This window comes from Streptomyces sp. NPDC002206, from assembly GCF_053593595.1.
Window position 1 is genome coordinate 1 of the sequence record NZ_JBSFCW010000036.1, and the last position, 57328, is coordinate 57328.

Annotated in this window: 46 protein-coding genes and 6 pseudogenes; 24 read left to right on the forward strand and 28 right to left on the reverse strand. The window is 69.6% G+C overall.

Annotation, left to right across the window (positions count from 1 at the left end; genetic code table 11):
* Together ACWCP8_RS35090 and ACWCP8_RS35095 are read left to right on the forward strand one after the other, a co-directional pair.
* Positions 1-198: pseudogene (locus ACWCP8_RS35090) on the forward strand (pyridine nucleotide-disulfide oxidoreductase); the annotation flags it as partial.
* Positions 199-576: 378 nt separating this feature from the next.
* Positions 577-849 (forward strand): hypothetical protein, encoded by a 273-nt coding sequence (locus ACWCP8_RS35095; RefSeq protein WP_352271213.1) that lies wholly within the window; start codon positions 577-579, stop codon positions 847-849.
* A gap of 103 nt (positions 850-952) precedes the next feature.
* On the opposite strand, the gene ACWCP8_RS35100 is transcribed toward ACWCP8_RS35095, so the two are convergent.
* The gene (locus ACWCP8_RS35100) at positions 953-1453 is read right to left on the reverse strand and encodes an Lrp/AsnC family transcriptional regulator (RefSeq protein ID WP_352271212.1); all 501 of its coding nucleotides are present in this window, start codon (positions 1451-1453) and stop codon (positions 953-955) included.
* A 94-nt stretch (positions 1454-1547) separates the two neighbouring features.
* Here ACWCP8_RS35100 and ACWCP8_RS35105 point away from each other — a divergent pair.
* Positions 1548-2412 (forward strand): annotated as a pseudogene (locus ACWCP8_RS35105) (LLM class flavin-dependent oxidoreductase).
* On the forward strand, positions 2409-2837 hold the full coding sequence (locus ACWCP8_RS35110; protein WP_352271208.1) for a nucleoside deaminase: 429 nt from the start codon (positions 2409-2411) through the stop codon (positions 2835-2837). The pseudogene ACWCP8_RS35105 and the gene ACWCP8_RS35110 overlap by 4 nt, the downstream one beginning before the upstream one ends.
* Before the next feature lie 180 nt (positions 2838-3017).
* Here ACWCP8_RS35110 and ACWCP8_RS35115 read toward each other — a convergent pair.
* Positions 3018-3185: pseudogene (locus ACWCP8_RS35115) on the reverse strand (TetR family transcriptional regulator); the annotation flags it as partial.
* Positions 3177-3376: pseudogene (locus tag ACWCP8_RS35120) on the reverse strand (IS5/IS1182 family transposase); the annotation flags it as partial. The pseudogenes ACWCP8_RS35120 and ACWCP8_RS35115, both read right to left, overlap by 9 nt.
* A 475-nt stretch (positions 3377-3851) precedes the next feature.
* Between ACWCP8_RS35120 and ACWCP8_RS35125 the strand changes: the two are divergent.
* The 4 genes from ACWCP8_RS35125 to ACWCP8_RS35140 all read left to right on the forward strand — a co-directional run bounded on the left by ACWCP8_RS35125 (position 3852) and on the right by ACWCP8_RS35140 (position 7170).
* A complete protein-coding gene (locus ACWCP8_RS35125) occupies positions 3852-4370 on the forward strand; it encodes a toxin-antitoxin system HicB family antitoxin (protein ID WP_451120350.1) in 519 nt (172 codons plus the stop codon).
* Between the two features lie 82 nt (positions 4371-4452).
* Entirely contained in the window at positions 4453-5295 is an 843-nt protein-coding gene (locus ACWCP8_RS35130; RefSeq protein ID WP_356007014.1) for a DUF4097 family beta strand repeat-containing protein, read from the forward strand.
* Between the two features lie 103 nt (positions 5296-5398).
* Positions 5399-6382, forward strand: a complete 984-nt coding sequence (locus ACWCP8_RS35135; protein WP_451120352.1) for an ATP-binding cassette domain-containing protein — start codon at positions 5399-5401, stop codon at positions 6380-6382.
* Complete coding sequence (locus ACWCP8_RS35140) at positions 6379-7170, forward strand: ABC transporter permease (protein ID WP_382845017.1); 792 nt, start codon at positions 6379-6381, stop codon at positions 7168-7170. Before ACWCP8_RS35135 ends, ACWCP8_RS35140 begins: the two co-directional genes overlap by 4 nt.
* A gap of 222 nt (positions 7171-7392) precedes the next feature.
* On the opposite strand, the gene thpR is transcribed toward ACWCP8_RS35140, so the two are convergent.
* A complete protein-coding gene (gene thpR / locus ACWCP8_RS35145; protein WP_451120354.1) occupies positions 7393-7989 on the reverse strand; it encodes an RNA 2',3'-cyclic phosphodiesterase in 597 nt (198 codons plus the stop codon).
* A gap of 450 nt (positions 7990-8439) precedes the next feature.
* Complete coding sequence (locus tag ACWCP8_RS35150; RefSeq protein WP_451120356.1) at positions 8440-9195, reverse strand: helix-turn-helix domain-containing protein; 756 nt, start codon at positions 9193-9195, stop codon at positions 8440-8442.
* Between the two features lie 238 nt (positions 9196-9433).
* Between ACWCP8_RS35150 and ACWCP8_RS35155 the strand changes: the two genes are divergently transcribed.
* Both ACWCP8_RS35155 and ACWCP8_RS35160 read left to right on the forward strand, forming a co-directional pair.
* Positions 9434-10099: a DUF4097 family beta strand repeat-containing protein gene (locus ACWCP8_RS35155; RefSeq protein ID WP_451120358.1), complete on the forward strand. Its 666-nt coding sequence runs from the start codon at positions 9434-9436 to the stop codon at positions 10097-10099.
* A gap of 154 nt (positions 10100-10253) precedes the next feature.
* Positions 10254-11069 carry an alpha/beta fold hydrolase gene (locus ACWCP8_RS35160; protein ID WP_382845028.1) on the forward strand — a complete coding sequence of 272 codons (816 nt, stop codon included), beginning with the start codon at positions 10254-10256 and terminating at the stop codon, positions 11067-11069.
* A gap of 23 nt (positions 11070-11092) precedes the next feature.
* Here ACWCP8_RS35160 and ACWCP8_RS35165 read toward each other — a convergent pair whose 3' ends face one another.
* From ACWCP8_RS35165 to ACWCP8_RS35180, 4 genes are all read right to left on the reverse strand, one after another.
* On the reverse strand, positions 11093-11377 hold the full coding sequence (locus ACWCP8_RS35165; RefSeq protein WP_352271194.1) for a hypothetical protein: 285 nt from the start codon (positions 11375-11377) through the stop codon (positions 11093-11095).
* 340 nt (positions 11378-11717) lie between these two features.
* Complete coding sequence (locus tag ACWCP8_RS35170; protein ID WP_451120360.1) at positions 11718-14291, reverse strand: FtsX-like permease family protein; 2574 nt, start codon at positions 14289-14291, stop codon at positions 11718-11720.
* Positions 14291-15073, reverse strand: a complete 783-nt coding sequence (locus tag ACWCP8_RS35175) for an ABC transporter ATP-binding protein (RefSeq protein WP_451120362.1) — start codon at positions 15071-15073, stop codon at positions 14291-14293. Before ACWCP8_RS35175 ends, ACWCP8_RS35170 begins: the two co-directional genes overlap by 1 nt.
* A gap of 218 nt (positions 15074-15291) precedes the next feature.
* Complete coding sequence (locus ACWCP8_RS35180; RefSeq protein ID WP_451120364.1) at positions 15292-16521, reverse strand: serine hydrolase domain-containing protein; 1230 nt, start codon at positions 16519-16521, stop codon at positions 15292-15294.
* A gap of 379 nt (positions 16522-16900) precedes the next feature.
* Between ACWCP8_RS35180 and ACWCP8_RS35185 the strand changes: the two genes are divergently transcribed.
* The 6 genes from ACWCP8_RS35185 to ACWCP8_RS35210 all read left to right on the forward strand — a co-directional run bounded on the left by ACWCP8_RS35185 (position 16901) and on the right by ACWCP8_RS35210 (position 22241).
* The gene (locus tag ACWCP8_RS35185) at positions 16901-17164 is read left to right on the forward strand and encodes a hypothetical protein (RefSeq protein WP_451120366.1); all 264 of its coding nucleotides are present in this window, start codon (positions 16901-16903) and stop codon (positions 17162-17164) included.
* Positions 17165-17398: 234 nt separating this feature from the next.
* The gene (locus tag ACWCP8_RS35190; RefSeq protein WP_451120368.1) at positions 17399-18463 is read left to right on the forward strand and encodes a GlxA family transcriptional regulator; all 1065 of its coding nucleotides are present in this window, start codon (positions 17399-17401) and stop codon (positions 18461-18463) included.
* 41 nt (positions 18464-18504) lie between these two features.
* Positions 18505-19515: a GlxA family transcriptional regulator gene (locus ACWCP8_RS35195; RefSeq protein WP_451120370.1), complete on the forward strand. Its 1011-nt coding sequence runs from the start codon at positions 18505-18507 to the stop codon at positions 19513-19515.
* Positions 19516-19719: 204 nt separating this feature from the next.
* Positions 19720-20952, forward strand: a complete 1233-nt coding sequence (locus ACWCP8_RS35200; RefSeq protein ID WP_451120372.1) for a sensor histidine kinase — start codon at positions 19720-19722, stop codon at positions 20950-20952.
* Positions 20949-21620: a response regulator gene (locus ACWCP8_RS35205; protein ID WP_451120374.1), complete on the forward strand. Its 672-nt coding sequence runs from the start codon at positions 20949-20951 to the stop codon at positions 21618-21620. The genes ACWCP8_RS35200 and ACWCP8_RS35205 overlap by 4 nt, the downstream gene beginning before the upstream one ends.
* 186 nt (positions 21621-21806) lie before the next feature.
* Positions 21807-22241 carry an STAS domain-containing protein gene (locus tag ACWCP8_RS35210; protein WP_451120376.1) on the forward strand — a complete coding sequence of 145 codons (435 nt, stop codon included), beginning with the start codon at positions 21807-21809 and terminating at the stop codon, positions 22239-22241.
* 183 nt (positions 22242-22424) lie between these two features.
* Here the strand turns inward: ACWCP8_RS35210 and ACWCP8_RS35215 are convergent, their stop codons facing one another.
* From ACWCP8_RS35215 to ACWCP8_RS35265, 11 genes are all read right to left on the reverse strand, one after another.
* Entirely contained in the window at positions 22425-22943 is a 519-nt protein-coding gene (locus tag ACWCP8_RS35215) for an ATP-binding protein (protein ID WP_451120378.1), read from the reverse strand.
* A gap of 319 nt (positions 22944-23262) precedes the next feature.
* A complete protein-coding gene (locus ACWCP8_RS35220; RefSeq protein ID WP_451120380.1) occupies positions 23263-24087 on the reverse strand; it encodes an MIP/aquaporin family protein in 825 nt (274 codons plus the stop codon).
* A gap of 224 nt (positions 24088-24311) precedes the next feature.
* Positions 24312-25172, reverse strand: a complete 861-nt coding sequence (locus tag ACWCP8_RS35225) for a patatin-like phospholipase family protein (protein ID WP_451120382.1) — start codon at positions 25170-25172, stop codon at positions 24312-24314.
* Complete coding sequence (locus ACWCP8_RS35230) at positions 25172-26176, reverse strand: alpha/beta hydrolase (RefSeq protein ID WP_451120384.1); 1005 nt, start codon at positions 26174-26176, stop codon at positions 25172-25174. The genes ACWCP8_RS35225 and ACWCP8_RS35230 overlap by 1 nt, the downstream gene beginning before the upstream one ends.
* A gap of 24 nt (positions 26177-26200) precedes the next feature.
* Positions 26201-26926: a histidine phosphatase family protein gene (locus ACWCP8_RS35235; RefSeq protein WP_451120386.1), complete on the reverse strand. Its 726-nt coding sequence runs from the start codon at positions 26924-26926 to the stop codon at positions 26201-26203.
* Positions 26927-26999: 73 nt separating this feature from the next.
* Complete coding sequence (locus tag ACWCP8_RS35240) at positions 27000-27422, reverse strand: OsmC family protein (RefSeq protein WP_451120387.1); 423 nt, start codon at positions 27420-27422, stop codon at positions 27000-27002.
* Position 27423: 1 nt separating this feature from the next.
* Complete coding sequence (locus tag ACWCP8_RS35245; protein ID WP_389123111.1) at positions 27424-27846, reverse strand: universal stress protein; 423 nt, start codon at positions 27844-27846, stop codon at positions 27424-27426.
* A 29-nt stretch (positions 27847-27875) separates the two neighbouring features.
* Entirely contained in the window at positions 27876-29135 is a 1260-nt protein-coding gene (locus ACWCP8_RS35250; RefSeq protein ID WP_451120389.1) for a YbfB/YjiJ family MFS transporter, read from the reverse strand.
* Between the two features lie 193 nt (positions 29136-29328).
* Positions 29329-30117: an aquaporin gene (locus ACWCP8_RS35255; protein ID WP_451120391.1), complete on the reverse strand. Its 789-nt coding sequence runs from the start codon at positions 30115-30117 to the stop codon at positions 29329-29331.
* A 417-nt stretch (positions 30118-30534) separates the two neighbouring features.
* The gene (locus tag ACWCP8_RS35260; RefSeq protein WP_451120393.1) at positions 30535-31644 is read right to left on the reverse strand and encodes a serine hydrolase domain-containing protein; all 1110 of its coding nucleotides are present in this window, start codon (positions 31642-31644) and stop codon (positions 30535-30537) included.
* Positions 31645-32397: 753 nt separating this feature from the next.
* On the reverse strand, positions 32398-33375 hold the full coding sequence (locus ACWCP8_RS35265; RefSeq protein WP_451120395.1) for a helix-turn-helix domain-containing protein: 978 nt from the start codon (positions 33373-33375) through the stop codon (positions 32398-32400).
* Between the two features lie 342 nt (positions 33376-33717).
* Between ACWCP8_RS35265 and ACWCP8_RS35270 the strand changes: the two genes are divergently transcribed.
* Positions 33718-37158 (forward strand): S8 family serine peptidase, encoded by a 3441-nt coding sequence (locus ACWCP8_RS35270; protein ID WP_451120397.1) that lies wholly within the window; start codon positions 33718-33720, stop codon positions 37156-37158.
* An 83-nt stretch (positions 37159-37241) separates the two neighbouring features.
* Here ACWCP8_RS35270 and ACWCP8_RS35275 read toward each other — a convergent pair whose 3' ends face one another.
* The 5 genes and pseudogenes from ACWCP8_RS35275 to ACWCP8_RS35295 form a co-directional block, all read right to left on the reverse strand.
* Positions 37242-38417 carry a serine hydrolase domain-containing protein gene (locus tag ACWCP8_RS35275; protein ID WP_451120399.1) on the reverse strand — a complete coding sequence of 392 codons (1176 nt, stop codon included), beginning with the start codon at positions 38415-38417 and terminating at the stop codon, positions 37242-37244.
* Positions 38418-38630: 213 nt separating this feature from the next.
* A pseudogene (locus ACWCP8_RS35280) lies at positions 38631-38865 on the reverse strand (ABC transporter permease); the annotation flags it as partial.
* Positions 38866-38886: 21 nt separating this feature from the next.
* Positions 38887-39852, reverse strand: a complete 966-nt coding sequence (locus tag ACWCP8_RS35285) for a GlxA family transcriptional regulator (protein WP_451120423.1) — start codon at positions 39850-39852, stop codon at positions 38887-38889.
* A gap of 230 nt (positions 39853-40082) precedes the next feature.
* Positions 40083-42302 (reverse strand): MMPL family transporter, encoded by a 2220-nt coding sequence (locus ACWCP8_RS35290; protein ID WP_451120401.1) that lies wholly within the window; start codon positions 42300-42302, stop codon positions 40083-40085.
* Positions 42303-42880: 578 nt separating this feature from the next.
* Positions 42881-46732 carry a S8 family peptidase gene (locus ACWCP8_RS35295; RefSeq protein WP_451120403.1) on the reverse strand — a complete coding sequence of 1284 codons (3852 nt, stop codon included), beginning with the start codon at positions 46730-46732 and terminating at the stop codon, positions 42881-42883.
* A gap of 274 nt (positions 46733-47006) precedes the next feature.
* Here ACWCP8_RS35295 and ACWCP8_RS35300 point away from each other — a divergent pair, with 274 nt between their 5' ends.
* From ACWCP8_RS35300 to ACWCP8_RS35320, 5 genes and pseudogenes are all read left to right on the forward strand, one after another.
* Entirely contained in the window at positions 47007-47231 is a 225-nt protein-coding gene (locus tag ACWCP8_RS35300) for a hypothetical protein (RefSeq protein ID WP_451120405.1), read from the forward strand.
* A gap of 143 nt (positions 47232-47374) precedes the next feature.
* Positions 47375-48985, forward strand: coding sequence for a M48 family metalloprotease (locus ACWCP8_RS35305; RefSeq protein ID WP_451120407.1), 1611 nt, complete (start codon positions 47375-47377; stop codon positions 48983-48985).
* Between the two features lie 231 nt (positions 48986-49216).
* Positions 49217-49380, forward strand: a pseudogene (locus tag ACWCP8_RS35310) (ISL3 family transposase); the annotation flags it as partial.
* 272 nt (positions 49381-49652) lie between these two features.
* Entirely contained in the window at positions 49653-50381 is a 729-nt protein-coding gene (locus ACWCP8_RS35315; RefSeq protein ID WP_451120409.1) for an MFS transporter, read from the forward strand.
* Between the two features lie 681 nt (positions 50382-51062).
* A complete protein-coding gene (locus ACWCP8_RS35320; protein ID WP_330248470.1) occupies positions 51063-51665 on the forward strand; it encodes a DUF6000 family protein in 603 nt (200 codons plus the stop codon).
* A 62-nt stretch (positions 51666-51727) separates the two neighbouring features.
* On the opposite strand, the gene ACWCP8_RS35325 is transcribed toward ACWCP8_RS35320, so the two are convergent.
* Together ACWCP8_RS35325 and ACWCP8_RS35330 are read right to left on the reverse strand one after the other, a co-directional pair.
* A complete protein-coding gene (locus ACWCP8_RS35325) occupies positions 51728-53326 on the reverse strand; it encodes an ISL3 family transposase (RefSeq protein WP_451120411.1) in 1599 nt (532 codons plus the stop codon).
* Positions 53327-53881: 555 nt separating this feature from the next.
* Positions 53882-54772 carry a helix-turn-helix transcriptional regulator gene (locus ACWCP8_RS35330; RefSeq protein WP_352271189.1) on the reverse strand — a complete coding sequence of 297 codons (891 nt, stop codon included), beginning with the start codon at positions 54770-54772 and terminating at the stop codon, positions 53882-53884.
* Between the two features lie 104 nt (positions 54773-54876).
* Between ACWCP8_RS35330 and ACWCP8_RS35335 the strand changes: the two genes are divergently transcribed.
* Complete coding sequence (locus ACWCP8_RS35335) at positions 54877-55572, forward strand: SDR family NAD(P)-dependent oxidoreductase (protein ID WP_451120413.1); 696 nt, start codon at positions 54877-54879, stop codon at positions 55570-55572.
* A 388-nt stretch (positions 55573-55960) separates the two neighbouring features.
* Here ACWCP8_RS35335 and ACWCP8_RS35340 read toward each other — a convergent pair whose 3' ends face one another.
* The gene (locus tag ACWCP8_RS35340; protein ID WP_451120415.1) at positions 55961-56392 is read right to left on the reverse strand and encodes a DUF6188 family protein; all 432 of its coding nucleotides are present in this window, start codon (positions 56390-56392) and stop codon (positions 55961-55963) included.
* A gap of 238 nt (positions 56393-56630) precedes the next feature.
* Between ACWCP8_RS35340 and ACWCP8_RS35345 the strand changes: the two genes are divergently transcribed.
* Positions 56631-57254 carry an SDR family oxidoreductase gene (locus tag ACWCP8_RS35345; protein WP_451120417.1) on the forward strand — a complete coding sequence of 208 codons (624 nt, stop codon included), beginning with the start codon at positions 56631-56633 and terminating at the stop codon, positions 57252-57254.
* The last annotated feature ends 74 nt before the right edge of the window (positions 57255-57328 follow it).

Below are 57328 nucleotides of genomic sequence, written 5' to 3' on the forward strand. Positions count from 1 at the left end.
GCCCGCATGCTCATCGACACCGACCGCAACACCGTGGTGGGCGTCACCTTCGCCGGCCCCGGCGTCGGGGAACTGGTGCACTCCGCCACCATCGCCGTCGCCGGCGAGGTACCCCTCGACCGGCTCTGGCACGCCGTCCCCGCCTTCCCCACCCTCGGCGAAATCTGGCTGCGACTGCTGGAAACCCACCGAGGCTGAAGTCAGCCACTGCGGGACGCCCGGGCCCGACCGGTGGCGCAGCTTTCCGGCGGTTCGCCGCACGGCCGTTGTTTCCCCAACGCCGGCGAGCCCAGCCGGAAAGCCGGATCCGGACCATCCGCAATCGAGGAGCAGGCGAAGGCCGCCGCGGCGGGCGCGCGGGCGCTCCTGGTCGTCAACGACGGCACCGCGAGCCACCCGGGACAAGGGCTCCTCGGCACGGTGCGGGTGGACAGCCAAGGTGAGCAGGCCTGGGGGGAGGCCCCGAGCAGGGGCCGTTTCGAAAAGTCTCATCACCTCGTTCCTGTGTCAGCGAGCGGGCGCTCAGTGCCGGGCGTGCGGTTGCCCCGGTGCGGGGGTGGCGGGACTGTGGGACACATGGTGAGTCGGTATCAAGGCGATGCGTTGCTGGTCGCCGGGCATCTGCAGATCCCCGTTCAGGCCGAGCTGATGGCCGGGCCTGACGCTTGGCGCGGCAGCCTGCGCGGTGTCCCGACGAGCCGGATTTTTGACCTGCTCGACAGTGACGAGCTCCGGCTGTGCATGCCGAACGGCCAGGAGCGCCGAGTCCGCCAGGAGCCGGCCAGTCACGCTCACGAGAGCGAGTTCACGATCGTGCCGATCTCGGGCGAGGGCTGCCCGCCGTTCTAGGCGCTCTGCGGCCCCGCTGCCTTGCTGGTGTCCTGTGCCACCGAATCCTGACCGTTTGCCGTCCCTGGGATCATGACCTTGACACGGCCGTGGCCGTCCGGCGTCACTGCTGTGGCCGACCGTGTGGAGGCGATTTTTCGAAGCGGCCGGTCCGAGGCACTCGCGGGCCGCGCAGCGGGAGCGTCCGGCTGAGGACGAGGTTGGTGGTCGTGCTCCCGAACTGGGCCAGCTCGTCGACGATCTCCTCCAGGTGGCCCATCGAGGTGGCCGCCACTTTGAGGACGTAGCAGTCGTCCCCGGTGGTGCGCAGGCACTCCAGGATCTCCGGGCGTTCCTCAAGCAGGCGACGCAACGGCTCGTGCCGGGTCCCCGGCCCCGGGTATTTCAGCCGAACCACCGAGAGCACCCCGTACCCGGTCCGCTCCAGGTCCACCTCCGCCCGGTACCCCGTGATCACCTCGGCCGCCTCCAGCCGCCGCACCCGCTCCTTCGTCGCCGACGCGCTCAGGTTCACCCGCCGCGCCAGCTCCGTGAACGCGATCCGGCCCTCCCGCTGGACCTCGGCCAGGATCGCCCAGTCCGTCGCGTCAAGACTCTCGGTCATCCGCCCACAATACCGGCGGATCCACGGCCGAACCGCCTCTGGACAGGCGGGAAACCCTTCTGGCGTCCGGTGCGCCCTGGCTAGGCTCGGCGGCGTGAAGATCGGAGTCAACGTCCTCAATTTCGGCCCCGGCAGCGACCCGGGCGTCCTTCGGAACTGGGCCCGGACCGTGGAGGGCCTGGGCTTCGACCTGCTGATGGTCTCGGACCACATCGCCATCACGCCCGACGTCGCCGAGCACTATCCGGCACCCTTCTACGAGCCCTTCACCACCCTGTCCTGGCTGGCCGGCCTCACCACCGGGGTCCGACTCGGCACGACCGTCCTCATCGCTCCCTACCGGCACCCGCTGCTCACCGCCCGGATGGCGGCCAACCTGCAGGAGCTGAGCGGCGGCCGGCTGGTTCTCGGCGTGGGAGTGGGCTGGGCACGGCAGGAGTTCGCCGCCCTCGGAGTCCCGTTCGAGCGGCGTGGACGACTGACCGACGAGCACCTGCGGGACATGCGGGCAGCATGGGCGGACACCGCCGCCTACGGCGAGCGGAGGATCCCTGTGTGGGTCGGCGGCAACAGTGACGCGGGGCTGCGCCGCGCCGTGCGGCTCGGGGACGCATGGCATCCGCTGCGCTGCACCATGCCGTGGCTGCGCGAAGCCGCGGTCAGGCTGAAGGCGTTCGCGCACGAGCAACGTCTGCCCGTGCCCGCCCTGGCCCCCCGGATCGCGCTCAGACTCACCGACGCACCGGTCGGCGGACCGGGCCGGCTCGCCGGTGAGGGCACGATCAACCAGATCATGGATGACCTCGACCAGCTGCGGCTGCTGGGTGCCGAGGCCGTCGTCCTCGACCCGTACGACGGCGACCCCCGCGAGACCTGCCACCCGCAGACGGCTTGGCAGGCACTCGACACGGTGGCCGCGCACCTGCACCCGACCCCGCACCCGAACGGAGCAGTCATGACCACACCCGACGACCACACCCTCCTGCGGCGGGCCATCGCGCTCGCGGCCCGGGCACGCGCGGCCGGCAACCCGCCGTTCGGCTCGCTGCTGTCGGGACCGGACGGAACGGTTGTGGCAGAGGAGCAGAACACGACCCTCACCGACCAGGACATCACCGCGCACCCGGAACTGAAGCTGGCGAGGTGGGCCGCAAAAGAGCTGGATGCGGCCACGGCGGCGGGAACCACGATGTACACCAGCTGCCAGCCGTGCGAGATGTGCGAGGCGGTCATCCAACGGGCGGGGCTACGGCGGGTGGTGTTCGCCCTGTCCAACGAACAGCTCGAGGACATCAGGCCGGGCAGCGGCCGGCCGCCCGTGCCGCAGGACGGCCCCGCGCTGCTCGACGAGGTGCGGGCCGTGGTCGAGGAGTACTACCGATGACCGTCTGACACCGCGGCCGTCGCCCGGCCCTTCCCCCTGGCCGCGATGATCGCCGGCTTCTGCGACAGCCCTGTGCTGGGCCCCGGCCCTCCTCGACCCGGATTCCGGGGCGCCGCCAGTACACGTAGTTCGAAGAGGACGCCGGGCTGGATGGCGGGCAGGGTGCCGTCGGCGTCGACCACTTATGACGGTGATGAGCTGGACACGGGTGGCGTTGATCTCCCGCATGAGGGTGAGGATGTCCTCCCGCAGGCTTCCCGTGCCGGGAATGTCGAGGCGGTACTTCTCCAGGATGTGGACGATGGCGGCCCGGACGAGTTCGCAGCGGTCGCACCAGCGGCGGTAGAGATCAGCTTCGCAGGAGAGGGGGCGGCCGCCGCGCGGGCCGTGCTTCCTGCGGCCGGCGGCCTGGTCGGCCTTCTCGGGGCTGACCGCCTTGATCCCGCGCCGTCGCAGGTAGGCGCGGATGACGCGGGGGAGTGGTCGGCAGCGACCGCGCCGGGCCAAGTGCGCGGGTGGCCGGCGGGGCCGCGGACCCTGGAGCCCCACAAGGACGAGCCGCCAAGCTGACCTATGCCTTGGTCGGCTCCTGACAGTCGGTCCGGCTCTTCGTCGTCGTCCTCGTCGAGTCCGGGCACGTCCGGGGCGCGCGCAGGGGCCGCAGCCCCTCGCGCGGACCTCACACATGCCCCGGCTGGGCGGGGCGGGCCCGACCATGCCGCCTCGGGTGGGCTCGGCCCAGTGGCAGACCGCGAGGCGGGGGCAGGCCACCCCCTTGCGCATCGCATGGCATCACACGACGCCGGGTGGCACCGCTTGGCGCCACCCGGCGTCGCCCGGTGCCACCCGGTGCCATTCCGCGCTCCCAACAGCGCATGAGCACGCATGGCGCCACAATCACTCAGACAGGCGCCAGCATGTTTTCGCAGGTCAGAGTGATTGCGTGAGCTGCCGTCCCCGGAGATGTCGCCGCACTGCTTGCGCGTGGAGCCATAATGGTGCCACTATGGCGTCATGGACCTCACGCCGTATATCGACACCCTCCGCCGCGAACTTGCGGTGGCCGCCGAAGCCGGCGGCGAAGAAGCCCGCGAGCTGGCAGAGAGGCTCACCGCTCCCCTGGAGTCGGCGACCCGGCTGACCATGCTCAACGTGCTCTCCGCCGCGATGGACGAGATCACCCGCGAACTCGCCCCCGGCTCGGTCGACGTACGGCTGCGCGGGCTCGACCCCGACTTCGTGGTGACATTGGCGCCCACCGACGGCGGCGCCCCCGCGGAGCCGGCCGAGCCCGTCGAACCGCTCAGGACCCCGGCCCCGGCCGACAGCGACGAGGGCGGCACCGCCCGCGTCAACCTGCGTCTGCCGGCCCACCTCAAGGCCCGCGCCGAGGAGGCCGCGAGCCGCGAGGGCCTGTCGGTCAACGCGTGGCTGGTGCGCGCCGTGTCGGCCGCGGTCGACGGCGGCACCCGGCCGCGTACGACGGAGAAGACCCAGAGCATCGGACAGAGCTTCACGGGCTGGGTGCGCTAGCCGCGCCCCTGCCCGCACCACTTCACCCACACCGCGTCCCACCAGCGGGGACGTCCCAAAGACCCAAGAGGACGGGACAGCCATGCCTTCTTTCGACACTCCCGAACCGATCTCGGCCACGGCGCACGTGGAGGCCGGTTCCATCCAGTTCACCGCAGGCGACCGCCTCGACACCGTCGTCGAGGTGCAACCCCGCGACCCGAAGCGGGACCAGGACGTACGGGCGGCCGACCAGACCGAGGTCACGTACGCGAGCGGCGTACTGACGGTCAGGACGCCCAAGTCCAATCTGTTCGGCCGCACCGGCACCGTCGACGTGACGGTCGAACTGCCCACGGGCTCGCGCATCGACACGACCGGCGCCTGGGTCCAGGTGCTCGGTGAGGGCCGGCTCGGCGAGGTCCGCGTGAAGACCTCGTCCGGCGACGTCCGCCTCGACACCACCGGCCCGCTGCAGCTGACCGCGTCGCACGGCTCGATCACCGTGGACCGGGTCGAGGGCATGGCCGAGATCACCACCAGCTCCGGCAGCCTGCGCGTCGGCCTCGTCGACGGCCCCGCCGTCCTGAAGAACTCGCACGGCACCACGACCGTCGGCGCCGCGACCGGCGAGCTGCGGGTGAGCGGTGCCAACGGTGACATCGAGATCCGGCGCGCCGAGGACTCGGTCACCGCCACCACCGCCCACGGCACCCTGCGCGTGGGCGACGTGGCCCGCGGCACCGTCCAGTTGGAGACCTCCTACGGCGCCATCGAGGTCGGCGTCCGCGAGGGCACGGCCGCCTGGCTCGACGTCAGTTCGGGCTCCGGCCAGGTGCGCAACACGCTCACCGCGTCCCAGACCCCGCAGAAGACCGAGGACACCGTCAAGGTCCGCGCCCGCACCCGGTACGGCAACATCGACGTCCGCCGCGCCAAGGCCTGAGCGCCTCCGCACCCCGCACCCCGCACCCCGCACCATCTTCAACTCACTTACTTCCCCTGCCACTTCAGCCTTCGAACGGGAGGGTTCCATGCCTTCTTCTGTCATGCCCACATCCAGGCAGGGTGACGGTCACCCGTCGCCGGCCGCCGTCTCCACCGTCGGTCTGCGCAAGTCGTACGGCGACAAGACCGTCCTCGACGGCATCGATCTGCACATCCCGGCCGGGTCGGTGTTCGCGCTGCTCGGACCCAACGGCGCCGGCAAGACCACCGTCGTGAAGATCCTGTCCACGCTCATCACCGCCGACGGCGGGCAGGCCCAGGTCGCGGGCCACGACGTCGCCACGTCACCGGACGGGGTCCGGGCCGCGATCGGCGTCACCGGGCAGTTCTCCGCCGTCGACGGCCTGATCACCGGCGAGGAGAACATGCTCCTCATGGCCGACCTGCACCACCTCTCCCGCAGCGAGGGGCGGCGGGTCGCAGCCGAACTCCTGGAGCGCTTCGACCTGGTGGAGGCAGCGAAGAAGCCTGCCTCCACCTACTCCGGCGGCATGAAGCGCCGCCTGGACCTCGCCATGACCCTGGTCGGAAACCCGCGGATCATCTTCCTCGACGAGCCCACCACCGGCCTCGACCCCCGCTCCCGCCACAACATGTGGGGAATCATCCGCGAGCTCGTCACGGGCGGCGTCACCGTCTTCCTCACCACCCAGTACCTGGAGGAGGCCGACGAGCTCGCCGACCGCATCGCGGTCCTGAACGACGGCAAGATCGCCGCCGAGGGGAGCGCCGACGAGCTCAAGCGGCTGATCCCCGGCGGCCACGTCCGGCTCCGCTTCACCGACCCGACCGCGTACCAGAGCGCCGCCGTCGCGCTGCGCGAGGTCACCCGGGACGACGAGGCGCTGTCCCTGACCATCCCCAGCGGCGGCAGCCAGCGCGAGCTGCGCTCCCTCCTCGACTGGCTGGACTCCGCCGGCATCGAGGCGGACGAACTGACCGTGCACACCCCCGACCTCGACGACGTGTTCTTCGCCCTGACCAGCTCCAGCGTCCCCAACCAGCCCAAGGAGACTGCCCGATGAGCACCCTCTCCCTCGCCGTCCGCGACTCGTCCACGATGCTGCGCCGCAACCTCCTGCACGCGCGCCGCTACCCGTCGCTGACCCTGAACCTGCTGCTGACGCCGATCGTCCTGCTGCTGCTGTTCGTCTACGTCTTCGGCGACGTGATGAGCGCGGGCATCGGTGGTGGCGGCGCCGATCGCTCGCAGTACATCGCGTATCTCGTCCCGGGCATCTTGCTGATGACCGTTGGCGGCACCCTGGTCGGGACCGCGGTGTCCGTCTCCAACGACATGACCGAGGGCATCATCGCCCGCTTCCGCACGATGGCGATCCACCGCGGTTCCGTGCTCATCGGACACGTCATCGGCAGCGTGCTGCAGGCGGTCATCAGCGTGGTTCTCGTCGGTGCCGTCGGCGTGGCCATCGGCTTCAGGTCCACCGATGCCACGGCCTTGGAGTGGATCGCGGCGTTCGGGCTGCTCGCGCTGTTCGCCCTGGCGTTCACCTGGATCGCGGTCGCGATGGGCATGGTCAGCCCGAGCGCCGAGGCGGCCAGCAACAACGCGCTGCCGCTGGTCTTCCTGCCGCTCATCTCCAGCGCCTTCGTCCCGGTCGACGCGATGCCGGGGTGGTTCCAGCCGATCGCCGAGTACCAGCCGTTCACGCCGGCCATCGAGACCCTGCGCGGGCTGCTGCTCGGCACCGAGATCGGCAACAACGGGTGGATCACCATCGTCTGGTGCCTGGGGCTGGCCGTGCTCGGCTACTTCTGGTGCAAGTCGCTGTTCAACCGCGACCCGAAGTAGCGGGAGAGGGACCGGACAGCAGCCTTGCGGGCCACCGCCCCCAGCTCGTCCCACTCCAGGGCGGCGTACTCCGGCACCGCGTCGGCGTACGCCGCCCCGTCGGCGTCCTCCGCTGCCTGCCGGCCCGCGCCGCCACGGTGCCGTGATCACCCGGCGCCTGATGCGCGAGTTCTCAGGGAGCCCCCGAGGCGATCACGTTTGCCCAGGTCCCCGTTGGTTCGTTCACGAACCGGTGGAGTTCCCGTTGCCGAGGGGCCAAGCCTCGATGTCGCGGTAGTGGATCGGTCCGCGGCTACGGCCGACGTTGCTGCCGACCAGGTGCAGACGTTCGGCAGCCCATCGGCGTCCGGTGAAGCCGGCGAACCCTTCGGCGATTTCTCCTGCCGAGGACCGATCTCCCCGGCGGGCACGGGCCAACGTCAGATGGGGGCGCAGGGGCCGATCCTCGAAGACGACCCCGCAGTCCTTGACGGTGGTACGCACATCGGCGGCGAGCAGGTGCAGCTCATCGAGGTCTCCGTCGATTCCGCTCCACAGCACCCGGTCGTCGAAGGTTCCGCTGCCGCGTAGTGCCAAACAAAGTGGTTGCTGGTCCGCCGCAAGGTTGGCGAGAGGCGGTCGCAGGAGCGGAACTGTCCCGGCCGGCAGCTCCCCGAGGAACGCCAGGGTGATGTGCCAGTCTTCGATGCGATTCCACCGCATATGAGGGTGCGTGGCATAGGCGGGGCGCAGCTCCCGGGCCAGTTCTTCTTTCGCGTGGTCGGGCGGGGCGAGGGCGATGAACACGCGAACGGTCGCGCGCTGAGTCTGATCGTTCACACCGCACTTCGTACCGCACCCGGGTAGTGGATGCGACGGCCCGGGTACTGCAGGAGAGGCGCTCGCGATGCCGAGGAAGCCACTTCCGGCGGGCGGCGACAGGGCCGCGCGGCTGGAACCACAGACCGGGGCAGGAGCATGCCGGCCTGCGCCGGGCCGCGTTTCGCCGGCCGGGGTGGCAGCGCCGAAGAGCTCCTGGACGACGGACCACATCAAACCCGTCGGGCGGTGGAGTTGCTCGTGGGCAAGGCAGCTTCGTCCGGGTCATTGGACGGGCAGCAAGGGGATCGTGCCGCCCGGAGGGGGCCTTGCGCACGCAGCTGAAGCCCATCTGACCTCCCGCCACATCGAAACCGCGCGCTGTCGCGGACGGCCGCCGTGGTGGAACCCCACGGTTCCCCGAGGACGCAGCCGGCTTCGTCTCATCGCTGTGACGATCGAGACGGCTGTCTATCCGTGGTCCGGGCTTGGTCGGGCGGTGTCGTTCGAGGTTGTTGCGGGTTTGGTGTGGAGGACTTCGCGGGCCTGTTCGGCGGCGCGGGTGATGCTTTCGCTGATGAAGTCGAGGAAGCGGGCGATGTTCTCCAGGCGGGTGGCGGCGGGGGTGTGGGGGCCGAGGACGGCGACGCCTTGGCGTGCGGTTTCGACGAGCTGGTCGTTGGACCGGGCGCTGGCGATCGTCGCCTGGTAGAAGAGTTCGTCGTCGACGACGTAGCGGTCGCGGCGGCGTTCGTCGCGTTCTCGGCGGACGAGGCTCTGGCTCTCCAGGAAGGCGATCGCTTTGGAGATGGACGCCGGGCTGACCTGGAGGCGCTGGGCGAGCTGGGACGCGGTGAGGCTGCCCGCGTCGGTGGTGAACAGGCAGGTCAGCACCCGGGCCGTCATCTTGGTCAGGCCCGAAGCCATGAGGACGGTGGTGAACGTCTCCTCGTACTCGGCCACGGCCCCGGCGTCGCGCCCGTGCGGCTGGGGCACTGACTCCGGCCCTGGGGAGGAGGCGGGCCTGCGCCGGTGGGCGCGGCGTTCGGTGGCGCGGTGGGCCAGGTCGGCGCGGTAGGCGGTGGGGCCGCCATTGCGCATCACCTCACGGGTGATCGTCGAGGTCGGACGGTCCAGGCGCCGGGCGATCTCGGCGTAGGGGAGGCTGTCGGCCAGCCCCAGCGCGATCTGCTGGCGTTCCTGCTGGGTGAGTCTGCCTCCCGGCATCGCGATCTCCCTGGTGATCCTTCGTGGCGGTCCCTGACCCCCTCACTATAGCGTTCACTTCTCATCCATTGCAATGATCAGAGTGATTGTCGTTGCGTTCCCTTCAAGACCGTTGCAACAGTTACCCGGTGTCTACCTGCGTTGATGTCAATTCTGCGCAACGGGTATGTTGTCGGATTCTTGAAAGCAACGTAGCGTTTCCTGTGTCAGAAACAACGAGCGAGCATGGGAGAGCACGATGCAGAAGTTCGACACCCCCGCCCCGATCTCCGCCGTCCTGGACATCCCCGCCGGACGCATCCAGTTCATCGCCGCAGACCGCGCCGACACCACCGTCGAGGTCCGGCCCGCCAACCCCTCCAAGAGCCGCGACACCAAGACCGCTGAGCAGACAGCCGTCGCCTACGCCGACGGCGTCCTGCGGATCACGGCCCCGGCCCCCGACAACCAGCTCTTCGGCCCCTCCGGATCCCTGGAGGTCACCGTCCAGCTGCCGGCCGGCTCCCGCATCGAGGCCAAGGCCGCCGGCGCCGAGCTCCGCGGCGTCGGACGCCTCGGCGACATCGCCTTCGAAGGCGCGTACCGCCAGATCAAGATCGACGAGGCCGCGAGCGTCCGCCTCACTGCGATCGACGGCGACGTCGAGGTCGGCCGGCTGGGCGGCCCCGCGGAGATCAGCACCGCAAGGGGCGACATCCGGATCACCGAGGCCGTGCGCGGCACGGTCGTGCTCCGCACCCGGTCCGGCAACATTTCGGTCGCCGCCGCCGCCGGCGTCTCGGCCGCCCTGGACGCCGGCACCGACCACGGCCGCGTCAGCAACGCCCTCAAGAACGATGGCACCGCCGAACTCGACATCCGTGCCACCACCTCCCGCGGCGACATCACCGCCCGCAGCCTCTGACGGAGCAGAACCAGGACGATCCGGCCGGGCCCACCGCGATCGAGAACCCATCGGTCGTCGCCGAGGACGCGGCCGTTCGTCCCAAGGGGCCCGCGATCCACGTGCCGGGCCTGGACAAGCCGTACAAGACGCCTCACGCGACCAGGGGGAACACATGGCGAAGAACAGCACTTCCTCGACCGGTTCGAAGTGGACCGGCATGGTGCCGGTCCACGACACGGCCCTGGCCGTCACCGACACCGGCGGTCCCGGGATCCCGGTGCTCTACCTCAACGGCCAGTTCGCCACCCAGGGGTACTGGCGGCGCGTCATCGCCGAACTGGGGACAGGGTGGCGGCACATCACCTACGACGAGCGGGCCCGCGGCAAATCGAAGCGGTCGGCGGACTATTCCTTCCAGGCAGCCGTCCGGGACGTCGATGCCGTACTCGCGGCCAGGGGTGTGGACCGGGCGCTGCTGGTGGGCTGGTCCTACGGGGCGTTCGTCGGGGCGCACTGGGCCGGCCGGAATCCGGAGCGTGCCCTGGGCGCGGTCCTGGTCGACGGCGCGTTCCCGTACGACTGGCTCGACGAGGCCATGGAGCAGCGGATCCGGAAGCTGTTTAGGCGGATGAGCTGGTTCCTGCCGCTGCTGCGCCCGACGGGCCTGGCCCCGCGGATGACCGCCGAACAGCAGGCGAACAGCAACATCGAGCTCGGCAGGCTCTCCCGCGAGCGCGAGCTGGGCCCCGTGCTGGACAACATCACCGTCCCGGTGCGGTATGTGGTCGCTTCGGGGACGTCCTTCGGAAGCCGCGGCGATGAGCAGGAACGCATACGCACCAGCCTCGATGCGGTGACCGCCCACAACCCGAACATCCAGATCGGCGCGAAGGTCGCCAGCAACCACGGTGCGATCCTCAAGAAGGACTTCCCGGCCATCGCCGAGGCCGTACGCGAGGTCGCCGCCCTCGACCGCGGGGGGCGCTGAAGACACGGCTTTCCGGCAGGCCGTTACGCATGGGCCACGACCTCGCCGGCCGTGACCTGGGGAGGGCTGGGGAACAGGGAGGCGAGGCGGTCCCGTACGAAATCCGCCGCCCGATCGGTCGATTCCTCGGCGCCGGCCGGGTCCTGAAAGACACTCGTCGAGACCATCACCCCGCCCCCGGCATCGACCCAGTAATAGGCCACGAAGCCTTGGACCTGGCGGAGGAGCGGCAGGAACCCCTCGTTCACCTGGCGCCCCGCCTCGGCCGGATCGGTTACCCCTTCGTACCGCCGAACCACTGCATACATGGCTGATCTCCTGACTGGATCGCTGGGCTGCCTTCTGCGAAGACGGCATACCCGCCGCAGGACGTGCGGTGTGCGCGAAGCGTGCCGCAATCACCGGAAGGACCCTCATCGGTGATCCGAATGGCGGCTTCCGGCACTGCTCCGGTGCCCGCACGCCGGACGACGGCCGCACCTGGCGTTGCGGGGCACCCACCACAGCGCAGAGCTGTTCAAGCAGTCCGGCGCACACCCGCACCCCGCTCACCTGCCACGGTCGCCGTCGCCGTCGGGTGGCCTGTACCAGCCGGCGCCGCGCGGCCCGGCAGGGCGGGACTCATCCGGGGGCACCCCACCCCGGCCGCTACTCCTTCGGGCCGATCGCCTCCATGGGCGGGGTGCGCAGCACGGCCCGCGTGGGAAGTAGAGCTGCCGTGACCGTGAGCGCGGCGGTTCCTCCCGCGATGACCAGATAGACCAGGGGGGGAACGGTCGGCCAGGGGCTGTTGGTGAGGGCGAGGGAGACCAGCACCAGCGCGGGGACGGAGGCCAGTGTGCCGATACCCACTCCGGCGAGGACCACGGCGAGGCTTTCCCACCGCATCATCCGCATCACCTGGGTCGCGGTCGTGCCGCCCAGCCGCAGCAGGGCGAACTCCCGGCGCCGTGCAGCCGTGTTCATCATCTGAGTGTTGGCCACCGTCACTCCCGCGTATACGAGGGTCAGGGCGGCCAGCAGGTAATTGACCCAGGCGTTGGCTTCCTGCTGCCGCATCTGTTCACCGGCGGCGCCAGGATCCTGCACCGCAGTGCCGGGGTAGCGTCCGGCCACGTGGGCCAGCGCCGCCGCCGTGCCGTGCGCATCCGCATCCGTCACCGTCCGCACGAGCACGGATGCGTCCAGGTGGGACGTCGTGTGCGCCAGCAGCAGGTCGTGGTCGAAGGTGATATCCGCAAAGCCCATGCCGCGTTCGTAGACGGCGACCACGGTGGGGGAGAGCGATGTTCCGTCTCCCAGTTGCAGGCGCACTCGGTCGCCAAGGCCCCGCCCCAGCTCGGACGAGGCAACCGCGCTGAGGGCGATGGTGTTGCGGTTGAGACGGTCCAGTCTGCCTGCGCGCGGCTTCAGATCCATCGTGGCGCCCAGGGCGGTGGGATCCACACCCTGGGCACTGAGGGCCACCGGTTCGCCTCCCGTGTGGGCGGGGGTGGCGACGACGGTGGTTCTCACCACACCGGTCGCGCTTTTCACCTCGTGCAGGCGGCGCACCTCGTCGGCGACGTCCGGCGCCACACCCTCGGCCGCCGTCAGTACGTGGCTGGCGACCATGCCGTCACGCATCTGCTCGCGGGCGGCCTGCACAGCGGTGGTCTGGGCGAAGACCACGGTTGCGGCGAAGGACACGGCCAGGATCAGCGGGGTGACGGCCGCGGCGAGGCGGCGCAGGTGGGCGCGGTGGTTGGCCGCGGCCAGATAGCCGGTGACCTTGGACGTTCTCAGAAGCGGTGCCAGCACGAGCAGCGACATCCGCGCCATCAGCGGCCCCAGGACGGCCGCTGTGATCACCATGACGAGGACGAGCGAGTTGGCGAGCCCGACCAGGGCGGTGAAGTCGCCGCCGCGAGTCAGACCCGTGACGAAGACCGCGACGGCACCGGCAGCCAGCACACATCCGGTGATCAGACGGCCCTTGCCCAGGTCCGGCCGCTCCAGGGCGGCTTCACCCAGCGCCTCGATCGGCCGGATGCGGTTGGCGCGTCTGGCGGCGACGAGGACGGCTGTGGAGGCGGTCAGCACCGTCATCACCACAGCGCCTGCGGCGGACAGAGGCCCGATCACCGGCTGGAAATCGGGTGGAACGAAACCGTGCACGGCCAGCCGGTCCCGCATCCCGTGCACCACGGCCACACCGACCGGCCAGCCCAGCAGTCCTCCCACGAACGCCACCACCAGCGCTTCGGCCGTCATCATGCGACGGATCTGGCCAGGAGTTGCTCCCACCGCCCGCAGCAAAGCCGTCTCGCGGCGGCGGTGCGCCATCGCCAGCGACAGAGTGCTGGTCACCACGAAGACGGTGACCAAAAAGATGTTCCCGGCGACCGCAGATGCCACGAGGACCAGCGTGGAACCCGTGGCGGCCACGTCCAGGAACTCGGCCTGGCCCCGGTCCTGACCCCGGTACACGGCCAAGTGCTGGTCACCGAGCGCGGCCGCGACGGTGCCGGCCAGCTGCTTGGTGCTGCTTCCGGGAGCCGCCAGCACCCCGACGGCGTCCACGACACCGTCCCGTGCCGCCAGACGCTTGGTCAGATCGTCGGAGAAGAAGACGACGGACCGCCGCGGTGAGGACACACCGTGCAGGGCGACAACACCTGTGACGCCAAAGCGTTGCGGCCTCGACCGGGTCATCAGCGACACAGTGTCGCCCACAGCCACCTGGGCCCGCTGGGCGAGCTTTTCGTCGAGCACCACCTGGTGGTCTCCGACCGGTGCCCGCCCGGAGAGCAGCGTGTAGGGGCCCATCCGGGTGCTGGACCAGTTGTGCCCCGTGGAAGGGGCTCCGTTCGCCCCGGGCAGCACGATGCCGCCGGGTCCGATCACCCGCGCGGGCACGCCGATGTCCGTGACCACGCTGCCCACCCCCGCAACCGCCGCCAGGCGCCGGGCGACATCCGCCGCCACGGGGACCCGCTCCACCAGCGGCTGGGCCATGGCGGCCTTGCTCTTGCCGGCCGGGCGCGGGCTGTGCGCCTCCTGGCGGCCTGCGACCACGACGTCGGCGGCCGCGTACCGCTCGGGCGGTTGGGACGTGCGCAACCCCGATTCCAGCAGGATTCCGCACACGCTGAGCACCGCAGATCCCAGGAACAACGCCACGAAGGTGCCGATGAGGCTGCCCTTGCGGGTGGCGAGGGTCTTCAGGGCGAGGACGAGCATCAGGCGGCCTTGCGCAGACCGGCCATCGCGGCCGCCACCCGGTCGGCGGTCGGAGAGGCCAGATCGGTCACGATGCGCCCCTGTGCAAGGAAGACGGCGCTGTCGGTATGGGCGGCGGCGACGGGGTCATGCGTCACCATCACCACCGTCTGCCGCAAGTCGGTGACGGCCTGGCGCAGCAGGCCCAGGATGTCCCGTGCGGTTTCAGGATCCAGAGAGCCGGTCGGCTCGTCGGCGAAAATGACTTCAGGGCGGGTCACCAGGGCGCGGGCGATCGCGACCCGCTGCTGCTGACCGCCGGACAGTTCGGCCGGAACATGGCCCAGACGATCGCTCAGGTCCATCCTGGCGACGATCTCCCCGAGCCACTCCCCATCCGCCCGGCGGCCCTGCAGCCGTAGCGGCAGCGTGATGTTCTGCATCACCGTGAGCGACGGCAGCAGATTGAACGCCTGGAAGACGAACCCCATCCTGGCGCGACGCAGCCTCGCAAGCGGCGTCTCTTTCAGCTGGGACAGTTCGGTGGAGCCCAGCCGCACCGAGCCGGAGGTGGGACGGTCCAGTCCCGCCGCGCAGTGCAGGAAGGTGCTCTTGCCCGACCCGGAGGGCCCCATGACCGCGGTGAAGGTGCCACGGGCAATGTCCGCGCTGAGGCGGTCCAGCGCCAAAACCGCCTGCGGGCCCTTCCCATAACGCTTGGTCACCTCGCGCAGCCGGACCGCGATGTCGCCCTCGCCCGCCGCGCTGCGCGGCTGCCGACTCCAGCGGCTCATGTGCTTCATCTCCTCATCCGATCGGTTCACGGCCGGCTACCGGGGGCGGACCCGCCTCCCATTGCATGCCGGGCAGAGCGCCGTTTCCTCAGCCGTGCAAATGAAGCCCGCGCCGAAGTCCACTGCGGCGGCAGGTCCTTGGGCCGTGGCCGTTGCGCCTGCTCATAGCGCGCGGCTGCTGATGGTGGTCACTGTGGGAAGGGAAGGGGCCCTTCAAGCCATGCAATTCACCTGACGCAGAGCGTCTTGCGTGCGGTGGTGAGCCAGGCGGAGACCTGGCCGGCATTCCAGGTGTCCGGGTCGGCGTTGGCGGTCAGCACCAGTTGCCGGGTGCCGTCGGCGCTGGTGAAGGCGTTGGTCTGGGTTCCCAGGACGGTCCCGGTGTGGCCCCACATGGTGACGCCGCACAGCTGGATTTTTTCCAGGCCCAGTCCGTAGCCCTTGGTCGGATCGGCGGGATCGACCTTGTAGGGACCGGCCTTCATCATGTCGTTCAGCTGGGCCTTGGGCAGGAGCTTGCCGGTGAGCAGGGCCCTGTCGAAGCGGGCCAGATCGTTGACGGTCGAGGTCAGTGCGCCCGCCGCCCAGGTGGTGGAGGGGCTGATGGCGGAGGTGATGTCCTTGGGCGCGTGGCCGGGTTGGTTGATGAGGTATCCGTGCGCGGCCGGCTTTTGGACCTTCAGGGAGCGGACGGGGAGTTTGGTGTCGCGCAGCCCGAGGGGTTGGATGATGCGGCGGTTGAGTTCCTGCTTGTAGGAGTGGTGGGTGACCTTTTCGATGATCAGGCCCAGCAGGATGTAGTTGGTGTTGGAGTAGGAGAACTTCGTGCCGGGCGTAAACAGCGGTGCATGGGCGTTTGCCAACGCCACCAGCTGGTGCGGTGATCGGTAGTATCCGGCGTCGCCGTGCAGGTAGGGGGTGGCGAAGGCCGGGTCCTGGTCGAAGGGGTACAGGCCGCTGGTGTGGTTGAGCAGCTGGCGCACGGTGATGTGGTCGCCGCCTTTGATGATGCCCGGCAGGAGCTGCTGCACGGTGTCGTCCAGGCCGAGGCGGCCTTCGGCCGCCAACTGCAGCACCAGGGTGGCGGTGAACGCCTTTGTGTTGCTACCGATGCGCAGATGGTCCGCGCTGGTCATGGGCCTCTTGGTCGCCAGGTCGGCGTAGCCGGCCGCGGCGGTTGCGGTGCGGCCGTGGTCTCGGACGAGGGCGATCGCTCCGGGCAGACCTGCCTCGGTCAGCTGGCGGACGGCCTGCTGGACGGCATGGCCGGCAGCCCAGGGGCGGCCCTGTGCCGTGTGAGGGGCCGCTGTGTGTGAGGGGGCCGTGTGATGGCCGGCGGCGAAGGCGGTGGCGCCGGGTGCAAGGACGGCTGCGGCCGCGCTCGCGGCACACAGGGGGGCGACCCACCTGCCGCGCCGGCGTGTCGGGCGCGCAGGAGTGGTGGCGTCACGGGTCATGAAAGTAGCTCCAGGAGGCAGGTTCTTTTTCCGCGTCGGCGGATCGGTATGTCACCAGCCTGTGTGCGGCCAGGACCAAAGACGTCCGTCCCTCGGACCACCCACGGGCTCCACCCTGTGGGGGAGGGGAGCATGCTGCTCCGTCCGCCGGCCGAGAGCCGCCGCCACCCGGCGCAGCCCTGCCGGCGGTATGCGGGGCCGGTCGTGGCGGCCGACGTGAGCCGGTTCGGGCCGCAGCAGTGGAACCGGTGCGCCGAGGATCCCGGCAGCCCGTCGGGCCGTGCGGGCGGGCACCGGGAAAGGGGGCCAGGGCCGGGCCAGGCGTGTCCTGTCAGCGACAGCGAGCCGAACGGGGAAGGCAAGCGGGCAAGTCAACGTGATGGACCAGGGGACCGGTCAGGAAGCGGAACCCGTTGTTGCCGCGCTGGGCCTCTCACAGATGCAGGAGAGGATCTGCCTGATGCTGCCGGCGTCTGGCGGCAAGCACTTCGAACAGCTCGCCGGCATCCTGGCCCTGACGGCGCAGGCCGCGGCCACGGACCTGTCCGGCCTGGCAGCAATCGGCCTCGTGACCAGACAGGACCATGCGGCCGGCAACCGGTACACGGCTGTGGCACCCGATGTCGCGGTGGCGGCGCGGTGATGCAGCGCCAACTGGCCCTGCTGAAGGTCCAGTCACACATTGACGCACTGATGCACACCTACCGCTCCCGTGCGGGCGGCGTCGGCACGCCGGCCGAGCTCATCCGCAGCTCGGATGAACCCCGGAGTCTGCCCGGCCCGGAATCCCACCGTTTCGCCCGCTCGTGGGCGATGGCCGGATGTGTGGGGGACCGGTCCTTGCTCCTGGCGGCGGGTGGGCCGGAGGCTGGCAGGTATGAGCACGTTGAACGGCCGGGCCGGCGCGGAGGGCTGCCTGCACACGCATCCTGTGGTGATGGTCCTCTATGACGGGGTGCAGGCGCTGGATGTGACGGGGCCGTTGGATGTTCTGGCGGCCGCCAACGAGCACGGGGGCTGCTACCGGGTTGTTGCGGTCTCTCCCGGCGGTAAGGAGGTGCGGACGACCTCCGGGTTGCGGCTTGCCGCCGATGGGGTGCTTGAGGAGTGGTCCGGGCGGATCGGCACGCTCATGGTTCCCGGCCGCCCGGACTGGCGCGTGGCCGTGGAAGACCGCGGGCTGATCGAGGAGTTGACGCGGCTGGCCCGCTCGGCCTGCCGGGTGGCCTCCCTGTGCGCGGGAGCCTTTCCGCTGGCGACGGCGGGCCTGCTGGACGGGTGCCGTGTGGCCACTCACTGGCGGCTGGCCGATCAGTTGGCCGCCTACTATCCCTCGGTGCACGTGGACCGTGATGCGATTTTCATCCGTGACGGACGGATCGTCACCTCGGCGGGAGTGACGGCAGGCATCGACCTGACGCTGTCCTTGGTGGAGGAGGACCTGGGGCCCGAGGCGGCGCGGGCTGCGGCGAAGGATCTGGTGGTCTTCATGGCCCGGCCGGGCGGCCAGTCCCAGTTCAGTGTCCGGCTGCGCGCACGGTACTGCCGCAGCGCGACGGTCCGCGCGGTGCTGGACGCTGTGACGGCCGCTCCCCATGTGGATCACCGGCTGGGCGCGCTGGCGGCACGGGCGGGCGTCAGCGTGCGCCACCTGACCCGGCTGATCCGCCAGGAGACCGGCACCACGGCCGCCCGGTTCGTCGAGCAGATCCGCCTGGAGGCGGCGCAGGGCATGCTCGAGTCGGGCACCGACCCGTTGGACACGGTCGCCCGCAGGAGCGGATTCGGATCCGCGGAAACGCTGCGCCGTGCGTTTCAACGCGAATTCGGAATTACCCCCGGCGCCTACCGTGCGCGTTTCCGTACCACGCAGCCGGAATGCCCCAGGACGCCGCCCGGCCCCGCCGGCGCAGTGCCCGGTGGCCCGGCAACGGGTTGGTGACCGCCTTGCCCCGTATATGAGGTCAGGCGGAGAATTTTCCCATGGATGGGCGAAGCGGGCTGAGCAGGCCGCACCTGGTGGTGATGGTGCTGTTCGACTGCGTTCAGTTGCTGGACGTCACCGGGCCGCTGGAGGTGTTCGCCGCGGCCAACGACCAGGGCGCCCGCTACCGGTTGCTGACCGCCTCGTGCGATGGGCAGGAGGTGGTGACCACGGCGGGTGCGCGGCTGGCGGCGGACGTGGCCCTGGAGGAGTTCACCGGCACAATTGACACCCTGATCATCCCCGGCCGCTCCGACTGGCGGGCGGCGGTGTCCGACGCCTCCCTCATCGCCGGGATCAGCCGTCTGGCCGGGTTCTCCCGCCGGGTGGCCTCGGTATGTGCCGGCGCGTTCCCTCTGGCGGCCACAGGACTGCTGGACGGGCGCCGGGCGGCCACGCACTGGTGCCTGGCCGGCGACCTGGCCAGGTACTTCCCCTGCATCCAGGTCGATCCCGACTCCATCTTCGTGCGGGACGGTCATCTCATCAGCTCCGCCGGGGTCACCTCCGGTATCGATCTGGCGCTGTCGCTGGTGGAGGAGGACTTCGGCCCCCAGGTGGCGCGTGCGGCGGCGAAGTATCTGGTGGTCTTCATGGCCCGGTCGGGCGGCCAGTCACAGTTCAGCGTCCGCCAGGCGGCCCGGCAGCCCCGTCACCAGGTGGTGCGGCAGGTGATGGACGATGTCACGGCGGATCCCGCCGCCGATCACAGCCTTCAGACCGTGGCAGGCCGGGCCGGCGTGAGCGTGCGCCAGCTCACCCGGCTCTTTCGGGCCGAGACCGGGATGACCGTGATCCGTTTTGTGGAGCAGATCCGTATCGAGGCGGCGCAGGGGCTGCTCGAGTCCGGCACCGACCCGCTGGACGTCGTGGCCCGCCGCTCCGGGTTCGGCTCCGAGGAAACCCTGCGCCGTGCCTTCCAGCGGGAACGCGGTGTCGCCCCGGGCACGTACCGGGCGCGGTTCAGGACCACCTTCACGGCCCACTCGGCCACGGCGCAAGCCCACTGACCGCCCCCTATTTTCTTCATTTTCTTCCGGCCTGCCCTCATGTTCGGCCGTACTTACCGCTGAACGGGCCAAGGTTTCCTTTTCGCGCCGGATTCGGAAATCAGTCGGACTTTTCCCACGTTGCCGAGTCCGTAACGCGACAAAGGAGGCGTTTTGATGGCTGCCCTCGGCAGTTTCATTTTTCCGGAAGGGGCACGCAGGCATATGCGTTTCGACGCCCTCGTGCGCCGCCGAATACCGCCCGCAGCCGTCGACCTCCTGCTCGCCCCGCTGCTGGCGGCGGCCGCCCTCACCGAGGTGGCCGCTCCTCATCCGGCCGGGCGCGGCCTGGATGCGGTGGGCATCGCAGTGGCCCTGATGGTAGGGGCTCCCTTTGCGGTGCATCGCCGATGGCCGGTGGCCGCGCTGGTGGCCGTCGGCGCGGCGGCGGCCACGCTGCAGGCGCGGCACTCCATCGCCTCGCCGGGCGTCGGCGGGGGCGCCACCGTCGGCACGGTACTGCTCGTCGTTGGGGCGGCGGTCTTCCTGACCACGGTCCGCTCCCGACGCTGTCCGACCTACCGGCTGCTGGCCGTGACGGCACTGGCCGCCGGCGGCACCGAAGCACTGATGGGCCGGGCCGACGGTATCGGCTCGGCGCTCGTCGTGGGCGTCCTGGTGGTCGCCGCGTGGGCTCTGGGATGCCAGGTGCGGGCCCGCCGTGCCATGGCGGCCGAGGTGCTTGAGCATGCGGCCGCCCTGAAGCGGGAGCAGGTCGCGCTGGCGCGGACCGCGGTGGTGGAGGAGCGGGCCCGGATCGCCCGTGAACTGCACGACATCGTGGCCCACCATGTGAGCCTGATGGTCGTGCAGGCCATCGCCGCCGACCGCGTCCAGACCAACAACCCGGGCAAGACCCGTGAGCTGCACGCCGCCATCGAAAAGACCGGCCGCGCCACCGTCGCGGAGCTGCGGCGCCTGCTTGAGTTGCTGCGCACCGAGGAAGACGAGGCGGTGACGGGGCGCTCGCCGCAACCGGGGATCGCCGATATTCCCCAACTGCTCACCTCCATGCGCGAAGCCGGGCTTGACGTGGAGTCCGTCTCCACGGGCACGGCGTGCCGGCTGCCGGCCGGCACCGAGCTGACCACCTACAGGGTGGTGCAGGAAGCGTTGACCAACACGCTGAAACACGCCGGACACACGCGTGCGGCCGTCACCTTCGACTGGCGGCCGGACCGCCTGACGGTCACCGTGCGCGACGACGGCCCGCTCGCCGGTGCCGTCCGCCATGTCGTGCCGCCCGGCGGGGGGCACGGCCTGACGGGCATGCACGAACGTGTCGCCGCCGCCGGCGGCAGCCTCAACGCCGCTCCGCTGCCCGGCGACGGCTTCCTCGTCCGCGCCCACCTGCCCCTCACCGAGCCCTGCGACAACGAAACGGACTGCCCCCGATGACCGCCACCCGCATCCTGCTCGTCGACGACCAACCCATGATTCGTACCGGGTTCCGTCTCATCCTGGAAGCCGAACCCGATCTGACCGTGGTCGGCGAATCCGGCGACGGCCTGGCCGCCATCGCCGACGCCCGCGACCTGCAGCCCGACGTCGTGCTCATGGACATCCGCATGCCCCGCCTGGACGGAGTGGAGGCCACCCGCCGCATCCTTGAGACCGGGTCGGCGGCCCGGGTGATCATCCTGACCACCTTCGACCTGGACGAACACGTCCTGGACGCACTCCGCGCCGGGGCCGGCGGCTTCCTGGTCAAGGACGGCCCGGCCGACTCCCTCGTCGAGGCGATCCGCACGGTCGCCTCGGGTGATGCGGTCATCTCACCGCGGGTGACCCGCAGGCTCCTGGAGCGGTTCGCCGCGCTCCCTGAACCGGCGCCCGCCCCACCGAGCCTTAACGCACTCACGGAACGGGAAACGGACGTGCTGCGGGTCCTGTCCCGCGGGTTGTCCAACGCTGAGATCGCCGCCGAACTCTTCGTCAGCGAAGCCACCGTGAAGACCCATGTCGCCCACATCCTCGACAAGTTCGACCTGCGCGATCGTCTACAGGCCGTCATCCTCGCCTACGACACGGGCCTTGCCCTGCCCTGCACCCGCGCCCGGCCGTAGGACCCACCGGTCGGTAGGAGGCATCCACCACGGTCATTCCTGCGGATGACGTCCACCATCGCCACCTCGAGCGATGCCCGTCGGCGCGGTGACGCGCAGGCTGGAGACAGTCAACAGCCGCCTCCCCGTTGGCGGTAGCCGGCCCCCGTCCGGCAGGCGGCCAAAAATCTCTTGAGGAATGACTTGATGACGACGACCACGCTCGACCTGACCGCTCTCTGCCCGTCGGTCCTCTGGCCGTGCCCGCCCCCTTTGCGCATCACCCTCGTCACGGAGCCCGACTGCAGCATGCTCGTCAGCCTGAGCGGCGAACTGGACATCGCGACCGCCCCCGCCGCCAAGAGCGCACTCGACTTCTGCTTCAGCCTCGACCACAGCCGAGGCGTGACCATCGACGCAGCCGACCTCACCTTCATCGACTCGGCCGGCCTGCGTCCCCTGGTCGAGGCCCACGCGCTTGCCCAACGACGTGGGCAGTGGCTGCGGATCGCGCCGATGAACGCTGCGCTGCACCAGGTGGTGTTTTTGACCCGACACACCCACCGGCTGCTCGACTGCACAGCAGCCGGCCCGGGCAGCACCGACCGGATAGTGCCCGGCACATCGCTGCCCAAGCGGTGATCCGCAGCGTCGCGGCCCACGGCAGCGTTCCGCCACCGGGCCTTCGCGCGGTGCGGTTTCGACCGGGACCTTCAGCTTGCCCGGCCGCTTCCTGCCGGACGGGCCTGCCCGCCGAGGGATCCTGGAGCCAAGGCCCGCGCCCAGTAGTACCGGGCGATCGGGCCATCACGTCCACACGCCGGGTCATGCCACACTTGCGGCAGATCTTGCTGTGGGCCTCCCGGTCGTCGTCACGCGCAGCACCGCGCCCACGCGCCATCCCTCCGGCTCACGGGTCACCTCGATCGCTTCGGACAGTGCCTCGACGATGGCCAGGCCGCGGCCGTGCTCGGCCAGTTCCTGCGGGATGACGAGCCGGTGTGCCACCAAAGGAGCTCCGGAATCCGTCACGCACATGTGCAGCCGGTCCGTCTGCTGGAGGAGGCGGATGGTCATTTCCGCGTGGCCGTAGCGGACGGCGTTGGCGGCCAGTTCACTGATGACCAGTGCAGCCGTGCTGAGGTCGCCCCCACTCACTCCCCACAGGGAGAGCAGGCCGGTGCTCCAGTGACGGGCGACGCCGACACTGGCAGGCTCGGTAGGCAGCGCCACCACAGCTGTTCGAGCAGGACCCGTCACCGGCACAGTCATCCGGCGTGTGCCGTCCCCGGTCAGTACGGCCTGGTGAGCTGCAGGATCGGGATCACGCGGACGGGACGCCATGGCGACCTCCAAGGGTGCCTGTGCGGCGGAGGATCCGCCGGTACATGGTGGGTAACCGTGTGCGCCCGTGTGTTCATGGCCGTGCCCCCGGACCTGTTTCCCACGTTTGTGGCCCTGACTTCGTAGGTGAAAGGTGAGAGAGGCTGATGCCGCGTTCGGGCAACAGATGTTGATCAATCGGGCCCGGTGTGTTCCTGACGTCCGAGAGCACCCGGTCGGCGCGTCGGGGCAAGCGGAGGGCCGCTGAGCGGGACGGATCATCCGGGCCCCGATTCCGGGTGACTGGCTCAACGACTGCCGCTGAACGCGCCGACGTCCCTTATCGGGCCCGGTTTCGCGGGGCCTCGCCCCTGCCGCACAGCCGGTAGGTGCACGGTGTGGGGGTGCCCAGGCGGCGCTGGAACAGGCAGTAGGCCGCGGCCCCGAGCAACGCGCCGACCAGCGGGGCGACCAGATAGACCCACAACAGCCGGGTACCACCGGACAGCAGCGCGGGGCCCAGCTGGCGTGCCGGGTTCGCCGAGCCCCCGCTCAGTCCCCCCAGCGCGGTGATGATCAGGGCCGTGGCTGCGCCGACGGCGTACGGCAGCCAGCGGCTGATGGCGGGGTAGGCCAGGAAGAACCCGACCATCAAGACCACCAGCATCAGGCAGCCGCCTTCCGCGAGCACCAGCGCAGTCGTGTTCCACGCGGGGTCGGGGTGCACAGCGGCGTAGCGCATCGATGACCGGGCAACCACCGGCCCCCAGCACAGCCGCCCCAGCGCGGTGCCTGCCACCGAGCCTGCCAGCTGCGCGGCGGCGTAGGCGGGCACATAGCGTCCGGGGAAGGCCCCCATCAGCCACAGCGCGACACTGATCGCGGGGTTCATATGGGCGCCGGAGCAGCGCCCTGGCAGGGAGGTGATCAGCACCACGAGGACGATCCCGACCACCACGCCCACGATTGCCGTCGCCGCCCTCGTGCTGTCCACGCCGACCGGTGAGTCCGGTGACGTCAGCCAGCGGACGGCGGTGACGACGCTGTACAGCAGGACGGACGTCAGCACGAACTCCCAGGCCGCGCCGGGCAGCCCGTACAGCAGGCGGCGGCTCGGGCAGACGGCAGAGGAATCCGGCCTGCCGGTGGCCTCTTGCGGGGGCACCTTTCGACGGTACGTCGCAGGCAGACACCGCGCAGGCAGGCAAGCCGTGACCGGCGGCCTGAGCCGGTCTCGGCCGGTCCCGCAGAGGGCGCGCGCGTGCTTGCCCGGGGGCGCTTAAGTGTCGCCCACGGCGCGGAGGGCATCGCGTGAGCACCTCGCCCGGGTCCCGGTGGGACACGCGCGCCACCGTGGTGAGCCCGGGCCGGTGCAGCAGGGCGCGCGGGTCATCGAGTGGGAGGTGCGGGCCAGATTCCGCGCAGGGTGCCGGCCAGTTCCCGTCCCTGCCGCCGGCCTGCGCGGGCGGAGGCAGGCCGCCGCCCGGGATCCAGCGGATTGGGGCCGATCGCCTCCAGCGCGGCGCCGTCGGGCGTGATGACCCGTACCTGGCTGTGCGTACGCAGCAGCGCCACCTCGGCCGTGAGTCCCGGGGAGGCCGGGTTGAGCCCCGGCCCGGTGTCGGGCGCGAGCACGACCACCACATCGTGGCCCTGGGCGAGGTCGGCATTGGTCGCGGAGCGGACGCTGCCGTCGATGTAGCGCCGCCCTGCGACGGTGGCGGGCGGCCACACGCCGGGCACGGCGCAGCTGGCCGCCACAGCGGCTGCCAGCGGGATGCCCGAGGTGCGGTCCCACACGACGGGATCCCCTGTTTCTGCGTCCACCGCCGTGATGAGCAGCCGGCGGGCGGGCCAGGTGGCGACCGGCAGCCGCGCCTGGATGGTCCGCATCCGCTCGGCCTCCGGGACGGTGGGCGCCTCAAGGGCCATGGCACCGAGCCGGGCCCGGATCTCCCGCTCGTTGCGGGCACCCACTATCAGCCTGCTGAAGGCCTGTGCCGCGCTCTGCGGGTCGAAGTCGGCCTTCACCTCCTGGGAGGTGCTGGCAGCCTTGAGCTGGTCGGCGACGAGGCGGTCCGGGCTGACGCCGCTGGTGGCCTGGACAGCCACGACCGATCCGGCCGACGTGCCGACCACCAGGTCGGCCGTCACAAGATCCACCCCTGCCTCCTGCAGCGCCTGGAGCACCCCCAGCTGCCAGGCGATACCCGTCACGCCGCCTCCGCCGAGCACCAGGGCCGTCGACATCAGCAGCCCCCCGCCTGAGGACGGAGTGCGGCAAGAGCCTGACACAGCGCCTGCCCGGCCTGGTTGATCGCTGCCCGGGTGAGGGGACTGGACGCCAGCGGATCCTGGGCGGTGAAGGAATGGATCGCCCCCAGGTAGCGGACCGCCACCACGGGTACGCCGGCCTCCATGAGCTTGCGGGCGTATGCCTCGCCCTCGTCGCGCAGTACGTCCGCCTCGGCCGTGATCACCAGGGCCGGCGGCAGTCCGGCCAGTTCCTCCGTCGTGGCCCGCAGTGGTGCGGCGGTCGGTTCGGTGCGCGCCGAGCGGTCGGGGGCGTAGTGGTTCCAAAACCACTGCATCTGCGAGCGGGTGAGGAAGAAGCCGTCCGTGAACTGCGCGTAGGACGGTGTGTCGAAGCCGGCGTCCAGCGACGGGTAGAACAGCACCTGCTGCAGCAGCCGGGGGCCGCCCCGGCGCTTGGCCAGCAGGGCCGCTGCGGTGGCCAGATTGCCGCCCGCGCTGTCACCGGCGACCGCCAGCCGGGTCCCGTCCAGGCCGAGCTCCTGCCCGTGCTCGGCGATCCAGGCGGTGGCCGCGTAGGCCTCTTCGAGCGCGAGGGGATAGCGGGCCTCCGGCGAGCGGGTGTACTCCACGAACACCACGGCGGCGCCGCTGGCGTGGGCCAGGTCGCGGGTGGTGCGGTCGTAGGAGATCCGGTCGCCCAGCACCCAGCCGCCGCCGTGGAAGTACATCACCGTCGGCAGCGTGCCCGAGGAGGCTTCCGACCGTACGATCCGCACCAGCACCTCACCGCCGGACCCGACGGGCAGCCGCTGTTCCTGGATGCGGACGGGCTTGAGCACCGCCTGGGCGGCGCGCTGGCCCGCCAGGGCCCCGGCCCGGGCCTCGGGGGGCGACTGGCTTTCCAGCGGCGGCGCATCGGCTGCGGCCAGCTGTGCCAGGAAACGCTCGGCATACGGGTCCAGGCGTACGGGCGCGTCGGTGTCCAACGATTCCTCCATGAGGGGCGGGGGAGTGGCGGGGTGTCAGGGACGAGGCCTCGCGGCGTCGGTGGCGCGAGGCTGCGGCGGCGCTGCCTCGGGCGGGATTCGCCCCGCCGGCGGCACCTTGCCGCCGGCGGTGGATGCCTGGGGGCGGGCAAGCGGACGGTCGTCGAAGGACGGGCTGAAGTTCCAGCCCAGCAGGCTGGGCCGCCCGTCGTAGTGGGCCAGGCGCCCGATGGAGGCGGTACGCAGCGCCAGGTGCGCCCCCGCCGCGGCGGACAGGCCGAGCCAGCGGGCGGTCATCAGCCGGATGAGGTTGCCGTGCGAGATGAGGACGACGGGTCTGTCGCCCGCCAGGAGCCGGCGGGCGCAGTCGAGCACACGATCCGCCCGGGTGCTCACCTCCGGCAGGCATTCACCCGTGCACGTTTTGGTGTGGAGGGCGTCGTCCCAGATGTCGTGGTGGCACGGTCCGCTTTGGCAGCGCTCGTTCACGGTGTGACCGTCGGGCAGCTGGTAGCTCCACTCCCGCAGGTCGGGGCTGATGTCCGCGCCCAGGCCCGCCAATTGGGCGGTGCGGCGGGCACGCAGCGCTGGACTGCACAGCACGTGGGCGTCCTGGTAGGCCTGCAGATGCGGCAGGAGCAAGCCGGCCTCGCGCTTGCCCGCGGCGGTCAGGTCGGGATCGTCCTGCCCGGTGTAGTACCGGCGTGAGCGGTTCCAGGCCGTCTCCGCGTGCCGGACGAGAATGATCTGCTGCTGGGGCATCTGCCACCATGCCTCTCCTCGCGGCCCCGGGCCGCTGGTCCGTGAGGGCCAACTGCGCCCGCGGCCGCCTTGCTTAAGAGTTACCGGCGTCGTCCGCTGTGAGGACGGTGTGCTCGATCAGCACTGTGGTGATGGGCGGCGGTGCGCTGAGCAGCCGGTGAACGGGACACCGGCCGGCCACGGCCATGAGCCTGCTGCGCTGGTCATCGTCCAGGTCTCCGTCCAGAAAGATCTCCCGGATGACGGCCGGCTCACGTCCCTGCTCCAGCCGTAGCCGCACCTGTACATCGCGCAGTTCCCAGGAGTGACGGTCGGCGTACATCCTCAAGGTCGCCGAGGTGCAGGCGCCCAGGCCGGCGAGCAGCAGCTCGAACGGGTCGGGCCCGGTGTCGTCGCCCATGGGGGCGTGTTCGTCGGAGATCAGACGGTGGGGCCCGACAGTGATCACGCGGGCGGAGCCTGCGTGCTCGGTGACGTGCACCGTGCGGCCGGGCACCTCAGCCCTCCGCGGGAGTCAGGAGCACGGCGATCCGGCTCTTGTGGGCGATGGTGTCGCTGACGCTGGGGGACAGCCAGGCGGCGAGACGACTGCGGTGGTGCGGGCTGACGACGATCAGGTCGGCGTCGAAGCCCTCGGCGGCTTCCTGCACGGCTGCCGCCACATCGGATACCAGGCCGTCCAGCAGTTCGCCGGCCGCCGGGACGCCGGCCTGCCGCAGGGTTGCGACGGCCGAGTCCAGGACCTGGTGGGCGGTGGAGTCGTTCTCCAGGCCGACGACGGTGTCATACACCACTTCGGAGGTGTCGATGTGCAGCACACGGACCTTCGCGCCAGTCAGCAAGGCCAGTTCGGCGGTGGTACGGACCGCGCTGTGCGCGGCCGGGCTGCCGTCGACGGCAACCAGGATGCGGTGAAACATGGGGATCTCCTTGGAAAGCGGGAGCGTGGTCAGCGCTTGGCGGCGCTCGGGGCGGAGGGGGCGGTCACCGGCGCGTCCTGGTGGTGGTGCTCGACTGCCCGCTCGCGCTGGATGAGGGCGACGGCGGCGGAGACGGCGAGCAGCACGACGGACAGCCACAGGCCCTTGGCGATGCCTCCGGAGGAGTCGGACAGCACGCCGGAGACCAGGGGCCCGACCGCCTGGCCGACGCTGAAGGCCACCGTCAGCAGGGCGATGCCGGAGGTCCAGGCGTGCGCGGGCAGCATCCGTCGGGCCAGGACGGTCACTGCGGTGGGCCCGGCCATGAACGAGCCGCCGAAGATGATCGCCGAGGCGATCGCGGCGCCCATCCCGTGCCACAGCAGCACGGGGAGCACACCGATCAGCACAACGGTCGAGACCAGCGCGGGGGCGATGCCACCGCGCAGCCGGCCGATCACCCGGCCCCACACCAGCAACGTCGCTGCCGCGGAGGCCACGCCGAGCACGATGAAGAACGTGGCCGTGCCCCAGACCTTCATGCCCTGGCTGTGCAGCAGGGCGATGACGAACGTCATGTAGGACACGTAGCCGGCCCCGAACAGCACGTACCAGACAAAGGTGGGCGTCAGCGGCCTGAGGCTGACGCTGCCGCCGCGGGCGGCGCCACTTACGGCCTGCTCGGGTACCTGGCGCGCGGCCCAGGCGGCTGGGCCGATCGCGAGGACCGCGAGCAGACCCATCAGCAGCCACCCGGCTTGCCAGCCGGCCACGCCCCAGGCGGTGAGGGCCGCGGGGACCACCACGCCGGAGAGCACCACCCCGATGCCGACGCCGGCCATATACATGCCGATCAGCGAGGCCGAGCGGGCCTGATGGCCGCCGCTGTGAACGCGGGAGGCGAGCGCCGAGCCGACCACGAAGGTCACCGCAGTGCTCAGACCGCCGATGAACCGCAGGACGGTGAGGCCGGCGAAGTTGCCGGTCGCCCCGGAGGCGAGCAGGGCGAGCGCACTGATGGCGATGCCCCACACGAACACTGCCCGGGCGCCGAACCGGCGTGACCACCAGGCAGCGGTGGCGGCTCCGATGATGTAGCCCAGCGCGTTGGCGGTGTTCATACCGCCTGCCGCCGCGTAGCTCCAGTGCAGCTTTTCGCGCATGGCCGGCAGCAGCAGCGCGTAGGCGAACCGGGTGAAGCCCAGTGCCACCACCGGGCCTGCCGCCAGGCCCAGCGCAACCAGAAACTCCGGCCGCTGCTTGGCGGCGAGAGACGGTGAGGCGGTCATCGCACACGCTCCCAGGCAGTCGAGTCGATCATCACAGGGCCTTTCTCGAAGGATCCGGATTTCAGGATCACGGCGCTTCATTAGCGCCTTCACGGGCCTTCAACCCGTGCTGTGTGTGCTGCCATGTCCGGCCGCCGGGCCGCGCTGCCCACGGATCGGGCCATCGCAAAGCCCCGCGCGCGGTAGACGGTGGTCACCGGGCCGCGCAGTCCGTCACGGCAGGCGCGGCGGGGGCTGGTTGCAGTGAGCTGGGCAGCGGGGGCGCGTGCGGCAGGCGCCTGCGCACCAGGCCGAAGAGCCCGCCGCCCACCAGCGGGGCGATCAGGTACACCCACAGCCACGCCAGGTCATGGGAGAACAGCTCCGGCCCGAACTGCCGGGCCGGGTTGAAGCTTCCGCCCATCCACCTGCCGACCAGCAGGATCAGCACGGCGATCACCGACCCGGCGACCGCCGGCAGCCAGAAGACCAGCCGGGGCCGGGCCGCCACGAAGCTCACCGCGGCGAGCATCAGGGCGGTCGCCGCAGCCTCGGACGCGAACACCGCCGCCCACGGGATGTGTTCGGACGCCCGGATGACGGCGAAGCCGACGGCAGGATCCGCCGTCTGCTCGCCCCACACCAGCCGGCCCACCGCCACCCCCGCGAGGGAACCGGCCAGTTGGGCCGCGGCATACGCCGCCGCATCCCGCCCCGGCAGGGCACCCATCAGCCAAAACGCCAGCGAGACAGCCGGGTTCATGTGGCCACCCGAACGCCGCCCGAACGGCGAGATGATCAGCAGGCCGACGGTGACACCGCTGACCACGGCGTCCACGACCAGCCGACCGCCTTGCGAGGGGATGGCGCGAGCCAGCACACTCTCGGCGTCGAAGAGGTTCCTGAACAAGGTGACCATCACCAGCAGCAGGATCGCAGTCGCGGCGAACTCGCTCAGCCACGCACGCCAGTGGCCCAGGCTGCGCCGGCTCTGTGTTCCCACACCATCCTCCTGATCACCGCGTGAAGGCCCACGCGTAAAAACGGGACGCCCGGTCCTGGCCGGTGCCCGGCTGTCTCCGCGTCCCGCTCACGACCCCAGGCGGACCGATCCGACGAGGGCACCGGGCCGCGGGACGCGAGCGGTTCTGCAGGGTCAACCCGCGCCCCGGCCGGCGACATGTCGGCGGGCACGGACACGTGGCCCACGGATCAGGCCACTGCCGCTGGTGCAGGGCGGCCCGCTCCCGCGGCCGGAGTCGGCGGTCCGCACCGACCGGCAGCCAGAACGAGTCCGCCGGCCGAAGACGTGCCGCTCACGCTTGGTACACGCGGCGGAGGACGCATCTCTGGATTCGCCGCAAGCACCCCCGCACGACCGCTTCCTAAAGCATCCGAACCGGGCTCTCCGCTTTTGGGATCAGGACTTCGGCGCCGTTGTCGCTGACGGGCCGGCCGGAGGAGCCGTGGGCTTCGGCATCTGGATGTCGTACACGTTGTTGGGCGTGATGACGCTGGTGACTGCCTTGGCGAACATTGTGCTCAGCTCCTTGCCCTGGAACGCGATGTCGCTGGTGGCGTGGACCACAAGAGTGGCCTTGGCAGCCGGGAGATAGACCATTACTGTCTGGTAGCCAGGCAGTGAGCCATTGTGCCCGATCCATCCATGGTTCTCGAAAACTCCCAGACCGTAGCCGAGACCCGGCAGGCCCACCGGATTCATCTTCAGCCTCTCGGCTTGAGTTTCCGGAGACAGAAGCGAGCCCTTGGCAAGAGTGGATGCCCAGGACTTCAAGTCGCCCAAGTCCGAAATCATCGCTCCGGACGGACCGGAGGCCGAAGGGAACCAGTCAGTGGCATCAACGACCGAGCCGTCGATAGTCTGGTCGGTGTACCCGTGGGCCCTCGGTGAAGGAAACTCTGCACCCTTAGGCATGAAGGTGTCCTTCAGACCTGCCGGCTTCAGCACGTGCGTCTTCACATAGTCGTTGAACGGCTGGCCGGTGACTTTTGCGACAACCATGGAGAGCAAATGAATGTTGGTGTTGCTGTACTGGAATTTAGTACCGGGTTTGAATGCGAGCGGATGCTTGAAAGAGTAATCCAGCAACTCCTTCGTGGTGAATTTATGGTTCGGGTCGGCCAGGAAAGCCTTGCCGAAGTCCGGGTCATTCATGAATTCGAACAGGCCGCTGCGCATTTCGGCGAGGTGGCGCAGGGTGATGTGGTCACCCTCGGGGACGCCCGGGATGTACTTCGAGATCGGGTCGTCCAGCTGGACCTTCTTCTGGTCGACCAGTTCCAGTAGCGCCGTTACCGTGAACGTCTTGGTGACGCTTCCGACACGCATGTTGAAGTTCGGGGACATGGGAGCATTCGTCGCCTTGTCGGACGTACCGAAGGCACGTACGTACTCGCCCTTCCCGGGCGCCCACAGACCCACGGTCACGCCGGGTGTTTTGGTGGTCCTGAGGACATCCTTAACTGCCTTGTCGAGCTGCGCACGAACTTCTGGCGTCAGCTTTCGCATCACGGATTCATGCGAGTGACACTTCGGGGCGGACTTCGAAACGGTCTCCCCGGAATCCCCGGTCAAGCCCTGAGCGGCAGCCGGGCCAGCCACCAAAAGAACTCCGACAGTAAGCGCACCCCCGATGACGCCGGCGGTGCGACCGCGAGTACCGTGGCGACCCTGGCCATCAATCCAAGTCTTGAGACTCATTCTGCGCCCTTTCGCATGCGAGCAGCCCGTTCAGCTGTCCGATCCACTTCCCATGATTCTTTCTCGCAGCCAGCTATTCCTCTGCCCCAAGGATGCTTTCTCGCCTCCACCGAAAGAATGAGGCGTATGGGATCACATCCCGAGCAGTGGGCTTCCTGACGTCCGGTGGCGGGCCGGCTCAACTGGCCGAAGCTGCGACGGTCATGGGTGATCACCCCGGTAGGGGCCATCGGCGGCCGAGCGGCAGCTCCGAACCTTCAGCAACCTTGATGGGCGTCAGAAGAAATTGCGTCTGTGCGTGGCGAGTTGGAGGACCTTGCGGCAGAGGTCTTCGAGCCGTTCGCGCATGATGATCAGCGTCGGCGAGGGGCAGGTCCACCTGCACGGACTGCTGACCGACGGGCAGCGCAAGGTCGTCGAGCCGATGGCTGTGTCATCCGGCGATCGGAGTGGCGTCGTCCACGGCGGCCAGGTCGATCTCGTGCTGTTCTCCCTGAGCCGTCCGGTCTCGCCGGGACCGGTACCCGATCCGAGTCCTGGACCGGCTGGGGCCGACGGTTTTCACGGCGAGTCCTGCTGGGGGGTCGCCGCAGCGCGCAGGCCGAGTAGATATCCCGCTTGGAAGCGAGTCGTCGCATCCAGTTGTTCCATGACGGCCGCGATACGGCGGCGTATGGTGCGTACCCCCAGACCAAGATGGCGAGCGGCGGTCTCGTCCTTGAGGCCTGCGGCCAGGATTTGTACCAGTTGCAGCTCGTCCTCGTTGAACTGTGCGGGCAGTAGCTCGCTGCCGTGGCCGCCGTACGGAACGGCCTTCTCCCACAGTGTGTCGAACAGGACCACCAACGCGTCCAGCAGGCCGGACGGGCGGACGACGACCACGGCCGCCCCCTCTTCGGTGGCCAACGGCACCAGGGCGAGACGCCGGTCGGCCATCAGCAGCTTCACCGGGACTTCAGGCAGAATGCGCGTCTGCTCGCCGACAGCACCCAGTGTCCGCAGGGTCTCGGCGGCACTGTCCTGCTCCAGGGCCTCCTTGGCGTAGATCACCCGTGCCGGAAGCCCGCCCTCCAGGGCTTTCAACTCCTCGCGGCCAGGAGAGAACCCGTTCAGATACGGGGGACGGCTGAGGACCTCCAGCTGATTCCTGGCCTGGCAGACCAACTGGTCCACGCAGGTGCCGATCTCGCGGCTGCCGCGTATCACCTCCACGATTTCGTCGCTCTGGTCCCGGCGTGCGGCGATTCGGTACCGGTCCGCCAATCCCTCTGTGTAGAGCCGCATGCGCTGCAGCTCTCCCTCCTTCCTCCTGATCAGCGCCTCCAGCGAGAGGTCCGGCGGGATCACGGAGAAGAACGACGAGTCCTCCGGATCCTGTGCCACCAGGCCCAGTTCATCGAGCCGTTGCATCGCCTCGAGCACGGCATCCGGCTCCAGCGCGAGTTCTTCTGCCACCTGGTGAGGGTTCCGGATCTGTCGCTCCACCAGATGCTCGTAGACCTGTGTCTGTCCGGCCGTCAGGCCCAGTACGTCATACATACCCGAATCACCGTTCCTGGAGGACCTTCGTGTGTGCAGGAGGAGAGCAGATCCCCCCGCTGTGCCTTTGTCGAGGGCTTGGCGGCTGTCCCCGTACTGCGTTCGGATCGTCCTGGATTCGGATGCCTGATACGTCGCGAAATTGAGCGAGCGCAGTTACCCAAGCATTCGGCGGCGAGTTTGGCACATAGCTGCCGCTGTCCGAACTGGCCACCTGATGTTCTTCTTTCCTGTGCAGCGACTTGAGATGGTGGCAACTCCCAGTCGCCCACCCACGACCCGGATCTATGTCGGGTGCGGCCTTTCGTTCTGCCCACCCGTTGGCCCAGGAGGTCTTGTTCCGTGAAACACCCACGCCCAACTGCTGCGGTGCTCATCACCGCAGGGGCGCTCTGCCTCACCCCGCTGCCCATCGCCCTGGCCGGTGCCGCCAACGCGGCAGGCCACGTCGTCTCCGTCGTGAAGCAGCGCGGTGTCACGACCAGCAGCGTCACCCTTGTCACCGGCGACCGTGTGACGGTCGGCAAGGGTGCCGGCCGTCACTCCTCCGTCTCGGTGACTCCCGCCGTGATACCCGGCCGTCACGTCGCGTTCAGCACCTGGACCGATGACAAGGGCGACGTCCGCGTCGTGCCCAGCGACATGATGCCGCTGCTCGGGACGGTGCTCGACGAGAGCCTGTTCAACGTCAGCGCCCTCATCCAGGACGGATACGACGACAAGCACAGCACCTCGCTGCCGCTGATCGTCCAGCACGCTCCGGGCGCAGTCCGCAAGGCCGGTGCGCTGGCAGGCCCCTCGACGCATGTCGGCCGGGAACTGGCCAGCATCAACGCCACCGCGGTCGGTGAGATCCGGACCAAGGCCGCCGAAGGTCTCGGCAAGGCCCTGGCGAAATCGGGCAAGGAGGCGCTCGCGCGCCGCGGCAGCGCCGTGACCACCCTTGACGGTGCGATGGCCGGCGTCACGCACGTGTGGCTGGACAGCAAGGTCAAGGCCACCGACCTGGACTGGAACCTGAACAAGATCAACGCCCCCGCCGCCTGGGCGGCCGGTGGCACCGGGAAGGGGGCGACTGTCGCTGTCATCGACTCCGGCATCGACACCTCTCACCCCGACTTGAAGAGCCAGGTCACGGAGTCGGTCAACTTCTCCACCGACACTGACGCCGTCGACCACCTCGGTCACGGCACGCACGTGGCGGGCACCATCGCCGGCACCGGTGAGGCCTCCGGCGGAGCCCGTAAGGGGGTCGCCTTCGACGCCAAACTGCTCAATGTCAAGGTGCTCAACAGTGATGGCTCGGGTACGTACTCCGACATCATCGCCGGTATGGAGTGGGCGGCCCAGCACGGCGCGAAGGTCGCCAACATGAGCCTGGGTGGCGGCCCCAGTGACGGGACCGACCCTGCCAGTGAGGCTGTCAACGAGCTCACCGCGCAGTACGGCACCCTGTTCGTGGTCGCGGCCGGCAACGAGGGCAAGCCTCAGACCATCGGCGCCCCGGGCGCTGCCGACTCCGCGTTGACGGTGGCCGCCACCGACGGCGACGACGCCGTGACCCGGTTCTCGTCCCGCGGACCGCGCATGGACGGCGCGTTCAAGCCCGACATCTCCGCCCCCGGCGCCGGCATCATCGAGGACCGTGCAGCCGGCACCTCCATGGGTGAACCGGTCGGCCAGTACTACACCGCCATGTCCGGTACCTCGATGGCCACCCCGCACGTCGCGGGCGCGGCAGCGGTGCTCGCGGCACAACACCCCGAGTACACCGCCGCGCAGTTGAAGTCGGTGCTGCAGTCCAGCTCGCACACCCTCGGCTGGGAGGCACCGGCAGTCGTCTTCGGCTCCGACCAGGGCGCCGGCCGTCTGGACACCGACGCGGCTCTCGAGCAGCACGTCGTCCCCGACCGGGCGACCTTCGACTTCGGCCGGCTGACCTGCGACGACACTGCGCCGATGACCCGTAAGGTCACACTGTCCAACAACGGCAAGACCACGGCGTCCTTCGACCTGTCCCTGAATCTGACTGCCTCCAACAACCTGGCCGCCGCGCCGCAGGGTATGGCCACGCTGTCCGCCGACCAGGTGAGCATCCCCGCCGGTGGCTCGCAGACCGTCACACTCACCCTGAACCCGGGCGACACCCTGGTGGGCGAGTACGCCGGGGACGTCGTGGCGACCCCGCAGGGTGGCGGTGCGCCGCTGCACCTGGCGATCGGCTTCCAGAAGTCCGACCTGTGCAGCCTGCACGTGTCCGCGATCGGCCTGGACGGCAAGCAGGCCACCGCCGGTGGCTGGTTCGTGGACCTGGACAGCGGTCACCACGACTTGGTGGGGATCCCCACACGCGGAAAGACGATGCTGCTGCCCCGGGGGCACCGGCTGAGTTTCGCCATGACGGTCGGTCAGCAGGAATCCAACGGTCACACCGCCCTCGCGGCCTTCAACGTCCCGCAGGTGGTCGTCGATCGCGGCAGCAACGTCGTGATGGACATGCGCCAGGCGAATCCGGTCACGGCCGACATCCCCAGCCGGAAGGTCGCGACAGCGATCACCGCGCTGACCTCGATCCGCAAGACAGCCGACGGAGTCGGCAACGCCGAGATGGCCCTGCTGTCCACGGACGGTGACACCAGTGTCGACTTCTACGCGGGCCAGACCGGGGACGCTCTCGTCGACGGCACTTTGACGACCGAGCAGTACTTCCGCCTTGTCGATGCCGCGCACGGCACCGACACCGGGCACGCCACACAGGTGTACGACCTGGCCTACCCGGGCAACTCGTTCCCCGCCGATATGCGCCACGTGCTGTCGGCCAAGGACGTGGACAAGCTGGCCCGGGTCGACGCGGACTACCGCAACCTCAACTACGCCGACGAGACGCGGGGGGACTACGAACAGCGCCTGCCTTCCTTGAACGGTCAGCCGGCGGTCATGGTGCGTGACAGGGCGTCGGCGATCGCACTCCCGATCAAGCGGACCGAGTACATCACCCCGGGGGTTGCTTGGCACCACTGGTTCGAGCACTTCTCCGCCAGCAACTGGATGGGCACACAGCTGCTGTCCGCTCCCAAGCAGTACAGCGTCGGTGAGCGCACCCACGAGGACCAGCTCGCCGGCCCGTTCACCGGTATCGGCACCGGTGACATCGACGCGAAGTCGATGACCGTGTGGGTCCGGGACATGTCGGACACCGCCGGCAACACCCTGTGGAACGACAACCCGGCCGGAAGCGAGCCGGGCTGGGGTCAGCGTACCCAGGTGTGGCGGGACGGCCAGCAGGTCTTCGACTTCTCCGACTACGTCGGCGGCTTCGTGGTGAACTCCCCGTCGGTCCCGACGACGTGGAAGGTCCAGCGCGACTACTCCACCCCGGGGAAGCTGACCAGCGGCAACGACACGCACACCGTGTGGGAGTACCGCACCTCGCCGGTGGCCTCCGGCAGCGTGGCCGTGCCGATGCTGAACGTCGCGTACGACATGCCGCTCGACGTCAACAGCCAGGCCAGGGCGGGCCGCCCGCTGCCGATCAAGCTGGCTGTCCGCCGGGCGCCGGATGCTGCGAGCAGCCGGGTCGTGTCCGTGAACGTCAGCTACTCCACCGACGGTGGGGCGCACTGGCAGCAGCTCAAGGGCAATGCCAAGGACGGCCGCTTCTTCGGTGTCCTTCCGGCCAAGGCTCTGGCGGCTGGACACACCGTGGCGCTCCACGTCACGGCGAAGGACGACGGTGGCAGCTCCATCGACCAGAAGCTGAACGACGGCATCGTCGTCAAGTGAACTGACGGCTGATCGCACGCCGGAGTGGGCCAGATCCCCGGACCGCTCCACTCCGGCGTCGCGGCGCGGACGTGCCCGTACCACTACGCCTTCCTGCCGGCGCTGAGCAGGGCGGTGAGCGCGTCGTTCGCGGCGTCCCGCATCTTGACGTTGTCGGCCAGGGTGTTGATGGAGAAGGTGACCTGGCGACTCTTGTCGGCGGTGGTGAAGCTGTACGTGTTGAAGGCGGTCGCCGCCCCGATGTGGCCGTACGCGGTGCCGTACGCGGGATCGTCCTTACGGCTCAGCCCGAGCCCGTACAGCGAACCGTCGTCCAGGGATTTCACCGTCTTCATCTGGTCGAGCAGGTGGGCCGGCAGCAGCTTGCCGCCGATCAGTGCCTTGAAGAAGCTGTTCAGGTCGTCTGTGGTGGAGACCAACGTACCGGCGGTCGACGCCCACGACATGTTGGTGTCCGTGAAGTCGGTATATGTGCTGTCCGGGCCATCCAGGTGCATGTAGCCGCGAGCGTGCGGGCCGTGGATGCGGGTGGTGTTCCCGGAGAAGTAACTGTGGTGCAGCCCGAGCGGCTTGAGGATCCGCTCGGTCATCTCGCGGTCGGCGTTGTTGCCGGTGACCTTTTCGATCAGCATCCCGAGCAGCACGAAGTTCGTGTTCGAGTAGTGCCCGTTGGTTCCGGGGGCGAAGTACGGGTCGTGTGCGGCACTCTCGGCGACCAATTGCTGCGGGGTCCAGGACTTGAACCGTGACGCGTACATCTCCCGGAAGCCCCCAGGCCAGAGGGTGTCGGTGTAGCTGGCGAGCCCGCTGCGGTGGCTCAGCAGCTGACGGACCGTGATGTGCTTCCCGTTGGGGACCAGGCCCGGTAGGTAACGCTCGACGGGGGCGTCAAGCGACACCTTCTTCTCGGCCACGAGCTGGAGCACCGTGGTGGCTGTGAAGGTCTTCGTCACACTGCCGGCGCGGAAGAGCCCGCCGGTACGCAGTTTCTGCGGTCGTTCGAGGTCGGCCTTGCCGCTGCTGCCGTTCCAGACGCCTCCGTGTACGTCCCGAACCTCCGCGATGACGCCAGGCGCACCCGCGGCGGTGATGGCGTCCAGAGCCTTCTGCATCGCCGATATGTCCAGCGAGCAGGGCTCGTGCGACGTGGCGGAGGCGATGGGAGCGTGAGTGACGGGGGCCGCGAACGCGGGAGCGGCCAGGGGGACGGCCAGAGCGACGGATACCAGGGCACCGGTGGCAAGCGCGGGAAGGCGCATCAGAGGTCCTCTCGAATACAACGGAAGGCTGCCGTCTCACTGGTCAGGCGACTCGGTCGTCCGCGGAACCACGGGAGACAAGAATCCGTCCGTGACGTGAGACGGGTCTGGCTGGTGGGCGTGCTTTCTTCGAACTGTGTGCGTGTCCGGCCCCTCGCACAGTGCTAACCCTCGCCGACGGTTTGTCCCTGATCATCACCCGATCGAACTACTTCACGGATCGGCCGACAGGACGAGTCCGAGCGTCGTCTTGCACCAGAAGTAGCCGAGCACGGCCGGCCCAGGCACCAGACGACGGCGAGCCACCCGTTGTGGCCGATCTCGCTGCCCGGCAGCAGCCCGCGCAGGTCTCGATGGCAGGAGTGAACGGCTGGTACTCGGCGATCGGCTGGAACCACCCCGGCATCGCGTCGACCGGGACGAAGGCGCTGGAGAGGAGCGGCAGGAACTCGTCGGCGGCTGCGCGCATTCATGCGTGGCGTGTGGTGCGGAACCGGTCACGGTAGGAACCCGGTGTGAGCCCGAGAACGCGCTGGAACGTGCGTCGCATGGTTTCCACCGATCCGAACCCGCTTCTGCGGGCCACGGAGTCCAGTGGATCGCTGCCGCTCTCGAGCAGGGCCTGCGCGGCTTCCAGCCGGATCCGCTCGACGAACTGGGCTGCGGTCGTACCCGTCTCCGCCCGGAACAGACGGGTCAGATGACGTTCGCTCACTCCTGCCCGTCCGGCCATCGCCGCCAGGGTGTGGTCGGCGCGCGGTTCGGCCGCGATGTCGTCCAGGACCTGCCGGAGTACAGAGTCCGTACCGTACTTGGCGCTCTGCCGCACGGAGAACTGGGACTGCCCGCCCGGGCGGGCCATGAACACGACGAGATGCTTGGCCGCGGCGCGGGCGATGTCCGCACCGAGGTCGGCTTCGACCAGGGACAGGGTCAGGTCGATGCCGGCGGTGATACCGGCCGAGGTGATGAAGCGTCCGTCGCGCACGAAGATGGCGTCGCGGTCGACGTCGATCCCGCTGTAACGCGCCGCCAAATCGGCAGCCAGCCGCCAGTGGGTCGCGGCACGCCGGCCGTCGAGCAGCCCGGTCGCGGCCAGTGGGAACGCCCCGGCGCAGATCGCGGCCACGGTCGCCGACCGGCCCGCGAGGTGCGAGATGCAGTCGACGAGAGGGGTGTCGGAGACCGCCGCCCACCAGTCGGGACGGCCGGGGACCATGAACGTGTCGATCTGGAAGTTGATGTCCTTGAGTGCCAGGTGGGGGACGAGTTGCACTCCGGCGGTGGCCGTCACGGGCAGGCCGTCGACGGAGGCCGTCCTGATCCGGTAGTTGCCGCCGTACTCGTTGGCCGCGGCGTAGACCTCCAGCGGACCGGTCACATCGAGGAGCTGAACACCGTCGAACACCACCATGAGGATCTGGTGAGGCGGCACGGAGGCCATACGAAGCCTTGTCCTTCGGGAAAAGTGTGTGGCAAGAGGACGGCCCGGCTCATGCCGGGCCGTCCGCCGCACGCGAGCGTGTCACAGCAGAGTCCCGCGACAATCCGCCCGGACGGACAGGGACACCACGGATGCGGCCACATCCTCGGGCGCGCCTGCTGCACCTGTTGCGGCTGCGGGTCCGACCGGCCCGATCGGCCGGTCGGACCCGCAGTCCGCCGTCAACCCTGGACCAGCTCGGCCTCCGGGTGCACGGCTTCGGCCCGGTCCCGGCTCTCGAGCCTCCTGCGCAGCTTCTCGCCCTCCACATCAAGGTCGGGCAGCAGCTTCCCCAGCCACGTCGGCAGCCACCATGCGGAACGCCCGAGCAGCGCGTGCACGGCGGGCACGATCGCCATACGGACGACGAATGCGTCGAGGAAGACGGCGACAGCGAGCGCGAATCCGATCATCTTGACGGACTGTTCGCTCGATCCGAGGAATCCGCCGAACACGGCCATCATGATGACCGCTGCGGCAGCCACCACCCGGGCGCCATGCTTGAATCCGGCTACGACGGCCCGCTCGGGACTTTCTCCGCGGACGTACGCCTCACGGATCCTGGTGACCAGGAAGACCTCGTAGTCCATGGCCAGGCCGAAGACGATGCCCACCATGAAGATCGGCATGGTGCTCATGATCGGGCCGGTCTGCTGGACACCGAACACATCGGCCAGTCGGCCCCACTGGAAGACGGCGACCACGGCGCCCAAGGCCGCGCCGACCGAGAGCAGGAAGCCGAGCGCAGCCTTGAGCGGGATGAGCACCGAGCGGAAGACGATCATCAGCAGCAGGAAAGCGAGACCCACGACGAGGGCCAGATAGGGCAGCAGGGCCTCGTTCATCTTCTGCGAGAAGTCGACCTTCATACCTGTCTGCCCGGTCACCAGCGCCTGCGCGCCTGTGGCGGACTCGATCCCGGCGCTGCTGCCCCGGATCTCCCGGACGACCTTTTCGGTCTGCGCGCTGCCGGGCCCGGACGACGGCACCACAGTGATCATGGCCGTGTCGCCGGCCTGGTTGAAGGCCGCGGGACCTACGGCGGCCACGCCGTCGATCTTCTTCACGGTCACGGCCGTCTTTGCGGCCGCGGTCTTGGCGTCACCGCTGTTCTTCGCGTCGACGACGAGCACCAGCGGACCGTTGAAGCCGGGCCCGAAGCCCTCGGACAGCATGTCGTACGCCTTGCGCTGCGTGGTCTCGGCAGCGAGGGAACCTTCGTCCGGCAGCCCGAGTTCGAGCGAGCCGGCCGGTACGGCCAGAGCGCCGAGTCCCACCACCCCGGCCACCAGGACGGGAACAGGGCGCCGCAGCACGAAGCCGGCCCAGCGAACGCCCACGGAGGGCCTTGCGGACGTCGAACGGCGCTTCCTGGGCCTCTTGCCGCGTGCCCGGCGGCCGAGGATGCGCTTGCCGGCGATGCCGAGCAGCGCAGGCAGGAGGGTGAGTGCCACCAGGACGGCGAGGGCGACCGTACCTGCCGCAGCCAGCCCCATCTTGGTCAGCACCGGTATCCCGGCCACCGACAGGCCGGCCAGAGCGATCATCACCGTGAGCCCCGCGAACACGACGGCCGAGCCGGCCGTCCCGAGCGCGCGGCCTGCCGCTTCCTCGCGCTCATGGCCTTCGGCGAGTTCGGTCCGGTAGCGGGTGACGATGAACAGCGCGTAGTCGATGCCGACGGCGAGGCCGAGCATCATCGCCAGCGTGGACGTCGTGTCGCCGAGGTCCAGGGTGTGTGCGAGCGCCCCGATGGCCGACACACCGACCCCCACGCCGAGGAGTGCCGTGATCAGCGGCAGTCCTGCGGCAACCAGGGACCCGAAGGTGATGAGGAGGACGAGCGCGGCGATGACGATGCCGATGACCTCGGTGCCGGATTTCTCCTCGGCCTGTGCGGCGCTGCCTCCGATCTCGACGGCCAGCCCGCTGTCACGGGCGGCGTCCGCTGTCTCCTGAAGCGCATCCTTCGTGTGCTCAGTGAGCGAGGCGGAGCCGACCTTGTAGGAGATCGTCGAGTAGGCGGTCGAGCCGTCCTTGCTGACGGTGTGCGCGCTGAACGGGTCGGCCGCGGAGGCGACCTGCGTCGAGCTCTCCTTCAGGCCGGCGACCGCTCTTTCGATCTCGGCGCGGTAGCCGGGTCGGGTGAGCTGCTCGCCGTCCGGCGCCTTGAAAACCATACGGGCGGTGGCGCCGTCGGAGTTGGCTTCGGGGAAACGCTCGTTGAGCAGGTCGAAGGCTCGCTGTGCCTCCGTGCCCGGCATGGAGAAGGAGCTCGGGGCAGGGGGAGTGGCGGCGGACGCGCCGACTCCTGCCACTACCAGCAGCGCCACCCAGGACAGGAGGACGAAGAGCCGGTGCCGGAAGCTGAACCGGCCCAACTTGTAGAGGAATGTGGCCACGCGGGAGTGCTCCGCTCATGGGGGTGACGGAAGGCCCTGGGACAGGACGCTTGTCCAGCTTCCGGCCGTCCGGCCGCCACTTCGTCAGCACTCATGACGACGTTGCGTCTCGGCCGTTCGGATGAGTCGCTGCGCAGCTCATCCCCGTTGCTGAGTCGATCACCGAGCTCCGCGGAGCGGGCCGCTCCCGAAGATCATCGTCCGTGGAACCCCCATGGGGAGCTGGAGACGACCCGAGATGGCGCTGCGCAGCGCACATTCCAGGGCGAGCAGCCGGGCCTCACCAGAGACGTCCGGGGCGGGGCCGACGCAAGGTAGCCGAGCGTGTCACCCTGGTCGTCTCCGCCCCTCGGCAGGCTGAGCGGCGGAGACGGGCCCCGGCTGCCCAGGCGTCTTGACGTCCCCCGCGACCAGGTGACCTATGAGGGCTTGCGCCCGGGGGCCGCAAGCTTTGCTCCCGTCCTGCGGTCCGGTGCGGGTGCCGTCGAGTCCGATGATGCGCACGGCCCCCTCGCCGGCGAGCGAAGGGGGCCGTACTGGCGGGGCGAGCGAGCCTGGACGCCCGCGCCCCTGCGGGATCAGTGCCGGCTACCGGCCACCGCGTAGGCGCGGATCACGGTCTGGTCGACAGAGTTGCCCGCGGCGTCGGTGGCCAGGACCCGCAGCGAGACGAAACCGCCCGCCGGATTGGCCGTCCGTGCCTGCCACCGGCCGCCGGACTTCTTGTCCAGGTCGAGTGGCATCCAGGTCTTGCCGTCGTCCACAGAGGCCCACGCCTTCATGGCGGTGACCTTCGGCAGCGAGGAGTCGATCTGGTAGCCGGTGAGGTCGAAGGAGAACCGCTTGCCCGCGGACGCCCGGTTCTTCAGGTCCACCGGCACCTTGTAGCCCACCTGCACGAGTGGCAGCGCCGTGACGTCCTTGGTGCTGCCCGAGGAGAAGGACCACTCGGTGTGCGTCCTGGTCCCCACCTGACTCCAGCTCAGGCCCTCCCGGACGGTGTCGTACACGTACCTGTACGCCGCCGGGTCCCGGTCCACGGCGCGGTACATCGCCATGCTCGGATCGAGGTAGGTGGCCACCTTCGTGCCGTCGCGGTACAGCGAGCTGGTGACCTTGCCCAGCATGCCGGGCCCCAGGTGCTCCTGGCCCGGGCCGGCCCCGTCGTCGGCGGCCGACACGGCCAGGCCCATTTCGTCCGCGTGCCGGTACGCACCCGGGTCGGCCGGCTTCGGCTGAGGATCCAGAATCGCCTGCAGGACGGAGAAGGGCGCGGTGTGGGTCGGAACCCGCGGCCTGATCACGCTCCGGCCGTAGGACTCCCGCAGATGCGTGCCGGGTGTGAGGCGGCGGAACTGCCCATGGGTCGATTCGTCGTGGGCGGTGTCCACTGCGAACATCCGGTCGACACTGGTTTCATAGGAGTCGCCGTTGGCCTGGTGCCATTCGTGGATCTGCGCGTTCGCCGGCCGCTCGTACTTGTCCGGCTGCTGCAGCAGGGTGCCGAGCGGGGTCCGCAGTACCCGGAACTGCGTCGTCCAGACGTTGGCGCGTTCGCTGTGGTAGACACGGTCGATCAGCGCGGAGCCGCGCGTCGTCATCACGCCCGTCACGGGTGCGTCCGGGATCCGGTGCAACGTTTGTACCGAGCCGGAGTAGGTGTAGCGCTCCCGGGCGACGGCGTCGAAGGAGAACGTTCCCCGCCCGCCGTCCAACAGACCGACCAAGGCCTGGCCCTCGGAGACTGTCAGCCGGATCACCGGCAGCGGAAGCCCGGCAGCAGGGAGATGCATCGCGTTGACACGGGTGACGCCGATCAGACCGATCGCCCCGAGTTCGCGGGCGCGCCGGGCCACCGGCACCGCCTCGCTCCCCTTGTCCACCTCCACGACGACGACCGCCCCGTGCAGGTCGTACTTGCGCAGATCAGCCTCGGTCCCGGTCCCGACGTGGACCAGCGGCACGGTATGACGCCCGTCCAGGCGCGGGGACTCGATCACATAGTCCGGGTGCAGCCGTAGCCGCTTCCCGGGCTTCCGGCCGTGGCCGGGGATTTCGGCGGCGGCAGCCCCGAACAGAGGCTCGTGTCCCTCCCACCCCATGTTGAGCAGGTAGTCACCCGAAGTCACCGGCTTGGTGGGGAGCGCCGAGACCAGGGTGCCGTGGCCGGGTACCGAGGACTGGAACGCCCAGACGTCCTCGCCGGAACCCCGCCGCATGCTGGTCAGAAGCGCACCGTAGGGATCGGCGGGACGAGGGGTGCGCAGCGTGACCGGGTGCGCCTTGCGGGCGTCCAGGGTGATCTCGGTGTCCTTGGTGAGATCGATCTCCGGCACGTCGGCGACGGTGTATTCGGTGCGGTCGTCCACCGTGCCCGGGGTGCAGGTGTGGATCACGGAGGAGAGGCCGTAGCGGTCCTCCGGGAGCGTCATCGTGATGACGCCGTCCTCCCCGAGGCCCAGTTGGGCGACGTTGCCGTCCATGTCGTAGAGCATGTCCGGCTCCACGAAGCACGGCACGTTGCCGTGGGCGTCCCGGAAGCGGAGCGTGAGCTTGTGGTCCGGCGCACCGATCCGCAGTGCCACGGAGGTGCGGACCACATCGGTGCCACCGCGCTCGGTGGCCACCAGCTGAGTGCCGAACAGCCCGGCGGACCGCCCGGCCGCGGCGGCGTCGACGGTGGCCGTCGCGGTGCCGCCCGCGGGGACGGTCACGGACGGGCTGCGGACGCTGAACAGGCCCGATGGTGCTGCCGCGTTGTCCGCCAACGCCAGGTCGAGGGTGACGTCCTTGTCACTCGTGTTGCGATACGTCACCGTGCGCTCGAGGGGCGGCAGGGTGGTGCCAGGCGCTGCGGGCTTCGTCGATCCGAACCCGACCGCCGCGTCGGCCACCACCCGCTGGGTGATCGCACGCGCCACGTCGAGCCGTCCGCTGCCGCCCGCATACGGCGCGTCGGGCTGCGCCTTGGTGCTGCTGACGAGAGCGTCCTTGAGCCGGTCGGCGGCCCAGTCCGGGTGCGCCTGCTTGAGGATCGCGGCCGCGGCCGCGACGTGCGGGGTGGCCATCGAGGTGCCCGAGAGGCCGATGTAGTGCTCGTCGACGATCGGATGGCCACCGAGCTGGGTCCCCGCCGCCCGGGCGGCGACGATGTCGACGCCGGGCGCGGTGAGGTCCGGCTTGACGGCGAAGTCGCCGATCCGCGGGCCGCGACTGGAGAAGGGGGCCAGCGCGTCCTGCTTGTTGACCGCGCCCACGGTGAGAGCCGAGTCAGCGGCACCCGGCGCCGCCACCGTGCTCTCGGCACCGGCGTTTCCGGCCGCTATGACGAACAGCGTGCCGTACTTCGCGGTGAGGGCATCGACCTCGCTCGACAAGGGATCGGTGCCGTCGGTGGCGGCCCCGCCCAGGCTCATGCTCACCACGGGTGCACCGGTCCGGGCGGCCCAGTCCATGCCCGCGATGATGGCCGAGTGAGTGCCGGACCCACCGTTGTCGAGAACCTTGCCGACATACAGCTGTGCTCCCGGCGCCGCGCCCTTGCGCCGTCCGCCCGAGGCGGCACCGCTGCCGGCGATGGTGCTGGCGACATGGGTGCCGTGGCCGTTGTGGTCCACCGCGTCCGGGTTCGGGCTGAAGTTGCGGGCCTCGACGATCTTCCCGGCCAGGTCCGGGTGATCGGGGTCGACGCCGGTGTCGAGGACGGCAACCTTCACCCCCTTGCCGTCGTAGCCGGCCTTCCACGCCTGCGGGGCGCCGATCTGCGGCACGCTCTGCTCCAGGTCGGCCGTGACCTTGCCGTCCAGCCAGACCTTGGCGACACCTGAGGCGAGACGGGAGGGCGCGGGAGCGTCCGCGGCGACCGCGGCGCCCTTGGCCGGCACCTCGCCACCGGTCAGGGATGCCCAGAACTCGGCCGCCCGGCTCTTGTCCGCGCTCAGCGCCGCTCCGTCGATCCCGGAGAACACCCGGGTCCGGCGGCTGCCCTTGGGCACGGCGGCCTTGGCGGCGAGCTTCGCCCGGCTCTGGGCACGAACGCCCGACAGAGAGCCGTAAGTGACGATCAACGGCAGCGACTTGGTGTGCGCGTCGTCGTAGTCGTACGACGCCAGCCGGGTCACATTGAAGAGCTCCTTGTCGAGCTTCCCGGCCTTGATCAGCGGCAGCGCGGAGTACGGGTACACATGGATCTCGCCCTTGACGGTGGCCGTCATGTGCCCGCTGCTGCCCGGCGCCGGGTGCACGGCGGCCAGTTGCTTGCCGTCCGGTCCGGTGGCGAGTTCCACCCGGTCGCCGGTGATCAGCGTGATCTGCCGGACACGGCCGCCCGTTGCGTCCGCCGTGCTCGCTACGTCGGGCGTACGGGATTCCGGAGAGTGCCCGGAGGCTGGGACAGCACCGGTGGCGAGCAGCGCCACCGCCGCTCCCATGACTGCCAGTCGATGTCTCCACGACATGGATTGAGCCCTCACTTGTGGTTGGGAGTGGTGCGTCACGACCCGTCGGCCGCGGACCGTGACACCTGGCCACGCTCTGCACGGGACCGTGCCGCCGTCCTCCACCGGGGTGCCGGCGAAGGAGCGTTGTCGACGGCACTCGTCAGAAGCTGAGTGGCCGTCAGTCCTGAAGCCTGGAAGGTGATCCGGATCCGGACACGGAGACGCTCCCAGTCAACGCGATCACCGGTTAGCTGCAGGAGCGGACATGAAACCCTCAACTCCAGCCATGCTGCTGCGGGTTACCCCACATGTCCCGCGCCCCGGCATGTCGATCCGATGCGGCTTCGCCGGAACCGCCACGGCGGCCCCGGGGCCCTTCTGGGCGATCGCCGAGTATTACGACGGGAGCGCCGACTTCGTGATCGCCTGCGCCCTTGAGCGCATGCGCCATCTCACCATGGCCCTCGGTGCACAAGGCGGGTCGTGGTAGGCACAGGGGGCAGCGGGCCGCCTCGGGACCGGGCGGGCTACGGGAGGCGGGCCGGACAGGCGGCTTCCGCACAGAATCGGAAGTAGGATCCGCGAGCATCGCTGGTCCGTCCGGGCCGTCAAGTCCTGTGGGGGGACCATCCGATGACGTTCCGGCTGCGCGCTTTGCGCGCGCTTGTCCTATTGGCCGGCTTCTTCCAGATAGGCGTCGTTCTGCTGGCGGCCATGGCGCTGCTCGACTGGTTGCTGGTGACACGTCTGTTCACCGCGAAGGCGGCCTGGTTCGAGGGCGCGGTCCTGACCGTCACCATCCTGCTGGCATTGGCGATCCTGCGGGGCATGTTCACCTTCCTGCGAGCAGGGCGCCTTGGCCCGGTACCGCACGGAGTAGCGGTCAAGCCGGACGACCAGCCCGAGCTGTGGGAACAGGTCCGGGCCGCGGCCGAGGCGACAGGGGAACGGCCGCCGGACGAGCTGTACCTGGTTGCCGAGGTAAACGCCGGGGTCGCCGAACAGAGCCGCCTGCTGGGGCTGTTGCCCGGACGGCGCCGTATGCTCCTGGGCCTTCCCCTGCTCGCCGGTCTGACCGTTCCGCGGCTGCGCGCCGTCCTCGCCCACGAGTTCGGGCACTACGGCAACCTCGACACCCGGCTCGGTGGTGTCACCATGCGCGGCCGCGAAGCGGTGCTGCACACGGTGGAAATGTTCAGCGGGGGCAGTACCCAGCTGCACCAGGCGATCGGCGCCCTGTACGTCAGCTATGCCCACATGTTTCTGCGGACATCGCAGTCCGTGGCCCGTCACCAGGAGCTCGCCGCCGACCGGGTGGCTGCCCAGCACGCGGGCCGTGACGCGACGGTCGCCACGCTGCGCGCCCTTCCGGTCCTCGACGCCGCCTACACCCACTACATGAAGACGTACGCCGGGATGGGCGAGCCGATGGGAGCCCTGCCGCCGGTGGGCGAGGTGTACGGCGGATTCCGGCGACTGCTCGCCGCCCGGCCGGGCGAACGGCTCGCCGTGCTCTTCGCCGGGCAGCGTCCCTCGCGGCCGCACCGGTACGACTCGCACCCGCCGACCGCCGAACGGGTCGCCCTGATCGCGAAGCTGCCCGCCGACGGCCGAACCGACGGCGCTAAGGACGAGCCGGCCGCGCTCACCCTGCTGCGCGATGTGGACGGGGTGTTCGCGGCAATAGAGGCGCGCACGCTGCCGCACAGGGTGGCACAGTTGCGGTGCATGAGTTGGGAGGATCTGGTCATGGCCCGCGCGGTCGTCGACGCCGAGGAATGGTCCCGGCCGCTGCTGGTCGCCGTCGCCAGGGCACTACGCTCCTCAGCGCAAGCCGCGGACGGGGCGGCACCCGCCCGAAAGGGCGCCCCAGCCGGGCAGTTGGAGGACGCCGCATTGCCCGGCCTGGAGCAGGGGCTGGACGCGTTCGACCGCGGCCTGCTGTGGATGGAGGTCGCCGACCGGATGCCCAAGCCTCCCCAGGCGGCGCGGCTGACCGGGCCGTCGGCCCGTAACTTCATCCGGCCCAAGATCTTCGACGGGCTCGTCGGCATGGTCCATCTGCGCCTCGCCCGGGCCGGACAGGCCACCCCCGACATCGCCTGGTCGCAGCGGCCCGGACTCGCTCTACCAAAGGAGTGGGAAAAGGGCATGGACGACGCCCTCGACGCGGCCGTCGCCGACACGCCCGACACCGCGCCCCTACGCTCCCTGCTCGCCGATCTCGACCCCGTGTCCGCGTAACCGCCGCGGAGTTGCACAGACCGCACCCGCCGCGGTGCCTGATCGCGGTGTCGCTGGTCCGGTTCGGCTGGATCTTCCAGGACTGCCCGGCTCCCGGCGCCGCTGCTCCTGGATTTCAAACTCCCGGAGCGGGTTGCGGGTCCGGCGCAGCTGGTACTCCAGCCATTCGGCCGGCGCCCCTTCTTGTCCAGGCCGGACAGGGAGCCGGACACGGCTACGCGGCCTCGTCCGTTCGCCACCGGCCTGGAGAAGGACTGGGACGCCGTCGCCCAGGGCCTGACCACCTGCTGGAACTTGGTCCGGTGGAAGTCTGGGTCAACCACATCAAGATGATGAAACGCCAGATGTTCGGCCGGGCCGAACTCCCGCTCCTTCGCAAGCGCGTCCTCCTCGCCGCCACCCGCCCGCCGGCACAGCCAGTACGAGAGACATGTACCGCTTCGTCTGGACAGGCCGGTTCGGGGCGCCTACAGTCACCGCATTCGAACGGCTGAGACCAGTCGAGACCATTCGTGAGACTTCTGCCCGGTGACGGAGTCGGCGTGGGGTGCGTGTCCCCGCTCCACGCCAGCACTGGACGGTTCCAGGTGACGACCACGGGTCGGTGAATTCCGGACACCGACGACCCCGTGTGGTCCGCCCCGCCGGGCAGCGAAAGGGCCCCGCCGTGCCGTCGGCGACCTACCGCACCGTGCTGCGCACTCCCGGCGCCGCAGCCTTCTTTCTGACCGCCGCCGTCGGCCGCGTCGGCATCGCGATGACCAGCCTCGGCCTCGTCTGGCTGGTGCACGGACAGACCGACTCCTATGCCGAGGCTGGTCTGGTGACCGGCGGCTTCGCCGTCGCCGAGGCCCTGGCCGGGCCGCAACTCGCCCGGCTGATCGATCGCTTCGGCCAGACCCGGGTGCTGCCACCCGCGCTGCTCGCCCACGCCGCGTCGGTAGCCGCGCTGCTGACGCTGGTCGCGGGCGGCAGCCCGAGCTGGCTGATGACAGCGGGCGGGGTGCTGGTCGGCGCGACCATCCCGCAGCTCAGCGTACTGTCCGCGGCCCGCTGGTCGGCGCTGCTGCGCGGCGACCGGGCCGCGGGGCTGCCCACCGCGTTCGCGCTGGAGTCGCTCAGTAACGCGCTGGGCTACCTGGCCGGCCCGGCCCTGGTCAGCGCTATCGGAGCGAGTGGGCATCCGGTGCTCGGCACGGTACTGGCCGCCGTGCTGGTAGTGGCCGGCGGACTGGCCTTCGCCGCACAGCACCACACCGCACCGCACCGCCACCGGTGTCCGCCTTCGCCGAACGCACTCGAGCATGCGGCTCACTGCTGCGGCCCGGATTTGCGGTGCTGGTCGGTCATAACCTCGCTATCGGCGTGTACTTCGGCGCCATGCAGGTATCGGTGACAGCCTTTGCGGTGGAACACGGCGCGCCCGACGCAGCCGCTTTGCTGTTCGCTGTGTCGAGCTGCAGTGGCCTGCTGGCCGGCTGGCTGTACGGGCTGCGCCGGTGGCGCGCGGAGCCGCGGGTGCAACTGGCGGTGGTCATGGCCGGGCTGGCTCTTGGCAGCCTGCTGCTGTTCGCGGCCGGCTCACCGCTCGGGCTCGGGCTCGTGATTGTGTTGACCGGTGCGGCAGTCCCTCCCGTCTTGGTGCTCTTCTCGGTGCTGGCCGAATCTGCCGTCCACCGGGCCGTCCTGACCCAGGCGTTCACCTGGCTGAACTCCGCCAGTGCGGCGGGCTCGGCCGGTGCAGCGGCGATCTCCGGTTGGGCAGTTGACGCATCCGGTGCGCCCGGCGGCTTCGCTGCCGCCGCAACGGCCGCCGCCGCGATGGCAGCACTGGCCGGCATCCGCGCACGGCAGGGTCCTGGTGGCGAAGGAGGGGAACCGCAGTTGCCGCCACTCGGGTGGTTCTGTTCACGAGTTCCGGCTCTGGCTCAACTTCTGTGGAGCAGTAACGCTGCGTGCTGTCGAAACCCCGCTCACCCGACCCGGTCCCAGGTGGCGTCCCGCCCGTCCCGGGATCACCGCAGGTGTATTCCGCCCCACGCCCTCAGCTGCGTGCTTGTTACGAGAGGATGGGGTGGTGATCCGCCACGACCCCGAGATACAGGCCCTATTCCGCCGCTATTGCGCCCCCGCGCGCCGCTACCTGAAGCTCGGCGGAGCGGTACTTCGTATGTCGCGCGAGGAGTACGAGCCGTTCGTTCATGCCCTGGCCGCTGATGCGAAGGCTGTTTCCGACGCCGAGCTCACCATCCTCTTCGAAGGCAGCTGGCGCGAGCGGCGGACCGCGGCATGGCTCGCCGCCGTCTCGCGCCGTGACCACTTCCGCGAGCGTCTGGGAGCGCTGCTGCTGGAGAGCGAGGTCTGCTGCGCGGGTGGGGCCTACTGTGTGGCGCTGGCGAGTTTCGGCACCGCACGGGACGCCGACTTGCTTGCCGCTTACCTGGATCGCTACCTGCGTCGGCCCGACCTCGCCTACGACCAGCCGACAGTCATGGGCGCCCTGGCGTACACCGACTCCGTCCTCCACGGCGACCGGGCCAGCCACTTCCTCCAGGAGGGTGGCCTGTGGCGGCAGTGGTTCCAGGATGCGCCCCACATGCACGGCGATGACGGCATCTCCAACTACCTGGGCGGCATTCGCCTCGCCTGCGCCGTCATCGACGAATGCGCCGACACCTGACCCCATTGGCTTTGTTCACTTCGAAGACTCTGGCTCAACGCTTGTGACGCGGCCACCCTCCGTCACGCCAGTAGGACGCGCTTGCGGAGAAGTTGGAAGCCTGCCCGCCCGAACATCTGGCGCTTGAGCATCTTGATCCGGTTGACATGGCCTTCGACCGCGCCTGAGCTCCAGGGCAGGGTCAATCCGGCGGTGACGGCGTCGATGTCGCGATCGATGCCGGCGGCGAGGGTGTGGAGGCTGGGCAGGTCGTCCTGCCGGACGGCGTCGAGCCAGGCCGGGAGGCGCTCGCCCTGGCGGTCGGTGAGCATGGTCGCGAAGGACCGGACGTGTCGGGTGAGGGCGTCGAGTTCGGGGCACTGGTTGCGGACGGTGTTGAGCTGGAGTTGTTCGGGCTCGGTGAGGGTTTCCGGGCGGCTGAGGATCCATCCGGAGACCGTTCGGGGTGAGGGCGGCCGGGCGGTCACAGGTCGTGGTGAGGTGCGCTTCTTGTGCAGGTAGGCCCGAACGCGCTGGTAGCTGCCCTTGTAGCCGAGCGGCACGATCTCCTCCCACAGCTTCCACGCGTTGGTGAAGCCTTCGTTCCAGCGGTCGTCTAGGTAGGACTTGTAGTCATCGAGGACCGAGGGCCGGTTCTGCCACTGGTCGGTGAACAGGTCCTCTGGCTTCGCGGCGTCGGAGAACCGTTTGACGGTGTGCCAGGCCATGCCGAGCTGCCGCTGGACCGAACGCAGGCTGTGTCCTGCCTCCAGGAGTGCGTGGACGGAAGCGTGCCGGGATCTGGTGCGGTCGGCGAACCGGTGTCCGGTCGGCCAGGGCGAGCCGGACGGTTCTTCTTCCGGAGCGGGTTCCGGCTCGGGTTCGGGGGCGGCTGGGACAAGGGCGCGCAGGCAGCGGCGGTGCTGGGCGACGGCCCGTTCGGCGGCCTCGCTCAGGTTGTGCCAGAGGTGCCACCGGTCCGCGACCTGGACGGCCTGCGGGGCGCCGACGGAGGCGCCTTCTGCAAAGAACGGCGCCCGGTCCCGACACACGACTTCGATGCCCGGCCGTTCGGCGAGCCAGGCCGCCAGGCTGGACGCCTCCCGGTCCGGCAGCAGATCGACGGGGCGGCGGGTCTCGATGTCGATGAGGACGGTGCCGTAGTGGCGGCCCTTGCGGGTGGCGTACTCGTCGACGCCGACCACCCGCGGCGCGGGGATCTCAGGTTCGGGAAGATCGTCCACCAGCCGGAGCACCGCGCTGCGGCTGACGGGCGCCCCGAGAACGCGGGCGATGCGGGCCCCGGCCCGGCCCGCGAGGGCCAGGCCGACTGCGGCCAGGGTGGAGCGCAACCGCTCGGTCCGCTGACCGTGCCGGCGTGTCAGGCCGGGTATCTGCTCGACGAAGGTACGGCGTACGCAGCCCGAGCTCCCGCAGGTGAACCGGCGGACCCTCAGCCGGAGGACAACACGCCGCCCACCGCTCGGCACATCGGCGGGAAACCGCAGGTAGGAACCATGAACCCGGTTCGACCAGCCTCCGCAGACCGGGCAAACGGCACCGTCCGCGATGCATTGCGCGTCAACGCGCACTATCTCGATGTCCACGTCTACCGACAGCACCGCGACGTTCGCGATCGACGGGAACAACAACTCCTTCAACTGGAGCACGACCTCGTCCACGGCCCGAACTGTCAGCCCAGCCGTCGGCTCGACGGGCCGATTTCGGGCGACTTCGCGTACGGCTCGAAGGAGCCTGACTGTCACTCAGAGTGGACGCGTCACAGAAGTTGAGCCAGAACCGAAAATCGTGAACATTCCGACCAGGCTGAGGCCGCCAACCGCCTCCCGAACCGACGTAGAAGTGCTGCCCGGTCTCGTGAACAAAGCCACTCGGGAGACCAGCGGGGCCAGACGCTCAGCCGCTGTGTTGACGTTGCGCGCTCGTGAATGAGTAACCGGACCATCTCTCCGCTGCCTGCCGGCACCCGCCGGTGATCGGAGCCGGTGGCTCGTGCCGCTCCGCCGGCGAAAGCCAGAAGGGCCATCATGAAGGTCGCGGCACGCTGCCTTGGTTGTGTACCTGGGAGCTGACACCACTTGCCGCTCAGAGCGGGGAACGCACGGTTTCGCCGGAGGGCGATGTCTGTGAGTTCTGGCAACACCAGGGGCTTGCGGTGGGAGCCTGGGGCGCTCTGCGGGATTTGGTACGAGCCGCCTGGCGCGGTCGTACCCCGCCTACCGGCGTGTGTGCGAGCTGCTCATGGATTCCCGCGGACCAGCGATCGCGGCGAGCTGCAGCTTGGTCTCGTCCGCGCTGCCGGGCATGGCAGTCATGATCACAATCTTGAGCTCGGAGTCACCGTCGGTCAGTATGTCGCAGTCCACGGTGACCGGACCCACCGATGGGTGCTCGATCGTTTTGTGGTCTTCCCGGTGAGCGGCCACTGCGCCGCTCGCCCACAGGCCGGCGAACCGTTGGTTGCCCTCGCTCAATACGCGGATCAGCTCTGCCAGGCGCGCGTCACGCGGGAAGCGGCCGGTGGCGCGGCGCAGGTCGGACACGACGGCGGCGTCGGTGGCATCCCGGTCCACTTCGGTCACAGGCCACAGCCCGAGGCGAACAGGACCTGCACTTACCGGGAACCTCTCGCGGGCGAAATTGCGCAGCCGCGGTGGCACCGACGAGGGATCGCCGAACAGCGCAGCCCAACTGCGGTTCCACCAGATCAGCTGCCAGTCTGCCGCGAACACGGCGACGGCGACGTCCCCGAGCCGGGTAAGGACGCGGTGAACGCCGGGTGGGATGTAGCCGGAGATCACGCCGTCCGCCGGTGGGACGAGCTGGGCCAGCCGGTACAGATGATCCCGCTCGGCGGTGGACAGCTGAAGGGCGCGTGCCAAAGACGCCACCACCGGTGCTGAGGGCGTCGTGGCCCGGCCCTGCTCCAGGCGCACGACGTAGTCGACCGAGACACCGGCGAGGTCGGCGAGCTCCTCGCGGCGCAGCCCGACCGCACGCCGTGCCCGGCCCACCGGCAGTCCCGCGGCCGACGGGGGCAGCCGTTCCCGCCAGGTGCGGATCATCGCCCCCAGCCCGGCCCCGGGTGTCGTCGTCATGATGTCCATCGTCCCGCATCCTCGGTCATCAAGGTGATATCGAGGGTGGTACTGCTGCTCCTACTGTTGAAGCGTCCCTGGCGGGGTGTCAGGGGCGTACGCACCATGAACGCATGACGATCATCTTCATCACCGGAGCCAACAAGGGGCTTGGCCGCGAGACCGCCCGCCGCCTCATCGAACTCGGTCACACCGTGCTGGTCGGGGCCCGCAACCCCGAGCATGGCGCGGAGGCCGCCGCCACGCTCGGCGCGCGGTTCGTCCCCATCGACGTGACCGACGACGGGTCCGTCACCGCCGCGGCTGCGGATGTCGCCGAGCACGAGGGCTCGATCGACGTTCTGATCAACAACGCCGGCATCCACGGCCCCGCCAGTGATTCCAGCGCCCTCACCGGTGCCGACGCCCTCGATGTCTTCGACGTCAACCTCGCCGGTGTGGTCCGGACGACCACCGCGTTCCTGCCGCTGCTGCGCCGATCATCAGACCCGGTCATCGTCAATGTCAGCAGCGGAATGGGCTCGCTGGCCATCACCCACGACCCGTCGCGGTTCGAGTCTTCTGCCATCGCGCCGCTCTACAGCGCCTCGAAGGCGGCGCTCACGATGCTGACCACCCAATATGCCAAAGCGCTGCCGAACATCCGCATCAATGCCGCCGATCCCGGCTACACGGCGACCGACCTCAATGGCCACAGTGGCCCTCAGACCGTCACCGAAGGGACGGACGCGATCGTCGGCCTCGCAACCGAAAAGCCCGGCGCCGGCTCTGGACGCTTCGTCGACCGAACCGGTGAGATCGCCTGGTAGCGAACCAGGAAGCCACTCGGCCAGCCCCGGCGTCGCAGTGATGTTCAGCTACGGCGCCTGGGCCGGCCAGGGCCTCAGTGGCCTCGTGCACAGCGGCCAGCCCGGGGCGAACGTAGCGCTGCACGCTGCGCAGGCTCTTGTGCCCGGCCTTGGTCGTGATCACGTTCGCGGACGGCCTCGCCGAGGCGGGAGGCCGAGGAATACCGCAGCCGGGTAGCCGCAGCCCGTCGCCGTGGTGAGTGAGCAGGATGCGGGCGCGGTCGTAACGGCATCGCCATCGCCGGCCAGGGCGGCTGGGCCCGCCACTCCCGCTCGATGCTCGGCTACATGCACCGCGAGGATTGAGTGAGACGCGTGGACTCGGTTCGTTGCACTGCACGTCTCGAGGCTAGGACTCGCTCGTTCCTGAGCCGGACCAGACACCGAGGTCGCCTCCCGGCAGAGACACGAAGCGCCATTGCGCTGGGCCCGTGACCTGCCACGCTTCGAAGGACGGATCTGACGAGCAGTTCAGGTGGTGGCCTGTGTCGAAAACGAGACGCAGGGTGCCGGATTTGAACGCGACCGCCGACAGGACCTTCGCTCCGAAGAGTGCGAGGGCCGCTGCGACGTCCTGTGATTCCGGTTTCAGGAGTACGGACGGGTTGGCGTGGACTGTCCCGTGCGAGAGGTTGACGGGTGCTTCCAGTGCGATTTCCCAGTCCGAGTCGAGGACCAGTACGAGCCGGAAGTCCACGCTGATCTTGGTCACGCTCATCCCGCGAAGGCTTAGGACCCACCGGTCGTCGTGTTCGACGGGACTCTCTTCAGTGCTCACCACTGCACCTTGGCCGATTCAACGGTCGAGAGCCATGGGATCCCTCCCATGCGCGGGGTGGGACGTGAGCCGCGCCAGGGCGGCGTGGCGCGCCCAGGTTCGATGAGACAGAGCCCGAACGACTCGGTTCGTTGAGAAAACGACTCGATTGAGTGAGACGAGACAACGAGTCCCACGATGGCCAGCCGATGCTCCATGACCATCTCGTTTTGTCGGTCAAGGTCCGCCGCACCGACGGCCAGTGAGGCACGCTCGCACGCTCCGCACCCTGCTCGAGTACACCGTCGCGCTGTCCGAGCTCAGCAGTGTCTTGTTCAGCCTGAAGTACCAGCTGCCAGTGCTGCAAGCATCCGGCGGCGGCGCGATTGTGAACAACGCCTCCAACCTCGCAATCACCGGAGCCCCCGGCATGGCCTCCTACAGCGCCGCCAAGCACGGCGTCGTCGGACTCACACGGTCGGCCGCCCTCGACGTGGCCGCTACCGGCGTACCTATCAACGCGCTTGTCACCGGCGGCGTCGACACCCCCCTGCTCCGCAACAACATGGGCCTGCCGCCGGAAGAGGCCGTCCGCGTGGCCGGAGCGTTGCACCCGATCGGGCGGATCGCCCAGCCGGACGAGATCGCGGCGTTCGTGGCCTTCCTCCTCAGCGACGAAGCGACGTTCATCACCGGAGCCGCACTCGCCATCGACGGCGGCATGACCGCCGCATGGCGGATGCCAGACGGTACTGCGGGTAAAGCCGCCACAAGGCAAGTGGCAGCACCGGCGCCGACCGCGCCCGGCTGCGATGCGCCGGCTGGTGTCAGTGGGGTGGTGTCAGTGATGGTGCGTCAAATTGATGGGTTCGTGCTGGTGGTGTGAGCGGATGACGCGGGGACACGAGTCTTCCCTCATGCCTGATGTGACGAGTCCGCGTCGAAGTTCGCCGATGAGAT

Excerpts from the sequence above, each read along its gene's own strand:
- ACWCP8_RS35275 (WP_451120399.1), bottom strand. The coding sequence starts at position 38,417 with ATGCGCCTTCCCGCGCTTGCCACCGGTGCCCTGGTATCCGTCGCTCTG.
- ACWCP8_RS35210 (WP_451120376.1), top strand. The coding sequence starts at position 21,807 with ATGACGACGACCACGCTCGACCTGACCGCTCTCTGCCCGTCGGTCCTC.
- ACWCP8_RS35180 (WP_451120364.1), bottom strand. The coding sequence starts at position 16,521 with ATGACCCGTGACGCCACCACTCCTGCGCGCCCGACACGCCGGCGCGGC.
- ACWCP8_RS35175 (WP_451120362.1), bottom strand. The coding sequence starts at position 15,073 with ATGAAGCACATGAGCCGCTGGAGTCGGCAGCCGCGCAGCGCGGCGGGC.
- ACWCP8_RS35130 (WP_356007014.1), top strand. The coding sequence starts at position 4,453 with ATGCCTTCTTTCGACACTCCCGAACCGATCTCGGCCACGGCGCACGTG.
- ACWCP8_RS35295 (WP_451120403.1), bottom strand. The coding sequence starts at position 46,732 with ATGGGAGCGGCGGTGGCGCTGCTCGCCACCGGTGCTGTCCCAGCCTCC.
- ACWCP8_RS35245 (WP_389123111.1), bottom strand. The coding sequence starts at position 27,846 with ATGTTTCACCGCATCCTGGTTGCCGTCGACGGCAGCCCGGCCGCGCAC.
- ACWCP8_RS35230 (WP_451120384.1), bottom strand. The coding sequence starts at position 26,176 with ATGGAGGAATCGTTGGACACCGACGCGCCCGTACGCCTGGACCCGTAT.
- ACWCP8_RS35300 (WP_451120405.1), top strand. The coding sequence starts at position 47,007 with ATGAAACCCTCAACTCCAGCCATGCTGCTGCGGGTTACCCCACATGTC.
- ACWCP8_RS35335 (WP_451120413.1), top strand. The coding sequence starts at position 54,877 with ATGACGATCATCTTCATCACCGGAGCCAACAAGGGGCTTGGCCGCGAG.
- ACWCP8_RS35190 (WP_451120368.1), top strand. The coding sequence starts at position 17,399 with ATGAGCACGTTGAACGGCCGGGCCGGCGCGGAGGGCTGCCTGCACACG.
- ACWCP8_RS35170 (WP_451120360.1), bottom strand. The coding sequence starts at position 14,291 with ATGCTCGTCCTCGCCCTGAAGACCCTCGCCACCCGCAAGGGCAGCCTC.
- ACWCP8_RS35200 (WP_451120372.1), top strand. The coding sequence starts at position 19,720 with ATGCGTTTCGACGCCCTCGTGCGCCGCCGAATACCGCCCGCAGCCGTC.
- ACWCP8_RS35330 (WP_352271189.1), bottom strand. The coding sequence starts at position 54,772 with ATGGACATCATGACGACGACACCCGGGGCCGGGCTGGGGGCGATGATC.
- ACWCP8_RS35155 (WP_451120358.1), top strand. The coding sequence starts at position 9,434 with ATGCAGAAGTTCGACACCCCCGCCCCGATCTCCGCCGTCCTGGACATC.
- ACWCP8_RS35160 (WP_382845028.1), top strand. The coding sequence starts at position 10,254 with ATGGCGAAGAACAGCACTTCCTCGACCGGTTCGAAGTGGACCGGCATG.
- ACWCP8_RS35095 (WP_352271213.1), top strand. The coding sequence starts at position 577 with ATGGTGAGTCGGTATCAAGGCGATGCGTTGCTGGTCGCCGGGCATCTG.
- ACWCP8_RS35225 (WP_451120382.1), bottom strand. The coding sequence starts at position 25,172 with ATGTCGACGGCCCTGGTGCTCGGCGGAGGCGGCGTGACGGGTATCGCC.
- ACWCP8_RS35215 (WP_451120378.1), bottom strand. The coding sequence starts at position 22,943 with ATGGCGTCCCGTCCGCGTGATCCCGATCCTGCAGCTCACCAGGCCGTA.
- ACWCP8_RS35150 (WP_451120356.1), bottom strand. The coding sequence starts at position 9,195 with ATGCCGGGAGGCAGACTCACCCAGCAGGAACGCCAGCAGATCGCGCTG.
- ACWCP8_RS35265 (WP_451120395.1), bottom strand. The coding sequence starts at position 33,375 with ATGTATGACGTACTGGGCCTGACGGCCGGACAGACACAGGTCTACGAG.
- ACWCP8_RS35250 (WP_451120389.1), bottom strand. The coding sequence starts at position 29,135 with ATGACCGCCTCACCGTCTCTCGCCGCCAAGCAGCGGCCGGAGTTTCTG.
- ACWCP8_RS35205 (WP_451120374.1), top strand. The coding sequence starts at position 20,949 with ATGACCGCCACCCGCATCCTGCTCGTCGACGACCAACCCATGATTCGT.
- ACWCP8_RS35235 (WP_451120386.1), bottom strand. The coding sequence starts at position 26,926 with ATGCCCCAGCAGCAGATCATTCTCGTCCGGCACGCGGAGACGGCCTGG.
- ACWCP8_RS35140 (WP_382845017.1), top strand. The coding sequence starts at position 6,379 with ATGAGCACCCTCTCCCTCGCCGTCCGCGACTCGTCCACGATGCTGCGC.
- ACWCP8_RS35110 (WP_352271208.1), top strand. The coding sequence starts at position 2,409 with ATGACCACACCCGACGACCACACCCTCCTGCGGCGGGCCATCGCGCTC.
- ACWCP8_RS35185 (WP_451120366.1), top strand. The coding sequence starts at position 16,901 with ATGGACCAGGGGACCGGTCAGGAAGCGGAACCCGTTGTTGCCGCGCTG.
- ACWCP8_RS35165 (WP_352271194.1), bottom strand. The coding sequence starts at position 11,377 with ATGTATGCAGTGGTTCGGCGGTACGAAGGGGTAACCGATCCGGCCGAG.
- ACWCP8_RS35135 (WP_451120352.1), top strand. The coding sequence starts at position 5,399 with ATGCCCACATCCAGGCAGGGTGACGGTCACCCGTCGCCGGCCGCCGTC.
- ACWCP8_RS35100 (WP_352271212.1), bottom strand. The coding sequence starts at position 1,453 with ATGACCGAGAGTCTTGACGCGACGGACTGGGCGATCCTGGCCGAGGTC.
- ACWCP8_RS35195 (WP_451120370.1), top strand. The coding sequence starts at position 18,505 with ATGGATGGGCGAAGCGGGCTGAGCAGGCCGCACCTGGTGGTGATGGTG.
- ACWCP8_RS35260 (WP_451120393.1), bottom strand. The coding sequence starts at position 31,644 with ATGCGAAAGCTGACGCCAGAAGTTCGTGCGCAGCTCGACAAGGCAGTT.
- ACWCP8_RS35125 (WP_451120350.1), top strand. The coding sequence starts at position 3,852 with ATGGACCTCACGCCGTATATCGACACCCTCCGCCGCGAACTTGCGGTG.
- ACWCP8_RS35305 (WP_451120407.1), top strand. The coding sequence starts at position 47,375 with ATGACGTTCCGGCTGCGCGCTTTGCGCGCGCTTGTCCTATTGGCCGGC.